The organism is Undibacterium sp. FW305-107 (genome assembly GCF_058788535.1).
In genome coordinates, this window is the sequence record NZ_JBYTAV010000010.1 from 115,343 (window position 1) to 173,013 (window position 57,671).

The 57,671-nt window shown below is 51.0% G+C and carries 53 protein-coding genes and 1 riboswitch (2 of these 54 running past the window's edge); of the genes, 27 read left to right on the forward strand and 26 right to left on the reverse strand.

The genetic code is table 11. The features are described from left to right. The 4 genes in view from AC3WQT_RS21645 to AC3WQT_RS21660 are tightly spaced (at most 41 nt apart) and all read right to left on the reverse strand, a layout consistent with a single transcriptional unit that may run on beyond the window. Positions 1-1,547, reverse strand: partial view of a DUF6603 domain-containing protein gene (locus tag AC3WQT_RS21645; RefSeq protein WP_492706980.1) — the 5' end (the start) only. The gene continues 1,717 nt to the left of window position 1, outside the view; the window shows 1,547 of its 3,264 coding nt (coding positions 1-1,547); its start codon is at positions 1,545-1,547; its stop codon lies off the left edge, out of view. A gap of 41 nt (positions 1,548-1,588) precedes the next feature. Continuing rightward, the gene (locus AC3WQT_RS21650; RefSeq protein WP_492706982.1) at positions 1,589-2,110 is read right to left on the reverse strand and encodes a hypothetical protein; all 522 of its coding nucleotides are present in this window, start codon (positions 2,108-2,110) and stop codon (positions 1,589-1,591) included. Between the two features lie 18 nt (positions 2,111-2,128). Then, positions 2,129-3,322 (reverse strand): hypothetical protein, encoded by a 1,194-nt coding sequence (locus AC3WQT_RS21655; protein WP_492706984.1) that lies wholly within the window; start codon positions 3,320-3,322, stop codon positions 2,129-2,131. A gap of 24 nt (positions 3,323-3,346) precedes the next feature. Next, the gene (locus AC3WQT_RS21660) at positions 3,347-4,354 is read right to left on the reverse strand and encodes an exonuclease/endonuclease/phosphatase family protein (RefSeq protein ID WP_492706986.1); all 1,008 of its coding nucleotides are present in this window, start codon (positions 4,352-4,354) and stop codon (positions 3,347-3,349) included. Positions 4,355-4,764: 410 nt separating this feature from the next. Here AC3WQT_RS21660 and ylqF point away from each other — a divergent pair, with 410 nt between their 5' ends. Next, positions 4,765-5,697, forward strand: a complete 933-nt coding sequence (ylqF, locus tag AC3WQT_RS21665) for a ribosome biogenesis GTPase YlqF (RefSeq protein WP_492706988.1) — start codon at positions 4,765-4,767, stop codon at positions 5,695-5,697. Further along, the gene (locus AC3WQT_RS21670) at positions 5,694-6,479 is read left to right on the forward strand and encodes an enoyl-CoA hydratase (RefSeq protein ID WP_492706990.1); all 786 of its coding nucleotides are present in this window, start codon (positions 5,694-5,696) and stop codon (positions 6,477-6,479) included. The genes ylqF and AC3WQT_RS21670 overlap by 4 nt, the downstream gene beginning before the upstream one ends. A gap of 1 nt (position 6,480) precedes the next feature. Here AC3WQT_RS21670 and AC3WQT_RS21675 read toward each other — a convergent pair whose 3' ends face one another. After that, positions 6,481-6,915, reverse strand: coding sequence for a hypothetical protein (locus tag AC3WQT_RS21675; RefSeq protein ID WP_492706991.1), 435 nt, complete (start codon positions 6,913-6,915; stop codon positions 6,481-6,483). 428 nt (positions 6,916-7,343) lie between these two features. Beyond that, positions 7,344-8,012 (reverse strand): GntR family transcriptional regulator, encoded by a 669-nt coding sequence (locus AC3WQT_RS21680; protein ID WP_492706993.1) that lies wholly within the window; start codon positions 8,010-8,012, stop codon positions 7,344-7,346. A gap of 344 nt (positions 8,013-8,356) precedes the next feature. Here AC3WQT_RS21680 and AC3WQT_RS21685 point away from each other — a divergent pair, with 344 nt between their 5' ends. Together AC3WQT_RS21685 and AC3WQT_RS21690 are read left to right on the forward strand one after the other, a co-directional pair. After that, entirely contained in the window at positions 8,357-9,124 is a 768-nt protein-coding gene (locus AC3WQT_RS21685; RefSeq protein WP_492706995.1) for a PAS domain-containing protein, read from the forward strand. A gap of 167 nt (positions 9,125-9,291) precedes the next feature. Further along, a complete protein-coding gene (locus tag AC3WQT_RS21690) occupies positions 9,292-10,434 on the forward strand; it encodes an ABC transporter substrate-binding protein (RefSeq protein ID WP_492706997.1) in 1,143 nt (380 codons plus the stop codon). 61 nt (positions 10,435-10,495) lie between these two features. Here AC3WQT_RS21690 and AC3WQT_RS21695 read toward each other — a convergent pair whose 3' ends face one another. Further along, a complete protein-coding gene (locus tag AC3WQT_RS21695) occupies positions 10,496-11,434 on the reverse strand; it encodes a 4-hydroxyproline epimerase (protein WP_492706999.1) in 939 nt (312 codons plus the stop codon). Positions 11,435-11,641: 207 nt separating this feature from the next. Further along, on the reverse strand, positions 11,642-12,196 hold the full coding sequence (locus tag AC3WQT_RS21700; protein ID WP_492707001.1) for an SRPBCC family protein: 555 nt from the start codon (positions 12,194-12,196) through the stop codon (positions 11,642-11,644). A gap of 181 nt (positions 12,197-12,377) precedes the next feature. Here AC3WQT_RS21700 and AC3WQT_RS21705 point away from each other — a divergent pair, with 181 nt between their 5' ends. The 4 genes from AC3WQT_RS21705 to AC3WQT_RS21720 all read left to right on the forward strand — a co-directional run bounded on the left by AC3WQT_RS21705 (position 12,378) and on the right by AC3WQT_RS21720 (position 17,387). Continuing rightward, complete coding sequence (locus AC3WQT_RS21705) at positions 12,378-14,366, forward strand: TonB family protein (protein WP_492707003.1); 1,989 nt, start codon at positions 12,378-12,380, stop codon at positions 14,364-14,366. A gap of 54 nt (positions 14,367-14,420) precedes the next feature. Then, positions 14,421-14,657, forward strand: a complete 237-nt coding sequence (locus AC3WQT_RS21710; protein ID WP_492707005.1) for a hypothetical protein — start codon at positions 14,421-14,423, stop codon at positions 14,655-14,657. A 379-nt stretch (positions 14,658-15,036) separates the two neighbouring features. Then, entirely contained in the window at positions 15,037-15,801 is a 765-nt protein-coding gene (locus AC3WQT_RS21715) for a prolipoprotein diacylglyceryl transferase family protein (protein WP_492707007.1), read from the forward strand. Between the two features lie 107 nt (positions 15,802-15,908). Then, positions 15,909-17,387 carry a radical SAM protein gene (locus tag AC3WQT_RS21720; protein WP_492707009.1) on the forward strand — a complete coding sequence of 493 codons (1,479 nt, stop codon included), beginning with the start codon at positions 15,909-15,911 and terminating at the stop codon, positions 17,385-17,387. Positions 17,388-17,426: 39 nt separating this feature from the next. Here the strand turns inward: AC3WQT_RS21720 and AC3WQT_RS21725 are convergent, their stop codons facing one another. Further along, positions 17,427-18,707 carry a hypothetical protein gene (locus tag AC3WQT_RS21725; protein WP_492707011.1) on the reverse strand — a complete coding sequence of 427 codons (1,281 nt, stop codon included), beginning with the start codon at positions 18,705-18,707 and terminating at the stop codon, positions 17,427-17,429. 113 nt (positions 18,708-18,820) lie between these two features. Here AC3WQT_RS21725 and AC3WQT_RS21730 point away from each other — a divergent pair, with 113 nt between their 5' ends. Further along, the gene (locus AC3WQT_RS21730) at positions 18,821-19,456 is read left to right on the forward strand and encodes a tRNA-uridine aminocarboxypropyltransferase (protein ID WP_492707013.1); all 636 of its coding nucleotides are present in this window, start codon (positions 18,821-18,823) and stop codon (positions 19,454-19,456) included. On the opposite strand, the gene AC3WQT_RS21735 is transcribed toward AC3WQT_RS21730, so the two are convergent. The 3 genes from AC3WQT_RS21735 to AC3WQT_RS21745 all read right to left on the reverse strand — a co-directional run bounded on the left by AC3WQT_RS21735 (position 19,453) and on the right by AC3WQT_RS21745 (position 23,005). Next, entirely contained in the window at positions 19,453-19,908 is a 456-nt protein-coding gene (locus AC3WQT_RS21735; protein WP_492707015.1) for a nuclear transport factor 2 family protein, read from the reverse strand. The two genes, AC3WQT_RS21730 and AC3WQT_RS21735, sit on opposite strands and share 4 nt — an antisense overlap. A 248-nt stretch (positions 19,909-20,156) precedes the next feature. Beyond that, positions 20,157-22,139, reverse strand: a complete 1,983-nt coding sequence (locus tag AC3WQT_RS21740; RefSeq protein ID WP_492707017.1) for an OPT family oligopeptide transporter — start codon at positions 22,137-22,139, stop codon at positions 20,157-20,159. Positions 22,140-22,429: 290 nt separating this feature from the next. Next, positions 22,430-23,005, reverse strand: coding sequence for a TetR/AcrR family transcriptional regulator (locus AC3WQT_RS21745; protein ID WP_492707019.1), 576 nt, complete (start codon positions 23,003-23,005; stop codon positions 22,430-22,432). A gap of 159 nt (positions 23,006-23,164) precedes the next feature. On the opposite strand from AC3WQT_RS21745, the gene AC3WQT_RS21750 reads away from it, so the two are divergent. Next, entirely contained in the window at positions 23,165-23,587 is a 423-nt protein-coding gene (locus AC3WQT_RS21750; protein WP_492707021.1) for a tautomerase family protein, read from the forward strand. 23 nt (positions 23,588-23,610) lie between these two features. Further along, positions 23,611-24,006: a VOC family protein gene (locus AC3WQT_RS21755; RefSeq protein WP_492707022.1), complete on the forward strand. Its 396-nt coding sequence runs from the start codon at positions 23,611-23,613 to the stop codon at positions 24,004-24,006. A 260-nt stretch (positions 24,007-24,266) separates the two neighbouring features. On the opposite strand, the gene groL is transcribed toward AC3WQT_RS21755, so the two are convergent. The 3 genes from groL to AC3WQT_RS21770 form a co-directional block, all read right to left on the reverse strand. Then, the gene (groL, locus tag AC3WQT_RS21760) at positions 24,267-25,916 is read right to left on the reverse strand and encodes a chaperonin GroEL (RefSeq protein WP_492707024.1); all 1,650 of its coding nucleotides are present in this window, start codon (positions 25,914-25,916) and stop codon (positions 24,267-24,269) included. A gap of 41 nt (positions 25,917-25,957) precedes the next feature. Then, on the reverse strand, positions 25,958-26,248 hold the full coding sequence (gene groES / locus AC3WQT_RS21765) for a co-chaperone GroES (RefSeq protein ID WP_110257032.1): 291 nt from the start codon (positions 26,246-26,248) through the stop codon (positions 25,958-25,960). A gap of 319 nt (positions 26,249-26,567) precedes the next feature. Beyond that, entirely contained in the window at positions 26,568-28,979 is a 2,412-nt protein-coding gene (locus tag AC3WQT_RS21770) for a phosphocholine-specific phospholipase C (protein ID WP_492707025.1), read from the reverse strand. Positions 28,980-29,218: 239 nt separating this feature from the next. Between AC3WQT_RS21770 and coaE the strand changes: the two genes are divergently transcribed. The 4 genes from coaE (at position 29,219) to AC3WQT_RS21790 (ending at position 33,628) form a co-directional block, all read left to right on the forward strand. Continuing rightward, complete coding sequence (coaE, locus tag AC3WQT_RS21775) at positions 29,219-29,884, forward strand: dephospho-CoA kinase (RefSeq protein WP_492707026.1); 666 nt, start codon at positions 29,219-29,221, stop codon at positions 29,882-29,884. Next, complete coding sequence (gene coaD, locus AC3WQT_RS21780; protein WP_492707028.1) at positions 29,881-31,014, forward strand: pantetheine-phosphate adenylyltransferase; 1,134 nt, start codon at positions 29,881-29,883, stop codon at positions 31,012-31,014. Before coaE ends, coaD begins: the two co-directional genes overlap by 4 nt. A gap of 224 nt (positions 31,015-31,238) precedes the next feature. Continuing rightward, the gene (locus AC3WQT_RS21785; RefSeq protein ID WP_492707029.1) at positions 31,239-32,363 is read left to right on the forward strand and encodes an ABC transporter substrate-binding protein; all 1,125 of its coding nucleotides are present in this window, start codon (positions 31,239-31,241) and stop codon (positions 32,361-32,363) included. Continuing rightward, positions 32,360-33,628, forward strand: a complete 1,269-nt coding sequence (locus AC3WQT_RS21790) for a GGDEF domain-containing protein (protein ID WP_492707031.1) — start codon at positions 32,360-32,362, stop codon at positions 33,626-33,628. Before AC3WQT_RS21785 ends, AC3WQT_RS21790 begins: the two co-directional genes overlap by 4 nt. On the opposite strand, the gene argP is transcribed toward AC3WQT_RS21790, so the two are convergent. After that, complete coding sequence (gene argP / locus AC3WQT_RS21795; protein WP_492707033.1) at positions 33,609-34,520, reverse strand: HTH-type transcriptional regulator ArgP; 912 nt, start codon at positions 34,518-34,520, stop codon at positions 33,609-33,611. The genes AC3WQT_RS21790 and argP overlap by 20 nt on opposite strands. A 205-nt stretch (positions 34,521-34,725) precedes the next feature. Between argP and AC3WQT_RS21800 the strand changes: the two genes are divergently transcribed. The 4 genes from AC3WQT_RS21800 to AC3WQT_RS21815 all read left to right on the forward strand — a co-directional run bounded on the left by AC3WQT_RS21800 (position 34,726) and on the right by AC3WQT_RS21815 (position 38,856). Beyond that, positions 34,726-35,334 (forward strand): LysE/ArgO family amino acid transporter, encoded by a 609-nt coding sequence (locus AC3WQT_RS21800; protein WP_492707035.1) that lies wholly within the window; start codon positions 34,726-34,728, stop codon positions 35,332-35,334. A gap of 55 nt (positions 35,335-35,389) precedes the next feature. Continuing rightward, complete coding sequence (locus AC3WQT_RS21805; protein ID WP_492707037.1) at positions 35,390-35,767, forward strand: hypothetical protein; 378 nt, start codon at positions 35,390-35,392, stop codon at positions 35,765-35,767. A 241-nt stretch (positions 35,768-36,008) separates the two neighbouring features. Continuing rightward, a complete protein-coding gene (locus AC3WQT_RS21810) occupies positions 36,009-37,418 on the forward strand; it encodes a TolC family protein (protein WP_492707038.1) in 1,410 nt (469 codons plus the stop codon). A gap of 25 nt (positions 37,419-37,443) precedes the next feature. Then, the gene (locus AC3WQT_RS21815) at positions 37,444-38,856 is read left to right on the forward strand and encodes a multicopper oxidase family protein (protein WP_492707040.1); all 1,413 of its coding nucleotides are present in this window, start codon (positions 37,444-37,446) and stop codon (positions 38,854-38,856) included. A 63-nt stretch (positions 38,857-38,919) separates the two neighbouring features. On the opposite strand, the gene AC3WQT_RS21820 is transcribed toward AC3WQT_RS21815, so the two are convergent. Then, positions 38,920-41,319 (reverse strand): putative Ig domain-containing protein, encoded by a 2,400-nt coding sequence (locus AC3WQT_RS21820; protein ID WP_492707042.1) that lies wholly within the window; start codon positions 41,317-41,319, stop codon positions 38,920-38,922. Positions 41,320-41,402: 83 nt separating this feature from the next. Further along, positions 41,403-41,489: riboswitch (cyclic di-GMP riboswitch) on the reverse strand. Positions 41,490-41,755: 266 nt separating this feature from the next. On the opposite strand from AC3WQT_RS21820, the gene AC3WQT_RS21825 reads away from it, so the two are divergent. Both AC3WQT_RS21825 and AC3WQT_RS21830 read left to right on the forward strand, forming a co-directional pair. Continuing rightward, positions 41,756-42,424: a hypothetical protein gene (locus AC3WQT_RS21825; protein WP_492707043.1), complete on the forward strand. Its 669-nt coding sequence runs from the start codon at positions 41,756-41,758 to the stop codon at positions 42,422-42,424. 193 nt (positions 42,425-42,617) lie between these two features. Further along, on the forward strand, positions 42,618-43,112 hold the full coding sequence (locus tag AC3WQT_RS21830; protein ID WP_492707044.1) for a hypothetical protein: 495 nt from the start codon (positions 42,618-42,620) through the stop codon (positions 43,110-43,112). An 82-nt stretch (positions 43,113-43,194) separates the two neighbouring features. On the opposite strand, the gene gluQRS is transcribed toward AC3WQT_RS21830, so the two are convergent. Further along, positions 43,195-44,082, reverse strand: coding sequence for a tRNA glutamyl-Q(34) synthetase GluQRS (gene gluQRS / locus AC3WQT_RS21835; protein ID WP_492707046.1), 888 nt, complete (start codon positions 44,080-44,082; stop codon positions 43,195-43,197). A gap of 24 nt (positions 44,083-44,106) precedes the next feature. Continuing rightward, positions 44,107-45,024, reverse strand: a complete 918-nt coding sequence (locus tag AC3WQT_RS21840) for a LysR family transcriptional regulator (protein ID WP_492707048.1) — start codon at positions 45,022-45,024, stop codon at positions 44,107-44,109. 119 nt (positions 45,025-45,143) lie between these two features. Here AC3WQT_RS21840 and AC3WQT_RS21845 point away from each other — a divergent pair, with 119 nt between their 5' ends. Then, positions 45,144-45,845, forward strand: a complete 702-nt coding sequence (locus tag AC3WQT_RS21845) for a pirin family protein (protein ID WP_492707049.1) — start codon at positions 45,144-45,146, stop codon at positions 45,843-45,845. A gap of 88 nt (positions 45,846-45,933) precedes the next feature. Then, positions 45,934-46,503: a flavodoxin family protein gene (locus AC3WQT_RS21850; RefSeq protein ID WP_492707051.1), complete on the forward strand. Its 570-nt coding sequence runs from the start codon at positions 45,934-45,936 to the stop codon at positions 46,501-46,503. Between the two features lie 579 nt (positions 46,504-47,082). On the opposite strand, the gene AC3WQT_RS21855 is transcribed toward AC3WQT_RS21850, so the two are convergent. The 7 genes from AC3WQT_RS21855 to AC3WQT_RS21885 all read right to left on the reverse strand — a co-directional run bounded on the left by AC3WQT_RS21855 (position 47,083) and on the right by AC3WQT_RS21885 (position 52,516). Beyond that, positions 47,083-48,072 carry an alpha/beta hydrolase fold domain-containing protein gene (locus AC3WQT_RS21855; protein ID WP_492707052.1) on the reverse strand — a complete coding sequence of 330 codons (990 nt, stop codon included), beginning with the start codon at positions 48,070-48,072 and terminating at the stop codon, positions 47,083-47,085. 207 nt (positions 48,073-48,279) lie between these two features. Further along, positions 48,280-48,684: a VOC family protein gene (locus tag AC3WQT_RS21860; protein WP_492707054.1), complete on the reverse strand. Its 405-nt coding sequence runs from the start codon at positions 48,682-48,684 to the stop codon at positions 48,280-48,282. A gap of 46 nt (positions 48,685-48,730) precedes the next feature. Beyond that, positions 48,731-49,144, reverse strand: coding sequence for a VOC family protein (locus AC3WQT_RS21865; RefSeq protein ID WP_492707055.1), 414 nt, complete (start codon positions 49,142-49,144; stop codon positions 48,731-48,733). 11 nt (positions 49,145-49,155) lie between these two features. Then, positions 49,156-49,518 carry a YciI family protein gene (locus AC3WQT_RS21870; RefSeq protein WP_492707057.1) on the reverse strand — a complete coding sequence of 121 codons (363 nt, stop codon included), beginning with the start codon at positions 49,516-49,518 and terminating at the stop codon, positions 49,156-49,158. Between the two features lie 36 nt (positions 49,519-49,554). Next, positions 49,555-49,977 (reverse strand): VOC family protein, encoded by a 423-nt coding sequence (locus AC3WQT_RS21875; RefSeq protein WP_492707059.1) that lies wholly within the window; start codon positions 49,975-49,977, stop codon positions 49,555-49,557. A 140-nt stretch (positions 49,978-50,117) separates the two neighbouring features. After that, the gene (locus AC3WQT_RS21880; RefSeq protein WP_492707061.1) at positions 50,118-51,182 is read right to left on the reverse strand and encodes an alpha/beta fold hydrolase; all 1,065 of its coding nucleotides are present in this window, start codon (positions 51,180-51,182) and stop codon (positions 50,118-50,120) included. 65 nt (positions 51,183-51,247) lie between these two features. Beyond that, positions 51,248-52,516: an RNA polymerase sigma factor gene (locus tag AC3WQT_RS21885; protein ID WP_492707063.1), complete on the reverse strand. Its 1,269-nt coding sequence runs from the start codon at positions 52,514-52,516 to the stop codon at positions 51,248-51,250. Between the two features lie 524 nt (positions 52,517-53,040). On the opposite strand from AC3WQT_RS21885, the gene AC3WQT_RS21890 reads away from it, so the two are divergent. The 4 genes from AC3WQT_RS21890 to AC3WQT_RS21905 form a co-directional block, all read left to right on the forward strand. Beyond that, entirely contained in the window at positions 53,041-53,937 is an 897-nt protein-coding gene (locus AC3WQT_RS21890) for a diiron oxygenase (RefSeq protein WP_492707065.1), read from the forward strand. After that, on the forward strand, positions 53,915-54,160 hold the full coding sequence (locus AC3WQT_RS21895) for an acyl carrier protein (protein WP_162042157.1): 246 nt from the start codon (positions 53,915-53,917) through the stop codon (positions 54,158-54,160). The genes AC3WQT_RS21890 and AC3WQT_RS21895 overlap by 23 nt, the downstream gene beginning before the upstream one ends. A gap of 63 nt (positions 54,161-54,223) precedes the next feature. Continuing rightward, complete coding sequence (locus AC3WQT_RS21900; RefSeq protein WP_492707066.1) at positions 54,224-56,284, forward strand: alpha/beta fold hydrolase; 2,061 nt, start codon at positions 54,224-54,226, stop codon at positions 56,282-56,284. A 104-nt stretch (positions 56,285-56,388) separates the two neighbouring features. Beyond that, positions 56,389-57,671: the 5' portion of an amino acid adenylation domain-containing protein gene (locus AC3WQT_RS21905; protein ID WP_492707068.1), read on the forward strand. 355 nt of this gene lie beyond the right edge of the window; only the first 1,283 of its 1,638 coding nucleotides appear in the window; the start codon lies at positions 56,389-56,391; its stop codon lies off the right edge, out of view.

Consider the following 57,671-nt stretch of genomic DNA (forward strand, 5'->3'; position numbering starts at 1 on the left):
GTGACCAGGGCAAAGGCCGACACCATATTGAAAGACGTGAACTGTATACCAGCCGCCACCCAGTACTGGCCAGGCTGGTTGGTCACAACGGGATTGGTGCCACTGGCCAGTTGCGTCAGTACACTGCTGAAGGCTGCACCGGCATCCGATGGTTGAGCCGGTGCCTTGCCTGGCAACAGCAGGTAACCAGGCAGGGTCGCGATGGTCGGCAGGTTCAACGCATAGTTGACACCAAAACCAAAGGCCAGGCCGGATACATACAGGAAGGGTGGGCCACCCAAAGGAACCTGCAGGTTCGCATAGATGAAGAAGGATGCCGGATTATTATTCTGTGCCGGGGCATAACCACCTATGGCCTTGAAGCCATAACTGGCGACCTGCACGACGACCTCACCAAAATAATTCGTGATGTCGTTCTGTTTGACTTTCAGGAATGCGCCGCCCAGCCTCAGATTGCCGCGCTGGAAATCCATCGCCAGACCATCAAGATCGAAACTGACTGTGTCACCCGCTGGCATACCGGGCAAGGGCAGGGGGAAGGTGATGGACAGGCCTTGCAAGTCCAGCGAAAAACCCCCCATGGAAAATCCGGCAGATAGACCAAACGTCGCTTCACCGCTTTTATAATTCAGGCCGATTTTTTGCAGGTCAACCGGGCCAAAAGTCTTGTTGATATTGATCCAGTTGATGGGGCTGGCTGGCGGGCTGGCTTTGACGCTGCCGCTACCACTACCCTGGTAATAAGTGGCTGGCGCAGTAGAAGCCGGGGCAGCAGGCAAGGCCATGGGCAAAGAGAAATTGCTGACAGCACTATTGCTGCCATCGCGCAGCAGGCCTGCGGTGAAAGCAAACCCTTTTTTATTCAGACTGAAAGTAGTCTGGTCACCTTTCGTATCTATCGCATAGGTATTGCTTTCACGTGAGGTCGGTGAACCTGCCGGCTTTAATGGATTACTGCTTTTCGACACCTGGGGGATATTGAAGCTGACAGGCTTGCCATTATTTTGTGCGGGATCAGCATTGGTATAGCTGAAGCCCAGGTGCTGTAGTGTAAATTCATTGAACACCGGTATGCTGCCGACCAGAGGCAAATCCTTGAATGCCAGGTTGGTATCTATCGAAGCGCCGACCACATAGTTGCTGGTAGTGGAACCACTGGTCAGGATAGTGTCGGCATAAAAGCTGAAGCCAAATTTCTCGGTGCTATCGCCATTCTGATAGATCAGTTCAAACTTGGCTGCCATCCCCATTTCTGTGGTCGTTGCACCAGTGACAGGCTTGGTATAGGTGATCTGCCCGGCCACATAGTCGATGATCGCTTCCAGGTTCAGTTCAGGCGGAAACTGTACATCAACGCCAAACTGCTGGCCGATATAGCTCATGAACTTGCCTATATCAATCGTGGCATCCTGCACCGAACCACTGAAGTTGTAGACAGCGCCGTTCGAGTTGTTTTCCACTTCCGCGCTCAGGGAAACAGGAACTGAACCGATTTGCAGGTTCAGGCCGAGGGTAAGGTCTATGGCAGTATTGGATGTAGTGGGCATGGCGGCGCGGAGTCTGGATTATTCAGGGCTGATCAAGGTGATCAGGATTGACTGCTGGCAGAAAAAGAAATCGCCAGACTTTCTATCTTGAGCCAGTTCGACAAGACAGGCGGCAGGGCAATCAGTCCGACGTCAGGATTGGAACCCTCTACATCAAGATTGAAAGAAAACAGGAATTCCTTGGTCGTCGAATTGAGGCTGAATTCATAAATGTTGACCAGTGTCTGGTTGCTGGAATTGAAATTGGCCGGGTTCATATTGGGGAATGCCTGGCTGATCAGGGCCATGCCGGGATTGCTGGCGACATTGCCACCACCGAGTTTGGTATTGATGAAGTTGATGACGTCACCAAGATAAATCGTGACAGGCGGATCAAAGGGTTCACGGTCCAGCTTGAATAAAAAGCCATTGCTGGCACCTTCCTGCGAATCGCTCTGGCCCAGTACAATTTCTGAAGCCAGTGGTACATCCTGTTCGCCTATGACCAGCGTGGTTTTAAAATTGATCGTTGTACCCATGGTCCGCGCACCTTCGTTTTCAATAGAGGATGGTTCTATATTCATTTGCCACTTATTTGCCACTTACTTGACGTAAGCAACCGCGATACTGAAATCCTTGACGCCAAAACTGTCACTGAACAAGCCGAGGTAAGAGCCGCCGTTCGCAGTGGCATTCATCGCTATCTCGACAGAAAATTCACTGATCGTGCCTGTCGAGGTGTCGGCCACGGTGGCAAAATCAAATGTTTCCAGTGTCAGTTGATTCGATATGCCAGTGTTGAAACTGCCGTCACTCATGAGGTCACAGAGGATTTGCGACACTGGCAGGTTTTGCGGATTTTCGAGCGTGCCAGTGACAGAAAAAGTGGGGTCGGATCTGGTCGGCATCTGCATCGCCAGATCATAACTAAAATCCGGCGGCACACTGGGCGGGCTGGTCTGCTTGTCGTAAGGGTAGAGCGCGATCGTGCCGTTGAGTCCCCAGGTCGGTGTCGGGTTGCTGAGAGGATTGCTGACACTGATCCAGATCGCCAGCGGGTTCAGGAATAGCGCATTCGGATACAGCGGTATATTGACTATGCCTATTGAGGTCGAGACATTATTGACACTGATACTCAGCGAAGGCGTAGTCTTGACATACAGCGACAATTCCAGCGACAGGAGATTCAAGGTCGTGCTGGCCGGGTTGTAGTAATTCGTTGGCAGCGTGGTTGGGAACATGCTGGAAAACTGTGCGCCCGGCACCAGGAAATTCAGGTCGCTCAAACCTATGCCAAAGTTGTCGAACGTGGCACTCATGGTGAACAGGCCATTGCTCATCGGTATCTGCGTGCTCACATTCCCGCTGCCACTGCCTATCTTGACCGTGGTATTCAGATTGAACTGGTCCGTCGTCGGATCGTCATCAACGGTGGCAGATTGCGGCGTGGTGTTCTTGATGGCCAGACTGGCAGCCTGCATAAGCTGACCACCTATGACAGGGATGCAGGCTGCCAGTGCGCTCAGTATCGCGGCATTATTGCTCGACGTCAGATCAATGTTAAGTTCATTGTTCGTGGTCGTGACTGTGCCGGTCATGGGCACGCTGTTCATGCCCAGCATTTTTGACAGCACGGCCATGGACTTGCCAGTCGCCTGCAAATCCAGGTTGGCACTGAAATTTGTGCCGCTGATGGGAGAGCCGGACGGTACATCAAATACCAGCACACTGAGTATGGAATTACTCAGCGCCGGGTAAGTGCTGCCATAGACATCGGTAAATTTCCAGTAAGCCATGCGCTATGCCCCTGCTGTTCTTGGTTAGATGACGTTGAATTCCGTGATGACAGGCAGATGATCTGAGACCGCATTGTAGGCATTCAGTACCGCCCTTCCCCTGGCTGGATACAGATTATTAGGCGGGTCAAAAGTACTGTCCTTGGCTTCACCGATGAGGTCTGCAACTTCTTCCATGCCAGTACCGATGACAATATTTGGTGTTATCCAGAAAATGTTATTGTCATACGGCGCGCTCAGATAGGCAGCTTGCCCTGCCTGGTTATTGTCCAGCCGCTTCCTGACACTGGAGAGTGAATTGTTCTCCAGGTCAGTTCCATAATTGTTCAGGTTGCTGAATGGTCTTACCGTGACACCATTCCCGTTCACATAGCTGTCCGTCGGCTGACAATTAAAGTCACCAAGGAAAAAGGTGTTCTGTACCGCCGCTGAAGGAGTGTTCACCAGTTGCCTGCAAAAATCGATGGGCGGGCGCATCCTGACAGCGGCACCACCATTCGGTGGAGGATCGTGTATGCCGGAGAAACGCATCGTCGTACCCGGTTTTGACAAGACATTGAAGGCGGCGACCAGCGGTGTCCTGCCGGGCAGGAAGGCATCGGTGACGGTATTGCGCTCCAGCGTCAGTGCAGTTGGGTTCAACTCTCTGGTGTTATAGATGAAGCCTACCGTTTCATGCCGCCCTGTGACAACTGGTACGATGTATTGGTAAGTGTATTCCAGGGGATTATGGTTCATGGCGACCACTGCGGCATTCATCGCATCGCGCAGCGCAGCCAGGGTCGGCAGGCAATTGCCTGACACATTACTCCCTTTGCGGGAGCCACCGGTCTTGAGTTCTATGACCACGAACAAGTCAACGGGGGCAGAAGAAATAACGCCTTCCCATTGCTCGGCGCCCATGACGACATTGGTCACATAATCAAGAACGGTATTGCCCATGCCATAGGTCTGGAACAGGGGCTGGAAACTGGTGCCCTTGGTGAGCTTGTTGAGACTGACATTTTTCAGATTCCAGGAAATTACCTTCATCGCTCATCTGCCTATGGTTATGTAAGCTCAAAAAACAATAAAATTCCTACTGCTGTGCCGCTTGCCTATGTCCGTCCTTATACCCGCCTTGTTGCTTGTTGGCACGAGCTTCACCTTCACCCTTTTTCAAGGGTGAAAAACTTGCTTGAATTTCCTGTGGGGAAATGTTTCAGGCGCTAATAAAAACACAACAAATCATGGATTAGAAAAATAGCATCCACATACAAATTAATCAACTGAATTTACAATTCTGGCAAAAATATTAAACATTAATGTCTTTTTGTACATTAATAGCTTAAGCCTGTTTCAGATAAATGCAGGGCTTTTTTGGCATCGCCAGCAAAATCCGGCGCAAGCAGGGCAGAGTTCCGTACAATATCGCTTTGTTTTTGCTAAAAAGAAGAATAAGCATGTCCATACAATGGTTCCCCGGCCACATGAACGCCGCCCGCAAGAAGGCGGCGGAAACCATGGAAAACACCGATCTGGTGATAGAAGTGCAGGATGCCCGCATTCCTCAAGCATCTTGCAACCCCATGGTAGAGTCGCTGCGCAACTTTCGCCAACGTCCATGCCTGAAGATCTTGAACAAGGCCGACCTGGCTGATCCCAATGCCACCAAGGCATGGCTGGATTTTTATAATGCCCAGAAGGGCGTGTTCGCCGTTGCCCTGAGCTGCAAAAAGCCTTCCGATGTCGCCAAAGTACCAGGTCTGGCCCTGAAGCTAGCCCCGCACCGCGGCGTGCCCACCAAGCCACTGCGTATGATGATCATGGGCATACCCAATGTCGGTAAATCGACCTTGATGAATGCCCTGCTCAAAAAACGTGTCGCCAATGTCGGTGATGAACCGGCTGTGACCAAGACCCAGCAGCGCTTGTACCTGGGCAAAAACATGATCCTGACCGACACTCCTGGCATGCTGTGGCCCAAGATAGAACATCCTACTGACGGCCTGATGCTGGCAGCCAGCCATGCAGTTGGTGTGAATGCGCTGATCGAGGAAGAAATTGCGACCTTCCTTGCAGAGCAATTGTTGATCCATTATCCGAAATTCATTACCGAGCGTTATGGCTTTCCGGTCGATGGTATTGATGCGGTCTCCGTCATAGAAGGTGTGGCAAGAAAACGCGGCTATAAGCTCAAAGGTGGCGACTGGGATTATGAAAAAGCCTCACATACGCTGTTGCTCGATTACCGCAGTGGTGCTTTAGGGCGCGTGAGCCTGGAAACACCGGCCAGCCGCGAGCATTTGCTGGCAACCTATGTGCCGCCGGTCTTGCTGGGGCAGGGCAAGAGTGTGCAGACTGGCATGGAGCCAGAACAGGAAGACGCAGAATGAGTACTGCTGCAGACTCACCCTTTGTATTGCGTAGCGACGCAGCAGGTGTCACCACCCTGACACTGAACCGTGGCGAACGCTTCAACCCCCTGTCAGAAGAAATGCTGGCTAGCTTGCAGACTGAGTTCAAGGCCATCGCGCAGGATGAAAGCGTGCGGGTAGTTGTGCTGGCTGCTGCTGGCAAGGCATTTTGCGCCGGCCATGACCTGAAACAAATGCAGGCAAATGCTTCGGAAGCCTATTATAAGAGCCTGTTCCAGCAATGCAGCAAGCTCATGCTGGCTATCCAGAAACTACCTCAGCCTGTCATCGCCCGTGTGCATGGGCTGGCTACTGCGGCGGGTTGCCAACTGGTGGGCATGTGTGACCTGGCTGTCGCCAGCGACCATGCCAGCTTTGCTGTATCAGGTGTCAATGTCGGCCTGTTTTGTTCTACACCCGCAGTCGCCTTGTCGCGCAATGTCTCACGTAAGCAAGCCATGGAAATGCTGTTGACGGGTGATTTTATTGATGCGCAGACAGCAATGCAGCGTGGTTTGATCAATCGTGTAGTCAGCCCTGATCAACTCGATACCTGCGTTGCAGAACTTGCTGCTAGCATCATCGCCAAACCTGCTGTCGCGATCAGCATGGGCAAGCAGTTATTCTACAAGCAGCTGGAAATGGGTGTGGAAGCGGCCTATCAACTGGCTGGACAAACCATGGCTTGCAATATGCTTGATGCGTCGGCACAAGAAGGTGTACAGGCTTTTCTGGAAAAACGCCAGCCTGACTGGTCTTGATTTATTTCTCTTCTTGCTTGTAAGTTCTGAGATGATCGGCAATGACGGCACCGAGTGAGCACCAGACGCCAGCCACAAAGCAGGTGTACAAGACTGTATATGAGGTGGGGAGCTGGGCAGGATTGTCACTATAGGCAAAACTGGCATAGGTATATACCAGCGCTGTGGTAGCAATGCCCAGCAAATACCCATGCATCATTGGCGACTTTTCAGCCAGATAGCCTACCAGCAAGCCAGGCACCACATACTGAGCAAAACCAAAGATGGCCATGAACAGCTGGTTCCCCCATAAACCGCTATCTGTATTCACCAGTGTTGCTGGTGCCATCGAAGCCTTCAGCAGCGCAATAAACACGAAATACAGCAAACCATACACGACGGTCGACAGGGCGATCGCCTGGGTGTTGGGTTTGGAAATAAAAGGGTGGAATGCCATAGGGGCAAGATTATACTCTTTGCTGCTGAAGAATTGGGCACAATTGAGTGTGTTTTGTGCCATTCTTTAAGTGTATCGCTTGCGACCATTGCGCTGCAATATGAACGGCAATCCTGGCAACGTCATTCCAGCGTGCTTTGGGCTGAAATCTAGAGGCGTTCTTGCCTACCGTGTAGCTTGAAATTAAATTGCCCTTCGTGGAGACAAGCCGGGTCTCGGCCCGGCAGCCGAAATACTTTCTTTGCGTCGCCAAAGAACGTATTCAAAGAAAGGCGACCCAGGCGTCGTCGCCCCCTAAAGGGGGTTCCCGTTTGTGCAGTACAAACGGCGTCGACACATGGGAACTGCGGAAAGTCAAAAACAACCCCAACGTCATTACGACCTTGGTTCATATTCTTTTGATTACGGTGTGAGTGCTTCTACCTCACCTACCCAATCACCTTACGCGCAAACGACTCCAGGTAATCCATCAAGCCATCCGCCGCCTTGGCTGCCTGTTCTTCATTGCCTTTGGCAATTGCCTTGGCGACCAGCATGTGGCAGCGGGCGCCTTCTTCTATGTCGCCTTCGTGCTGGAAGGCGTACCAGAAGCGGCGGCATTTGATGATGAGGGGGATGACGGCGGCGACGGCAGAAGGGTTGCGGCAGGCCTCGTGGACTACGTGATCGAGGGCCTGGTCGGCGGCCATGTAGTCGTTGAGGTCATTGCGCTTGGCGGCGACCAGCATTTTGTCGGCGCATTCTATGATGTCTTTGCGGTGTTGCGGCGTGGCGCGGCGGGCGGCGCTGGCGGCGATCAGGCGTTCGATGACGCGGCGGGTTTCTATCAGCGTCATGTGCTCGGCGGCTTCGATGTCGCTGATGATCAGACCGCGTCTGGGCATCTGCTGTATCAGGCCATTTGAAGACATGCGCATCAGGGCTTCGCGTAGCGGGGTACGGCCCAGACCGGTTCTTTCTACCAGTTCAGACTCGACTACGGGTGAGCCGGGTTTTAACTGCAGCGTGACGATCATGCTTTCTATAGCGTCATAGGCAACGTCGGCAGCGCGCAGCTTGGGGGCAAAAGCGGGTGTTTTTTCAGGAGTAGCAAGCATCAGATATCCATGTTCTGTATTTTGTATGGATTTTACCTATTCGTGTACGAATTTTACCTTGTAAAAAGCCAGACTCATCAAATTCTGCGCGTTTTTCTATAACTATCGAAGTTTTTTGATGGATAGCAATATATTCCTGTCTCTAATTTTGCCATGGGCTGTCCTTATTTGCTGATGATTTGCGCAGAAATCGGCATAGGTGTAGATTTTAGACTGGATTTTGAGATAAGCTCCACATTTCTAATATAATTTAAATATATTTATAAATTAAGTTAATTGCAACATAATATTTTTTATTCCTTATTTCATCCCTTTCTCGTCCCTTTGTTTATGGAGTTGATCAATTGACGCTGCCAGCCACCCCCTTTCCCGCGCAGGAAAAACGTCAGCAAATGGCCAGCCAGATGGCGAATGTGTTTTTTTCTGAAAGCCTGTTCGATGCCATGCCGGACATCGTGTTTTTCGTCAAGGATAATGAGGGACGTTATCTGGTGGTAAATCACACTCTCGTCAGGCGCTGTGGTGTCCGGGACAAAGAGGCTTTGTTAGGTAAGAAGGCGGAAGAGGTGTTTCCATCCTCACTGGCAACCAGCTATGCAACACAAGATGCGTTGGTCTTGAGTGGTAAAAAAGAAATCCATGATCAGCTCGAACTGCATCTGTATCCAAACCGTTCTCCAGGCTGGTGCCTGACGCAAAAAATCCCTTTGCGTGACACCCGTCATCAAATCATAGGCATGACCGGCATTTCACGCGACCTGGCCATGCCTGACCAGCGCCATCCTGTATATGCCAAGATTGCTGCAGCGGTAAAGCACTTGCATCAAAACTATACGCAAACTATTGCCATGGCAGACCTGGTCAAACTGACGGGCTTGTCGGTGGCGCAGCTGGAACGTAATTTTCACAAGATATTTTCGCTTACACCCAGGCAGATGATGGTCAAAATCCGCCTGGACGCTGCTTCTTCCTTGCTGGCTGAGTCACAATTAAGCATTACGGATATCGCCGTCGCTTGTGGTTACCAGGATCACAGTGCTTTTTCCCGTATCTTTAAGGCGACAGTCGGCATGACGCCCAGTGAATATCGTGATGTAGTGGTACGTAGCTAAATGCAGATAGATGTTTTCTTACGGCAACTTGATTGTCACTCAAATGACAATCTTTGACGGGGATGTGTTTTATTCTTTGGGCAATGCTTTACAGAAACTCTGTCAGGCATAAAACCAAAATACCTTCTGGCATCTTGCACAGAAGGAAATAAAACACTGGAGACACTATGTTTGTAAAATTAAATCGCTGTAAAGCGATGGCCAGGCTTTTGCTCGTCAATTTGATGTTGTGCTGTAGTGTCAGTGCCTACGCAGATGCGAATGACATCATCATTGGTCAATCGACTGCTTTGACCGGTACCCTGGCAGAACTGGGAGTTGCTCATTCCACCGGTGCCAAAGCCTATTTCGACTACATCAATTCACAAGGTGGCGTGAATGGCCGCAAGATACGTCTGGTCATCCTGGATGATGCCTACGACGCCACTAAATCCATCGCCAACGCGAAGCAGTTAATAGAAAAAGAAAAAGTCGTCGCCTTGTTCGGCATGCTGGGCACACCGGCCAATACGGCGTTGATCCCCCTGCTGGATGAAGCCGGCATAGTCAGTTTTGCGCCAGTGACTGGGGCAGAAGTGGTGCGCAAGCCATTTAATCGCCGCATCTTTAATATTCGCGCTGGCTATGTCACCGAAACCGAAAAAATCATTGACCATCTGAGCGTACGTGGCATCAAAAAAGTGGGCGTGGTGGTTCAGAACAATGCCTTCGGCAAGGAAGGCCTGGCAGGCATAGAGCAGGCAGCCAGCAAGCGCCAGTTGAAACTGACATCTACCGTCAGCGTCAATAGCGATTCATCTGATCTGGAAAAAGCGGTCAGCACCATGGAAGCCGCAGATGTGCAATCCATCATCCTGATCACTGCGGGCAAAGTTTCCAGCGACTTCATCCTGGCGTATAACAAAAAGGTCAAGGGCATGCAGTATTTTGCGTTGTCAGTACTGGCTTCGCAGGCGGGTATCAATGCGCTGGGTAAGGATGGCGTAGGCGTCATCATTTCCCAGGTGTTGCCTTTCCCGTTTTCTGCTACCACGACGCTGGTGCGTGACTATCAGAAAGTCATGAGCAAGATGGGTGTCAAGGAATATTCTTATCTGGGCATAGAAGGTTTTCTGGATGCCAAGGTATTTGTCGAAGCCATCAAGCGCGCTGGCAAGGATGTTAACAGTGAACGCCTGATCACCGCACTGGAAGGCATGGGCCGCACAGACTTTGACGGCTTTATCGTCAACTTTGGCAAAAATAATCACCAGGGCTCAGACTATGCTGAGCTGACCGTGGTGTCGAAAGACGGGCGTTTTTTACGCTAATCCCTGATATGCCGCTTGATTACTGCTGAGTTATCTTTGAGGTCATCAAGCGGCAAACTGCTTAGCGTATGCCCCAGACAAAGGGGTCGCGCTCATCCAGCAATAACTGCGCTTCAGCATTGACAAAGGCGCTGCCACGCAGGCTAGGCAAGATCTTGCCATCTTCTGCATAGCGGTAGCTGGCTTCAAAGACGCTGCCGAGTATGCTTTCCTGACGCCAGACCTGGCCTTCTTCCAGTTTCTTATCCGCTGCCAGGCAAGCCAGTTTGGCGCTGGTGCCGGTACCGCAGGGTGACCTGTCATAGGCTTTGCCGGGGCACAACACAAAGTTCTGGCTATGGTTGTCGGTAGACATGGGTGGACCAAATAATTCTACATGATCGATCAGGGCACCGTTTTCGCCAGTGATGCCTTGTGCTTCCAGTGCTTTGCGGACGCGCCAGCTGAAGTCTGTCAATTGCTCAACGTTTGACAAGCGCAGGTCTTGTCCATGCTGATTGATCAAAAAGAACCAGTTACCACCCCAGGCGATATCGCCACTGACCTGGCCATGTCCGGCAACATCAATTTGCACCGCCTGGCGATAACGGTAGGCGGGTACATTGTGCACTGTCACCGTGTTGTCGGCATGCAGCTCTGCTTCCACGATACCGACCGGGGTTTCTATCTTGTGCTTGCCTGCCTTGATCTGGCCCTGGTAGGCGAGAGTAACGATGAAACCTATCATGCCGTGGCCGCACATGCCCAGATAACCGACATTATTGAAAAAAATCACACCAGCCGTGCAGGATGCATCATGCGGTGCGCAAGCGAGTGCACCGACAATCACATCCGAACCGCGTGGTTCGCAAACAGTCGCTGAACGATAATGATCAAATTTGTCACGGAATACCTGCAAACGCGTAGCCAGGTCACCCGCGCCCAGGTCGGGGCCGCCATCAATAATAATGCGCGTAGGTTCACCACCAGTATGTGAATCAATGACCGAGATTTTTTTCATGTTTTTGCCAGTGTGGAATGTGTTTGCTGAGGTTTGCTGAATCAGATTGTTCGAGGTAAAGGAAGCCTGATTCATCAGGGAATACTTATTGGCGTCAGCTTAGGCAAAACTACGGTAGCTGTCTTGACACAAATTCAGCAGGCGTGCGACGAAATCAGCATAGCCATATTGGCAATGCTGATCCAGGTTCAGAGAGGTGATATACGCTCAATCCACCTTGCCGGTATTTGCGAAATTCTTGTAGCGCGTGATTTGTTCGCCCAGCATGCCATTCACCATAGGGGCCATTTTTTCAAAGCCGCCCAGCATATAACCACCTACGCTATAAGTCAGCACCAGTTTGCTCAGAGCCGGGCTGTTCTCAGCTGCTTTTTGCGGGATAAAATCCCAACTCATGCTGCCAGCCAGGCCGTGTGCCTGCATGGGGCCTAGTGCGCCTGACATGCGCAAGGCTTTGCCAGAGGCAGCATGCACTACGCTCATATGCTGTACGCCGCCCCCGTTAGGGTATTTCTCACAAAAACAGCCACCTGGCCGGGCATCAATGCTCAGGTTCCTGGTGTTATGCGTATAAGTGTGTGAAGGGTTCCACCAGTTGCCGACATTGACTAAAAGCTCATAGGCTTCTTCGGGTGGTATATTCAGTGATACTTCATGACGTATCTGGAAACCATTACTACTTATATTGACAACTTCTGCCGTCGCCGGGGTACCCAGGCCAAGGAGGGCAGAGGCGGCGAAAATGCGCAGGCAAGGGTTCATCTGTAACTCCTTTTTGGTGGGCCATCAAATTCAGGACGTGAATTTCTCATGTTGAAGCACTTTTTTGATGCATACAGATGGTAAAGTACGTTTCGTGTTTTGACCATGCGATAATCAGTCAGACCTGAGGAAAAATTAAACTTGTTGCATGAATCTGTATCCAGCCCAAACTGAAAATGCCATGCCCAAAGAGATCAAGCAACGCCTGACTGGCGGTTTGCTCATCTCTATCGCCGTGCATATCTTTATTCTGTCGTTGCAGTTTGGTTTGCCTGGCCTGGGTATGCCGGGGTTGGAAGCCCCCTGGAACAAGCGCAGGGCCGAGTCACCGCAAATCACGGTACAGATCGCCAATGCTGCTCCAGGCAGCAACGACAAGCCTGCCGCGGCTAGTGCCGCTGTTGCTACCTCTGCTGCTGAATCGTCTGCCCCCATTACACCTGTAGTGCCAGTTAAGGAAATCACACCCAAGTCTGATCCAGCACCTGCATCCACAGTCGCGGCAGCCAGTGTGAAAGAAAGCGGTGCCACTGCAAAGGCTGAAAGCAAGGCAGCCAATTCCGGCATACGCCTGGTTGCACCACAAAAAGCCGCACCTGCACCGACGCCAGTACAAACCAAAGTGGCCAGCAAGCCGCGGGCTGTGCAAAAAGTCAAAACTGATACTGCACCGCCAGTAGCGCAACAGCGCAAGGTCATGGCACCTGATGTGGCACGTGTGATTACACAGGACGTTGCACGTGAAGACAGTTTTTCCATGGCTGTACCTAATCCTGACGATGTACCCAAAAAAGCTGATGCGGAGCCTGATCCTAAAAAGCAATATGACAACATAGCGCAAGAAGGTGTGGAGCAGGAAACCCCGCAAGAAAAAGCTGCCAAAGAGCAGGCAAAAGAACAAAAACGCAAAAAGCGCGAAGAACTGATGCGCAAGCAGGCCGATGAATTGGCACAACAGGCCAGCACCAATGGCAAGGCCGAACTCCAGCAATTGAGCAAACAGTTTGATGATGAAAACCGCAAACTCGCCGATGAAGCCAGCCGTCAGGCTGCAGCTGCCTTAGCCCTGCAAAAACAACTGGAAGCAGAAGAACAAAACCGCCGCGCCCAGCGCGAAGCAGCCCAGGCTGAAGAAATCAAGGTAGCAGAACAAAAACGTCAGGACGACAACAAGCGCCAGGAAGAAGAAAGACAGCAAAAATCCCAGCAACTGGCACAGCAGTTGGCCCAGGCACAGAAAGAACAGCAACAGGCCAAAGAACAACAGCAGCTAAAAGAAAAAGAACAGCAAGTCGCGCTGGAAGCAGAAAAACGCAAGCAGGAAGAACAGCGCCAGCAAGCCGCTGCACGTCAGAAACAACAAGAAGAATTGGTCGCCAAACAAAAAAATGAAGAGCAGCTAGCCAAACAGAAATCGGAAGAGCTGGCGGCAAAACAAAAGGCAGATGAGCAACGTGCCCAAGCACAAGCACAAGCACAAGCACAAGCACAAGCACAAGCACAAGCACAAGCACAAGCACAAGCACAAGCACAAGCTGCTGCCGCTGCCAAAGCTGCAGCCCAGGCCGCCGCAAATAATCAGACCGCAAGCACTGGTATCAGCCAGGGACCAAATACCGGGCAGCAAAATAATGCCGGTGCCAATACGCCAGGTAATGGCAACAGCCAGGGCAGTAAATCTGACCCGTTCAGCTTGCCAAAAAATATCCTTGGTAGTGATCTCGCAAGCAAGGCCAGGGACCAGGCGCGCGGACTTGATATTTTACGCGGCACTCCACCTGTGCCACGCAATGATGCAGATGAAAGACCACGTCGCCGCAGCCTGTTTGGCAGCCAGGACAAAGACGTGCCTTTGCGTCTTTACATCGATAGCTGGAAGCAGAAAATCGAACGCAATGGCAATCTGAATTATTCACAAATGTCCAAGGACAGGGCACGCGGTGACCCGGTTGTCGTGGTTTCCATACGTAGCGATGGCAGCGTAGAAGAAATCACCATACTGCGTTCCAGTGGACGTGCCGACATCGACGAGGCAGTACGCCGCATTGTGCGCGTCAACGCCAGGTATGCCGCCTTCCCGCCAAATATCGCGGCGCAGTACGACGTCATAGAAATACGTCGCATCTGGAATTTTGAAGATAATTTGAGATTGGTAGAAGAATTGCGTTAGATATTTTTGGTACATCCGTGCCAGCCAGGCCGAGTAGCAATTGGGGAAAATGTCATGAATCTGCAGAAAACTTTTCGCGTCATCGCGATGCTGATTTGCCTGATATTAATGATAGGCTTTGGTCTATGCGGTCTCGTGGGCCTTACTTTTTTAGGGGACTCCCATTTCGATCTCGTGGTGGTGGGTCTGGTTACGCTTGGCTTAAGTATCAGCCTTGTTTGTGGCTTTGTGCTCAAGAAACTTTTTGTGTCCACGCATAAATCTAAGACTGACAAGCAAGAGCCGCGCTAAGCTGATTTCCAGGGACTTCAGGCAAGTCATTTCAAATCAGGACTTATTTACGAGACTAGGCAGACCTTGCCACATACTTGGGCTATGATGTTCATTAATAAATAAGATAAAAATTATTTGTCATGCGCAATTTAAATAACTTTGTTCGCGGGTTGCTCATCCTCCTGTGACTTGTCCCAATGGTAGGTTTTGGTGCCTGCGGCGCGTTTGGGATATTTTTTGCTGCCATCAGTTTAGCCTTATTCCACTCGCCTACGGCGTTGCAGGTTTGCTCATTTGTGCTTTGCTGTATAAGTTAATTGGTAAGATCTCATCCAAATAAATTGTTCATCTATCCGGCGCGCAGTGTTCTGCGTGCTTCGTTCCAGTTCTGCGTTCAATGAAACTTTACGTATTTTCAGCAAGTACCGCCCATCTTTTACATTTCATTTTTGAATGGTTGGCAATTGCCATAGGCGTGCAGCTTTACCGTCGTCAGCGCGCCAACCAGCAACAGGCAGGGATACTGGTCCCGGGACATTATGGTGTGATCATAGGCTGTGTGCTGGGAGCTGCAATAGGTAATAAAGCTGCCTTCTGGATGGAGTTCCCGCATATGTGGGCCGCCGCAACAGATAATCTGCAGATATTGATGTCGGGCCAGTCCATCGTTGGTGGTTTGCTGGGTGGTTTGATCGGCGTGGAGTTTGCCAAGTTCCTGCTCAGGCAGCCGCAATCAACCGGGGATAATTTTGTTTTTCCCTTGATGGTGGCTACAGTCATAGGTCGTATAGGCTGCTTCCTGGCAGGGCTCAATGATGGCACTTATGGTAATGCCACGAGCATGCCATGGGGCGTCGATTTTGGTGATGGCATCGCGCGTCATCCTACCCAGATCTACGATATGATTTTTGTCCTGGCATGGGGTGGCTATTTATTGCGACGCAGGCTGGCATGGCAGAGCCAGTCTGGCTTGATGTTCAAAATGTACCTGGCAGGCTACCTGTTCTGGCGTTTGCTCGTTGATGGTATCAAGCCCGTGCCTTACTACTATTTTTCTTATTTCAGTGGCATACAAGTCTTGTGCATCATTGCACTTGTGATTTACTTACCTTTGCTTGTGCGTCAGAGGCGCAAGCTGGCCGTTGAAAAAATTGGCGAGTGAAACTCTGAACGAAAACCAGCAGAATAGTGACGACTTTCCGCTGATAAGTTTTCATAAGTCATTGCAAGAATACCCCCGTCCCTCTACCTAAAAGGGTAAAAAATAATATGTCCCGAAAAGTTCGCCCTTATCTGTTTTACGACACAACCAGTTCGGTCTGTTCCAGCTGCCTGCACCCTGTAGAAGCAAAGATCATCTTTAAGGATGATAAAGTCTATATGGACAAGTGGTGCAGTGCGCATGGTACTGAGCGTGTGCTGGTCAGTGATGATGTTGAGTACTACAGACTGTGCCGCGAAGTATTCGTCAAGCATCCGGAAATGCCGCAAATCTTTAATACCAAAATGGAATATGGCTGCCCCTATGACTGTGGTTTGTGTCCTGACCATATGCAGCATTCCTGCCTGTCAATCGTTGAGATTACCGACAACTGCAATTTGAATTGCCCGGTCTGTTATGCCGAGAGTGGCACGCATCGCGAACAGCACAAGCCACTGGCTGACATCATCAAGATGCTTGATACGGTAGTTGCCAATGAAGGTGAGGCCGATGTCATGCAATTGTCAGGTGGTGAGCCAACGTTGCATCCGCAATTCTGGGAAATTCTGGATGCTGCCAAGGCTCGCCCCATCAAGCATGTCATGATCAATACCAATGGCATCGTACTGGCGCAGGACAAGGCTTTTGTTGAGCGCCTGGCGAGCTATGCGCCGGGTGTTGAAGTCTATCTGCAATTTGATTCTTTCCGCGCTGAAGTGCACAAGGTCTTGCGTGGCGCGGACCTGCGTCGCATACGCCAGCAGGCACTGGAGAACCTGAATGCAGTCAATCTGTCGACTACTCTGGTCGTGACCTTGAAAAAGGGACTGAATGACGACGAGATAGGCGATATCATTAATTTTGCGCTGACCCAAAAATGCGTGCGCGGCGTGACCTTGCAACCAATACAGGATGCAGGCCGTGTAGAGAACTATGACCCGCGCCTGCATCGATTGACGGTATCAGAAATACGCAGAAAAATTACTGAGCAATGCAGCCTGTTCAGTCTCAAGGATATCGTGCCCGTGCCGTGCAATCCAGATACGCTGGCGATGGCCTATGCCTTGAAGACAGAAGAGAAAACGGTGCCGCTGACGCGCTATCTTGATCCACAGTCTTTGGTGGAAGGGAGTGGCAATACCATCGTCTTTGAGCGTGATGAGAATTTAAAGCAGGGCATGAAAGATCAGATCTTCAAACTCTTCTCTACCAATCATTCACCAGAGTCACAGGCTAATTGTCTGTCTGAATTGATGTGCTGTCTGCCATTGATCTCGGCACCGCAAAACCTCAGGTATGACAATGTTTTTCGCGTATTGATCGTGCAGTTCATGGACGCTTATTCCCTCGACGTGCGCGCATTGAAAAAGTCCTGTATCCATTTCGCCCTGCCAGATGGAAAGATGATACCGTTTGAGAGTTATAACCTGTTATACAGGGAAGCCAGCAGGCTCAAAGAGATACGCAGCAGCATTGCGAGGCAAACCATGGACAGACTGCCGGAAGGGAGGAAACAGAAATACATTCCATTGGTAGAAGTCAACTAAAAAATGCCAGCCTGTGTTAGCAAGGCTGGCATTTCTATTTCAGGGTAAGGCAGCAGGTTTGGCCAGATAGCTGGTCGAATAAGTCTTGAATTGCCCGCCATCGGTATTGATGGAAGTCTGGTTCACTTCACCTGTGCTGAACACTGCGCCCAGGCCGCCAACCGCCACCATTTCCGACGCATGCGTGAGGAAATAACGCACCTTGTTGTCGCGGTATTTACCCGCCGTTCCACCTATCTGAGTCGATGGCACGCCCAGCGGGGTTTGCCACCACAGGACCGGCAATTGCAAACCCTGATAATAAGTTTTCGCCAGCGCAAAATGATCTTTGAAATTAGGTGAACTCAGATTGGATTCATCCCAATACCAGCCCGTTCCTGCGCGGGAGCAATAAGAAACCTGCGGTACGGTTTCAAAACAACCGGCATCTCTGTCCAGGGTTTGCATGACGATGAAATCTGCCTTGTCTGCACCCAGCTTCAGCATATAAGACATGGCGGTCGAGTGCAGGTCTTCAAACAGGGCAGGGGGAAAGCCAACATAAGCATTTGGTGCTATGGCTCTCGCCATTTGCATCAAACACTGGCTGATACCGGCGACGCTGTTAGGTTGATTGGTGCAGTCAGGATTATTGTTGACCTGTGCGGGCACGGTAGCAGGGTCGGCGTTATTGGATATCCTTTGCGTATAACCCCAAAAGTCTGGCTCGAAATTCACCAGCACGGGTTTGCCGTAAGCTTTGATTTGCTGGAACATCAGGCGTACATTGTCCCAATAGCCTTTCATGAAAGTCGTATTGGTCAAGCCACTCAGATTGCCGTCGCCATTGCTGGCCATCTGATACAGTGTGAACATGGGAACTGCACCCAGCTTGTCGGCATTTTGCGCAACGATTTGCACGTATGCGCCAGAAGGGCTGTTCCATGTTGGCCATGAACCTGCACCTACACCAACCAGATATTGATCATAGATGTCGGGGGTAATGCCCTGCTTTTGTATGTCAGCCAGATCGGCACTGCCAAGGCCGACCAGAAAGCGTGTGGACTTGCCCAGCTTGGCAGCGAGTCCAGCGGCTTTCTTTTCAAGTGTGACGACCGTGGTGCCTGTACCTGTGGTGGTGCCAGTCGTGGTTCCAGTACCGGTCGTTGTACCTGTAGTAGTTCCGGTGCTTGTACCCGTCGTGGTCCCGGTGGTCGTGCCCGTCGTCGTACCAGTAGTCGTGGTGCTGCCGGTGGTAGTTGCCGCAGTAGAGCCACCGCCACCACCGCAGGCGCTGGTCGCCAATAGCAGGCTCGCTGCAAGGATAGTTGGGAGTTTCATAAGACTGAAAATAAAGTGTCAAAGGTTCTGTTCATGATAGACGATGCCTTTATGACTTTGCCTTAAACCATTTGAAGCTTGCCGCTTAAATAACAATCCTTCACAATGTTGGCATGTCAGAACCCAAGCCCAAAAGAAAATCCTGTTCACAATGCTTGCGCCCATCCACAGCCTGCATATGCAACTGGGTTTGCTGCATCAACAACGCGCCGGAAGTATTGGTGCTGCAGCATCCCCTGGAAGTGAACAATGCCAAGGGCAGCGCACGCTTGCTGGACTTATGTCTGCAAGATTCACACATGGTTGAAGGTGAACAATTTGATCAACAATTATTGACTGACTTGCTGCAAGCCGGTGGCAAACAGGCTGTCTTGCTCTATCCGGCAACCACGCAAAATGAGGCGGATGATTTGCAATACGAAGCACCAGAATTTGTTTTGCAAAATCTTGCCCTGGCGAATATGCGGCTGGTGATCATAGACGCGACCTGGCGCAAAAGCCGCAAGATGCTGTATCTGAATCCGCTGTTGCAACAACTGCCACGCATGAGCCTGCAAGACATGCCAGCCTCACACTACCGCATACGCAAAGCCCACGCGCCTGATCAGTTATCAACGTTGGAGGCAGCTTGTTATGCGTTGATGCAGCTGGAGCAGGGTGAGGAAAAATATCTGCCGCTGTTACAAGCTTTTGATGGGTTTGTGGGGCAGCAGGTGGGGTTCACAGTAAATACTCCCGTAATTAATTAACTACTCTTTTTTGGTTTGCTATACCAAAGCGCATTCACAATAATCCAGCGGTCTTCAAATCTGCCCATGTGGAAGTAATCGACAAACCATGGCGTTTCCAGACGTACTGAGGCTGCTTTGTCTGTGACGTCCAGGACGGTACAACTGCGGCTCCATTCTGCCTTCGGTGTTTTAAGTGCTCCTGCTTTGGTCAGGTTGACCAGTTCTTCTTTGGACATGCGTCGCAGGCCCAGGCGTTCGTCCGGCGTGTCGCCGATCACGGCGCGCTTTGCCAGGTCTGGATGCAGTGACCTGGCAACCCGTTTGGGATCTGCTTCCAGTTGGCCGTCAATATAGTCGTAGCAAGTGGCTTCGATGGCGGCAATGGTCGCAGCATCTGCGGTGGTTGGGGTTTGATTGGTGCCAGGGCTGGCGTAAAAGGTAGCGGCGATGAAAAGGGTCATAATGGACATGGTTTTTGGCTCCTGTTTAAGTACAATTTTTAACGGATCAAATACGGAATGAAATAAAGTTTATACCTTGGCAGGTGCTGCCTGACCCTTGCTTGAGCAAGTGTATCAATTTACCTTGACCAGGTATATTCATGTTGGTTCCTGCTATTTATTCACGCTGCTATCTTCAGGCAAAATCTTCACAGCTATAAAAAAGCCCCGCAAGCAGCGGGGCTAATCATTTCATGGCCTGATGTTTCAAAGTCGGATCACATCAGCACATTGATAATCGCATTGCCTATACCTATCAATGCTGCACCAGAGATCAAGCCAGCGCAGATAGGTTCGCAACCTTCTACCCAGAAATCATGGCCTTTGCTGCCAGGGGTGCTGTTCTTGCGACCCATCCACCAGAATATGGCTGCGCCTATCCACATTGCCAGGCAGGATTCTGGTGGCAGGATGACGCCCAGACCGATGGAAACAGCGGACAAGGGGAAACGGCCTTTGGTGAAGATGCGGGCCAGTTCGATGATGGTGGCGGCTACTGCTGCCACGATGATGCCAGTGATGGCGGATGCTGGCAGGCTGCTGAAGCCTTTGGCGATCAGTTCGGCAACACCTTTCCATTGCATCGCACCTGGGAAGGCAAATTTGTCTGAAACGATAGTGGCGGTAGATCGTATGCCATCAGCATCTGGCGGCAGGAACAGCAGGAAGTACAGCGGTACGCATGCCAGCGCGCCAGAGAAAATACCGATGATATGGCCTATTGCCTGCTGCCTTGGTTTCGCGCCCAGCATATAGCCCGGTTTGATATCGGACAGCAGGTTGGATGCATTCGATGCCACTTCTGCCGTCATGCCCGCAGGTATCAGGTTATTGGCAGGGTTGGTGCTGTCGATGGCACCCATGCTGAATTGGGTGATTTTTGACAGTGTGCCAGTTGGCGTCCATGAAGTAAGGGCCATCGCATTGGCACAGATGATGGTCAGGATGAAAACAAGCGGCAGGGTGATAATGGACATCAGCCATGGCACACCAAAGAATTCATGCGTTGTCCATGCAGCCAGGATACTGAATACAGGGATACCTATGTAAGAGATGATCAGCGGTACTTCAATATGATCAAGCACAGTGCTGGTCTGGTCAGCGACTTTCTTTTGATCAGATTTTTTGAACAGGCTGGTGAACAGTTCAGGCTTGGCAGCCAGGCTGATGAAGGAGGCCACTACCATCATGGAAACCGCCCACCACAGGCCCCATTGATTGACGATCTCGGTACGGGAAATTGGAACCAGTTTGCCGCTAGGAGCGATGCGTTCGACGATATCGCCACGCTGTATCATCCATGGTGCCAGGAAGACGAAATTGATGATGGTGCCCAGCAAAACGCTGCTGGCAACGCGTATACCCATCAGGCCACCGACGCCCAGCATGGCCGCATCAAGAGTAAAGCGCAGACCCAGTGCACGGAAATCTGTACCCAGGATTTTTGGGATCAGCATGTCATATTTGACGGCAGCGGCGTAATAGTAAGAGTCAATCCGCTCCTGGAAATGCCAGGCTTCTGTCATGCCTGCCCATTTGTCCATGCGCAGGATCTTGAACTGGATGAACTTCATCCAGCCATCGCTGGTGATCATTTGATAGATTGCCGTCCACATGGCTGTGAAAGCCATCAGGCGCGCCTTGTACATGCCGCTGGCAGCTTCGCCGGTATATACCGCATCGAGCACTACGCCGCAGGCACGGCCCTCAGGGAAGGGCAGTTGGTCTTCATTGATGAAACGGCGCTTCATCGGGAAAGCCACCAACACACCCAGGATGGAGCAGATACTCATCCACACCACCAGGTGCCACCAACTGACTACCGTACCGCTGATCAGCATATAGGCTGACAGCACGGTATTGAGTGGCATGGTCATGTAGCCAGCCGCTGTGGCGATGGATTGTGTACAGTTGTTTTCAAGGATAGTGAAATCCTTGGCCAGACCCAGGTTGGCGAGTATCTTGAAAATAGCAAAGGCCAGGATGACGGATGTCAGGCCCACGCCTATGGTGATACCGGTTTTGGCACCGATGTATAAAGCAGTCGCAGACAATATGCCGCCAAGCAAAAAGCCAGTAAATGCCGAGCGTATGGTCAACTGCGCCATATCCCCCCGGTAAATATTGGCGAACCACCACTCGTCCTTTTGGGCACGGGTCCAGGTTCGTATTTGCTCATCGCTTAATTGTTGCAGCGCCATATTTTCTCCAAAGCGGTTGTCTTGCTTGATGATGATGCCCGGCTTGTTGATGCATACGCAAGATCATTGCAAATATGAAACACAGAGCCGGAAATATGAAAATTTTCTTTCAGGTGCGGCAGTATCCAAGCGGTAGATGTTTTCTGTCAAGCGTGCTTGTTGAAAAAAGGCTTTTTGCTGTTGTTCTATTTGATTTATAGCGAAATTGGCATCGACGTGTCCCTGTTCCCAGTCTGAATTGTCCTTTTCGGCGTGATCAGAACAGAAATTCCGGCGTGCAAATTCGTGAGTCAGTGGCTGTTCAAATCCAATGCCGCCTTGCGAACTGCCGCAGCAATGTCCTTGCTGATGGCAGGATCATTGACTGCCCTGGCAAGCGTGACACCGCCGACCAGCAGTGCCAGCAAGGCAGTTGCTTCTTCGCGTTTGGCATCGGCTTGCCCATCCAGGCCTGCAGCCACGGTTTCTATGATGGCCAGCAATTCGGTTTCATACGCTTGTCGCGTTTTTTCCTCTGCCCGCGCCACTTCAGGCGATAGACTTTGCAATGCACAGCTATCGGCCAGGTCACAAGTGCGACGCTCCCCGAGGTAAAAATCGATGAATGCCGTGCGCCAGCCACTTCCCAGTTGCTCACGTGCCTGGCTGACCCCCAGTTTCAGGTCTTCGAGCCCGGCAACTACCGCCTCACGGAAAGCATCTGCCTTTGACTTGAAATGCGCATAGAAAGCACCTGATGTTACTGCCGCATCTTTTGCCAGGCCATCAACGCCAGAACCACCAAACCCCCGGCTGCGAAATCCTCGTCCTGCGCTTTTGAGTATCTTTGCCTTGCTTTCTTCTTTTTGCCCCGCCCGGTGTGCCATGTAAAAAATCTCCAGAATAAAAATGCTATTAAAACTTTACAAGATAACGATCGTTATGTAATGATGTGTCACATCACGATCGTTATATAACGTCCGTGATGCGGGAGTCAAGGGCTGGTCTTTGACTCGACCATCCATTTTTGATCAAGGAGTTAAGCTATGCCTATCTCAGTTCAAGTTACCACAGACCTTCTCACTCTTGACGGGGAGCGTGAAGTGCTGCCTCTCGTTGCAGACGCTTTGCTACGCGTACACGGTTTGACTGGCAACAAGTTCATGACACCTAACGTCGTCGGCCACCTGGTCGTCAGCTCTGAGGCGCACAGTTATGCTGGTGGCCAGCACCAGTCGCTGGCAGTTATCGAAGTGAAGGTTCCTTCAGTCACTTTCCCTACTGCCGAGGTCAAGCAGGCTTTTGTCAGCGAGGTCACTGACATCATAGACAGGCTTAAGCAGGGGGCGCATCCGCGGGAAAGGACGTATGTCAACGTGACATATGCAGTTGATGGCACCTGGGGAATTGCGGGCAAGGCCTATTCCAATGCAGAGATGGGTGAGGCCGTGCAACAAGGGTTCCACTGAAGCAAATCGATTCGGGGGGCACTATGCAACAATCAAATTATTTGTTTTTTACGACGCAATGCGAGCAGGCGCTGGATTTTTATACTCAGTGTGGACTGGGGCATGTAACCGACATACTGCGTCATGGTGAGGGCGGGATGTCGCTGAAGAACGAGGCCATGCGCGGCAAGATCATGCATGCCAGATTTGAGGGGCCGGGCGTGCTTTTCTATGCTTCAGACAATGATGATGCAGAGCCTATGCGAGGTTCTGCCCACATCCTGATGATGGATAGCCGTGCGCAAACCGATCAACTGTTTGCACTGATGAGCCAAGGGGCAAATGTGACGACGCCACTGGCGGTGCAAATATGGGGGGATTATTTTGGCAAGCTGACTGACCAGTTTGGGGTGCAATGGATGTTCAACTGCACTACTTGAATGGGGTGTTGCCGAAGTGGATAAATCGTAAGGGTAATAAAAAACCCCGCAACTTGCGTTGCGGGGTTTTTAGCAATGCGACTCTCGGTTAGATCGCCGAGAGTAGCTAGCAGCTAGTAGAACCTGTTTATGATCTGTAGCGAGCGGGCGTCAGCGGGTTAAAGAGCAGCGCAAAAAGCGGAATGTACTTAAGTACATGAGCATTTTGAGCAGCGCATGAGCCCCGATCACGCTCGCGCAGTAAGATCGTGAACGGGTTCTTACATCATGCCGCCCATGCCACCCATACCGCCCATGCCACCCATATCACCACCACCCATAGATGGCTTGTCTTCAGACAATTCAGCAACCAGAGCGTCAGTAGTCAGGATCAGGCCAGCAACAGATGCTGCATTTTGCAATGCAGAGCGAGTTACTTTAGCTGGGTCCAGGATACCCATTTCTATCATGTCGCCGTATGTGTCATTGGCAGCATTGAAACCGTAGTTGCCTTTGCCATTGATGATGGCGTTAACAACAACGCTAGGTTCGCCACCGGCGTTAGCAACGATTTCACGCAGAGGTGCTTCGATTGCTTTCAGAACCAGTTTGATACCTGCTTCTTGATCTGGATTGTCGCCTTTGATGTCGCCAGCAGCTTGACGTGCGCGCAGCAGGGCAACGCCACCGCCAGGAACAACGCCTTCTTCTACGGCAGCGCGAGTTGCGTGCAGAGCATCTTCAACGCGTGCTTTTTTCTCTTTCATTTCAACTTCAGTTGCAGCACCAACCTTGATCACAGCAACGCCGCCTGCCAGTTTGGCAACGCGTTCTTGCAGTTTTTCACGGTCGTAGTCAGAAGTTGCTTCTTCGATTTGCGCGCGGATTTGTTTAACGCGTGCTTCGATACCAACAGCCTGGCCAGCGCCATCGATAACGGTGGTGTTTTCTTTACCGATTTCGATACGTTTAGCTTGACCCAGGTCAGCCAGAGTTGCTTTTTCCAGAGTCAGGCCAACTTCTTCAGCAATCACTTGACCGCCGGTCAGGATAGCGATGTCTTCCAGCATGGCTTTGCGACGGTCACCGAAGCCTGGAGCTTTAACAGCTGCAGTTTTCAGGATGCCACGGATGTTATTCACAACCAGAGTTGCCAGTGCTTCGCCGTCTACATCTTCAGCGATGATCAGCAGTGGGCGACCGGATTTTGCAACTTGTTCCAATACTGGCAGCAGGTCACGGATGTTCGAGATTTTTTTGTCGAACAATAGGATGAACGGGTTTTCCAGGATAACGGATTGTTTTTCTGGATTGTTGATGAAGTATGGTGACAGGTAGCCACGGTCAAACTGCATACCTTCAACGATGTCGAGTTCGTTGTCCAGGGATTTGCCGTCTTCAACAGTGATCACGCCTTCTTTGCCGACTTTGTCCATTGCCTTGGCAATGATGTCGCCGATGTTTGCATCGGAGTTGGCAGAGATGGAACCAACTTGAGCGATTTCTTTGTTGGTTGTTGTTGGCTTGGACAGAGTTTTGATTTCAGCAACGATGGCTGTAACTGCTTTGTCGATACCGCGTTTCAAGTCAGTTGGGTTGAAGCCAGCTGCTACATATTTGAAACCTTCGCGAACGATGGCTTGTGCCAGAACTGTCGCTGTCGTTGTACCGTCACCAGCGTTGTCAGAAGTGCGGGAAGCAACTTCTTTCACCAGTTGTGCACCCATGTTTTCCAGCTTGTCTTTCAGTTCGATTTCTTTAGCTACAGAAACACCGTCTTTAGTGACTGTAGGTGCGCCGAAAGAGCGTTCCAGAACTACGTTACGGCCTTTAGGGCCCAGAGTGACTTTAACTGCGTTCGCCAGGATGTTGACGCCATTGACGATTTTCGCACGTGCGTCATCACCAAAAATTACTTGTTTAGCTGCCATATTAATTCTCCGAATTCTTTAATTGATATCGTGGATGCCGATTACTTCTGTACGACCGCGAAGATATCTTCTTCGCGCATCACCAGAACTTCGTTGCCGTCAACTTTGACAGCCTGACCAGAATATTTACCGAACAAAACGCGGTCGCCAACTTTAACGTCCAGGGCGCGAACTGTACCGTTGTCCAGCAATTTGCCAGGGCCAACTGCCAGTACTTCACCTTGATCTGGCTTTTCAGCAGCAGCGTCAGGCAGAACGATACCGGATGCAGTTTTTGTTTCTTGATCCAGGCGTTTCACGATCAGGCGATCGTGCAGGGGACGAAGGTTCATACAAGCTCCTTTAAATTTGCGAGTAATTACTATTGGAATTCAATTAAGCTGGAGAGGGACTTGTTAGCACTCTCTCTCAACGAGTGCTAAGTATATGGGCGGGGGGCAGGCTTTTCAAGAGCTAAAAAAGGGATAAACTAATATTTCTTTAATAATCAGTGACTTAGTTATGATTTAGTTGTGTTTTGGCATTGATGTTTGATTGCATTTTCCAGTACGGATTATTTTTGCACAGCTTGAAATGTATTTTTTAATATCGTATTGCAGCTGAGCAAATATCAATTTACTCAGCTTTGTACGGTCAACTGGTTATTGGGCGCTACACAATCGTCAATGTTACCGGGCCAGCCAGGACTGAGTAGGCATCATTGTATAAATACCAAAGCGCATAATTGCCCGCTGCGAGGCTGGCGGTATTGAGCGTCACGCTGCCCTGACTATTGCCAGCATATTCCCATTCTAGTGAATTGACATTACCTGGCACAGCACCGGCTGCGTATATACCTATCCAGTTCTTGGCGTTGACTTGTGCAGGTAATGCCGCATAGGAGGCAACGACATTGCTGCCGCGCGAGATGCGCGGTGTGGTGGTCAGGCGGGTGCTGTTAGCTTGGCGGCCGATCAAAGGGTCTGTGCGATTGTTATTACTGTTGTTACCTACGGCTTCAACATGACCGGCTACCCGGCGAAAAAACTGGCTGTCGGCGCTGCTGATGATGCTGAAGTCATACCAGCCAAAACTGTTGATCAATGGGTATTCCAGCCGCAAACTCTGGCCACCTGCCAGCGAATAAGTATTTGCCAGGCTGCCATAGGCATTGTCGCTGACGGTGAAATTGCAGGGTTGGACATTGTCGAGATTGGATAGTGTGAGCACCAGCTTGCCACTGTTGTTATCGTGAGCTGCCTGCACCTCCGGCTTGACGATGGCTGTACTGTTGCCGCGCCATTCACGCATCAAACCATTCGGGCCATAGGCGCTGAGCTGGTAAGTATCTGTGCTCCAGTTCCAGGTTTCTTTCTGGATTTGCTTGCCAGCTTCAACGGTGTAATACCAGGGGCCACCAGTGCGTATCTTCGAATACACGATAAATGCAGCGCCAGCGCTGCCGTTATTGATGAAATTGACTTCCAGTTGCCTGCTGTTGCTGACCCTGGCCTGTGCTTCCAGCAGATAAGGCAGTCGGCAGGCCGGGCGCGGCCCCTGCGCCTGTGGGTAGGCTTCCTGACGCGGCTGGCTCTGGTTGATGGGTGGCACTGGATAAGGCTTGCCATTGACAGGAACATAAGCTGCAGTTTTTGGTACCGTCATTGGCCAGTTTTGATCAGGGGATTTGAAATCAAATGCAGAAGTCAAATCGCCACAGACCGTGCGTCGCCATGGCGATATCTGTTTGCAACTGACTGCGGCCCTGTCCTTGCCCAGGCCATTGACCAGCCATTCTTCAAGAAAGCGCAACTTTGATGTGTGGTCAAAAACCTGGGAGCAAACCTTGCCGCCTTTGCTCCAGGGCGAGATCACCAGCATGGGCACGCGTGGGCCCAGCCCAACCGGTTCATTGCCGTATTTTTCATAAATGCCATTGTCGGCCAGGGTAGACCTACCCATGGCGGTAGTGATGGGCGGGATGTGGGGCGGCACATGATCGAAGAAGCCATCATTCTCATCATACATCAGTAAAAACACGGTCTTCGCCCACACCTCGGGCTCTGCCACCAGCGCAGCCAGCAAGCGTGCGGTCAGGTTTTCACCCGCATTGGGGGAGTTGGGTGAATGCTCGGTGTAATCATTTGGTGCGCATATCCAGGATACCTGTGGTAACCGTCTATTGCGTACGTCATCTGCAAAAGCGCTGACCAGGCCGTCCCCCTTGCTGCCACCTACGCTTGCACCGGGTGCCATGCTGCGTGCTTTCTGATATAACGGCGAGCTGCTGTTTAACCTGCTGCCGTCTGCATTGACGCGGAAATTCTTGAAGTAGGCGAGGTAGTTGTCGCCGTAATTATCCCACTCCTGATACACCTTCCAGCTCACCTGATTGGCTTCCAGCACTTCTGCATAAGTTTGCCAGTTGGGTGCGCTGGCCGTGACAGCGGCCGAGACATTGTCATTGGCCGGGTCGGCATTGTAATAATCCCTGGCATCTATGTTATACAGGCTGCCCATGGCACCTAACCAGCCTTGGCTGGTGCCCGTCAGTGAATACATGCGGTTGGGGTCGGTCGCACCAAAGATCGAGCAATGATAGGCGTCGCAAATGGTGAACGCATCTGCCAGTGCGTAATAAAACGGCAGGTCGCCACGGTCAAAATAACCCATGGTTTGTACCGTTTTTTTGCTGACCCAGGCATCCCAGCCTTGCCAGGTTTGTTGAGAACCTTTCCATGAGTGATTGGTGCCTACCGACAGCGCGCTGGTGTTCCTGGCGTCGAAATGAAAAGGCAGGACACTGCCACCAGCAGGATTGGGTTGTTGCCAGACTGGTGCGCCATTTGGCAAGCTGATGGCACGCGGATCATCGAAGCCACGCACACCGGCGAGGGTGCCAAAGTAATGATCAAAGGAGCGATTTTCCTGCATGAAAATCACCACATGGCCAACATCTGCCAGCGTACCAGTGACATTGTTCGCCGGTACGGCGAGAGCCTGTTGTATTAGCCCGGGTAACATGCTGGCACCCGCACTTGTGGCTGAAAATCGCAAAAACTTTCTGCGGCTGTCTGAAATCATTGCTTATCCTTTTCCATTTAAGTTTAGCGCTTAATCAGTGCTTAATACTGTATGAAAATATATTTAAAATATTTCAACGGTATGACAGTGTCGGTTTGGAAAAATGGAATCAGCTATGCTGGCCTTCAGTAGTTTGATGGGTTTATTATTTTGGTTGAATAACCAAAATAAGCTTGTGATTTGAGTGTTGATGTATTAAGCTTTCAATATTGGTTGATTGTCCAATATTAAAACTTGCCATGAGTACTGTTTTGATCTCCGCTTCTATTCCTGTTCCTGACATGGTCAGGCGTTCCCGCGTGGTGTTGATGACTGGGGGCATGGGTTGCGGCAAATCTAGTGCTGCGGCTGGTTTTCTCAAGCTGGGTGTGCCGGTTATTGATGCAGATATGGTGGCACGCAAGATACACCAGGACAGCCAGCATCCGGCAATGGCAGAAATAGCTTTGGTATTGCCCAGGTTGCTGACGGATGCTGGTCGCTTACGACGTGGCATTTTACGTACAGTACTGATCAATGATATTGATGCAAATCGCTGCTTGCGTAAATTGCTGCAACCCTATGTATTACAGGCCATGTGGCAGTGGACCATGCAGCAAACTACAGCGTATGTCATTTGGGAATCAGCATTGCTGCCTGATGAAGTTGATGGCTTCGTGTACGATAGCGTCTTGCTAATGCAGGCGGATGAGGAAACACGCCTGCAGCGCCTGCGTCATCGTAATCCTGAATGGACGGAAGCGGAGATACGGCAGATTTTTCAGATGCAGGCACAGGAATATGCTCTGCGGAGACGAGCCCATGATCTGATCGTCAAGATAATCAATCGGGGCAGCATCGCAGAGCTGGAACAGGAAGTCTTGCAGCAGCATCTTATTTATATGGAACATTGGGGTACACAATGAAAAAAATCGCATTCTCTGGCACCCTTGATCCCATCACCAATGGCCATCTGTGGGTGATACAGGAGGCCAGGGCATTGGCTGATGAAGTCGTGGTCTTCATTTCTGAAAACCCGGGCAAGAAGCCGCAGTTTTCTGCTCCTGAACGCAAAGACATTATTGAGCGCAGCGTGGCCGAATGTGGCTGGCGCAATGTCAGCGTCGTCATCGTCAAGGGCGATTACACTGCCCGAGCTGCCAAGCGCCACGGCATAGAGTATCTGGTGCGTGGCATACGCAATACATCAGACTTCGATTATGAAAACCTGATACAGCAAACCAATGTTGATGTACTTGATGGAGCAAAGACGATCTTTGTCATGCCACCACGTGATTTGGGCTCTGTCAGCTCCAGTTTCGTGCGTGCCTTGCAAGGACCGGTGGGCTGGCACTGGACGGTAAAAAAATTCATGCCCATGCCAGCCTACATTGCCTGGATTAAAAGCTGGCTGCGCACTGACTGGCAAAAACTCTGGGAAGCAGAGGCTGATGTCGACAGCGCCAAGCTGGACCACTGGTTTGACTACCTGACGGGGGATGACGCCTACGGTGGCGCGCGCCGGACTTATCATAATCTTGATCATCTGGTGCATGGCCTGAGTGAAATCTCTGCATGGGCGAGCAATACCGGCGCCAGCAAGTCGGATGTGGCGATATTGAAAAAAGCTTTCTGGTTCCATGATGCGGTCTATGGTGGTGAGCATGCCGGTTTGTCGAATGAAGAGCAAAGTGCCAGATTGTGGCTGGATGCGAGCCTGGGTTCACAGCATGCACAGGAAGTAGCCGACCTGATACGGGTGACGGATCACTTCCAGAGTGCAAACCTGAATCATCCACTGAAGGACGGCATGTTGGGCGTTGATCTGGCGATACTGGGCCAGGCAGCAGATACCTATGATGCCTATGCAGCGGCAGTAAGGCTTGAATACAGTCATGTCGATGACGCCACTTATCAGACGGGCAGGGCGCGGGTATTGAGCCATTTCGAGGCACAGGCGGAAGCGGGCAAGTTGTTTGCCGATGCCTGGTTCGCTGATCTGTACACCAGCCAGGCACTGGTGAATATCAGACGAGAAAAAGCGCTGTTGAAATAAGTAGCCTCCAAAGCAGTATTTATCTCCATGACACATCCAGGCTCATTCACATAAATGTGAGTTTTTGTGAATGAGCAACTTTTCACATCTGAAAACCGCGAAAATAGAGTCTGAGTAAAAAACTGTCAATTCACCGTACTGATGCGTGAATTTAAGACAGGCACTTGTCCGGTCTGCATTTATTGCTGTCGCATGATTGCAAGACCTGATGCGCGGAGGCAAGGATGTGGATATATCGTTTGGGTTTAAGCCTGTTGGCCAGCATGATGTTGTTCATGCCTTGCGTGGCCCTGGCTATGACAGTCACCTTCCTTAATCCGGGAAAATCGGATGAAATTTATTGGGTCACAGCCAGCAACGGTATGACGGCTGCTGCCCGCAGCCTGGGCATACATCTGGAAGTGATTTATTCTGAGCGTGATCATTTAAAGACGCTGGAATACGCCAGACAAATCGCGGCACGCCCTGCGAACAAGCGGCCTGATTATGTAATCTTGTCGAATGATTATGCTGTTGGCGCCGAAGCCTTACGCATACTGGATGCAGCAGGTATCAAGACTTTTTTCGCCTATAGTGGTATCAATGATGCCGGTGACAGAGAAAAAACCGGCTTGCCACGTCAATTGTACAAAGGCTGGCTGGGTGTGCTGGAACCGCAGGCCGAAGATGCCGGTTACCTGACTGCGCGTGCGCTGATACAGCGTGGCAAGGCCGAAAAAATGTTCAGCTCCGATGGCAAATTGCATATGTTGGCGATTGCCGGAGACAGGTCTACCGCCACCTCGTATAAGCGTAATGAAGGCATGCGCAAAGCAGTAGCAGAAGCGAATGTGGTATTGGACCAGGTTGTGTATGGCGACTGGAATCGTGCCAAGGCGCAAGAGCAGAGCGTCTGGCTGTATCAACGCTATCCCCAGACCAGGCTGATCTGGGCCGGGAATGATTTAATGAGCTTTGGTGCAATGGAAAGCTGGCGCGTTCGTGGTGGCAAGCCTGGGCGCGACGCACATTTCAGTGCCATCAATACTTCGGCTGAAGCTTTTACTGCACTGGAGTCTGGCAGCCTCACGGCCCTGGCTGGTGGTCATTTCATTACTGGTGCGTTTGGTCTGGTGATGCTGTATGACTATCACCATGGCAAGGACTTTGCGGATGAAGGTCTGGAGCAAAACAGGTCCATGTTCATTTTATTCACACCAGAAGAAGCCAGACGTTTCCAGCAATTATTCGGGGCGCAGAATTTTGATAAAGTGGATTTTAAAAAGTTCAGCAAATTCCTTAATCCTGCCATCAAAAAATATGATTTCAGTTTCCGCAAATTATTGACCGAGTCAGATCCACGTAAATGAGCAATCAAGCCTTGCAACCGATCGCCAATTTGTTGATACGCCGTGTCTTCAAATGGGTCATCCTGTGCGTGGTGTGTATCAGCAGTTTGCAAGCCTGGCTCAACTACCGGGCAATAGAAGAAAACTTCAATATGACTGTGAATGATGTGGCCCATGCCCATCTTCCTTTGTTGTCGGTCGCTATCTGGGATATAGAGCCGCAAACCATACAAAAGCAGATTGCATTAATCCTGAAAAATAAAACGATTTCTTATGTCTCTATCAAGGCCAGTACCGGGCAACAGTTTATCGGCGGCGATGTCAATGGCCTTGCCAATGGCCAGCATATGAAATTTGACATACCAGCACCCGCAGATGCCAGCAAGTCTGTTGGCACAGTAGAGTTCGTGGTTGATAAAACCAGTCTGCGCAAGGAATTGCTGCGCAGCTTTATTATCGTCATTATTGAAGTCATTATCGTGTCGATTTTTATCTTTGTAGCAGTGGTGGCGATATTGCGGCGCGATCTGGAAAAACCCATGCGTCAACTGGCCGATTTCGTCAAAAACTTGCAAGCCAATCAACTGGCCACCAAGCTGGAATTAAAACGCAAACCGGAAAACGGTTATAACGAAATTGACCTGGTCGTTGACGGTTTCCGTACCATGCAGGATAGTCTGCAAAAGCATATTGCCAATCAGGATGCCCTGGTAGCAGAAAGGACCAGCCAGCTAGAAGCTGCCATGAAAACGCTGAAGCAATTGTCGATTACCGATGGCCTGACCAATTGCTATAACCGCTTGCTGTTCAATGAACGCATGCCAGCAGAAATACAAAGAGCCATTCGTTATCAACGTCATTTGGCACTGGTGTTTTGTGACATTGATTTCTTCAAGAAAATCAATGATGAATATGGTCATGCGGTAGGTGACAATGTACTCATCGCCTTTACCCAATGCCTGTTGGATGAGTTGCGGGCAGACGTAGACTGGATAGTCCGTTACGGTGGAGAAGAATTTATCATGGTCTTGCCAGAGACCAGCCTGATCGCGGCACTGGAAGTGGCAGAAAGAATACGCCATAAAGTGGAACATGATCTTGTCATTCGCCTGCCAGATGGCCGTATATTGCACATTACTGCCAGTTTTGGTGTGGCACAACTACAAGCCGCAGACAGTATGGAAAGCATGGTGCAGCGCGCTGATGAATGGTTGTACAAAGCCAAGTCCCAGGGCCGCAACCAGGTATACCCCAAGGCCGCGCCAGTTATTCACCTTGCCCCTTGATTTGCCGCAGACTGCCCCGGGCTTGCCTGACCAGGGTATTCGTCAGACGTGCCAGCCGTGGTGTTTGTACTTTCCAGTGATGCCAATACAGGGCCACATCCACAGGGTGGTGCGGCATCAGCCTGACCAGTTTGTCCTGATCCAGATTTTCCAGCATGACATCAGGAATTACGCCCCAGCCCAGTCCCAGTAAAATCGACTGGTTATACGGCGTCGTTGCCGGTACATAGTGGGTGGGGTAAGCATGTTCCTGCAGTCCAAAATGTTCGAGCAAAATCTGTGCTTGCAATTTGTCCTTGCGATTGAAGGTCAGTACCGGTGCCAGCCTGGCTGCCTCGCGCGTCATGCCTTGCGGGAACCAGCTCTGGCAGTATTCTTTGCTGGCAACCGGATGGTAACGCATGAACCCCAGCGACACCGCCTGGCAACCCCGCATGGCATTTTTCTCGGCAGAAAGGCAGCCGAGGACCATGCCGCTTTCCAGTAAATCATGGGTGTGATCCTGGTCATCGATCAACACTTCAAGCAAGATATTTTCAGCAATCAAAAATTCTGCCAGGGCGGGCAGCAGCCAGCTATCGAGACTATCGGCATTGACACCCAGGGCAATGCTGATGGCGGCACTTTGCTGACCCGCAAATTCACTTTGCAAATCCTGTTCAAGCTCGGCGACCCGGCGCAAGTGTTGCACCAGTTTTTGCCCTGCTGCCGTGGCACGGCAGGGGCGGCTGCGTACCAGCAAGGTATTGCCCAGTTCCATTTCCAGTGCCTTGATGCGCTGGGAAATGGCAGAGCTGGTCAGGTTCAGGGACTGGGCTGCCTGTTCCAGGCTGCCATGGTCAATGACACTGAGGAAGGCTTCACATTGGCGGCTGTCTAGTCTTGATTGCATGTTTTATTCAACGGTACTGGTGATTTGGGCCAAAGACCTCTCAACACAGAGGAAGGAATGATTTTTAATCATCGATCTGCAGAGAATTTTAAAAGAACTAAATTTATGAATTAAGAAATTTTAATGAAATTTTAAATATTTTAAATATACTTCATATTAATCTCTTTTGTCGCCAGAATCCCTGTATCGACAAACGGGGAGACAGATGATGTTGGCTTTTATACTCAAGGGCATGGGCATGAGTGCAGGTTTGATCATGGCCATCGGTTCGCAAAATGCGCATGTCCTGCGCATGGGCTTGCGCAGGCAGCACGTGGCTTTGACAGTAATGATCTGTATCGTGTGTGAAATGCTGCTGATACTGGCTGGTGTCGCGGGTATAGGGGGCATGATCAATAGCCAGCCAGTCTTGCTGACGATAGCTCGCTGGGGCGGGGCAGCATTTCTGATCTGGTATGGCGTGCGGTCTTTGCGGAATGCGGCTAGTCAGCAAAGTCTGGTGACTGAGGCTGGAGAGTTGAGTCTGACGGCGGGCAAGGCCGTACTGGCAGTGCTGGGAGCGACTTTGCTCAATCCCCACACCTATCTGGATACTGTAGTGCTGTTGGGTGCCATAGGAGGGCAGCAGCCAGGCAATGGCAAATACTGGTTTGCCGTGGGTGCCATCTTGAATGCCACGATCTGGTTTGCCACCCTCGGCTTTGGTGCCCGCCTGCTCGCCCCCTGGTTTGCCAAGCCCATCGCATGGCGGGTGCTGGATAGTCTGGTCGGTATTGTGATGCTGATGCTGGCACTGAATTTAATGCTGGGTTGATCTTGTTTTGATCTGGTCGTTTGTTGAAAAGTCCGAATTGTGATAACTTCGGCACATGAAAAAATCCTGGCGTTTATTGATTGCTTGCCTGTTACTGGTACTGCTGCCCCTGCAGGGCTTTGCTGTCGCCAGTAAATTGGGCTGCGCCATGGATATGCCTGTCCAGGCTGGTATTGCTGTTGCCAGCGACAATGAACATTGTCAGCCAGTTGCCAAGGCTAACGGTGACGATATCACCCATGCTGTAAAAGGCAAGGTAGGCGATCATTGCAAGTCTTCTTCCCCCTGTTGTATGGGCATCGCCCTGATGCCTGCTATCCAGATTTCTACATTTGTTCCTGTGCATGATGATGCCCAGGTACTGCCTGTCCTGTTACCCGCATCTGTGCCTGCGCGCATGCTGGAACGTCCTCCTAAAGCTGTGTTTGCCTGAATAATTAGCTTGGGTTCGTAGCTTGGGTTATCTCGTAGGTTGGGCTCCGCTTTATCAGCCCAACACTGGGCATTTAAATAACGTATACGTTTGTTGAGGCTGAGTGTTGGGCTGGTAAAACGTAGCTCAACCTACAAGAGTAGCCTAGCGAGGCCCGGCCCAAGCTACGAGGTAACCCAACCTATAGCAGTTGCACGCATTCCCAATTTTGCAGAAACACACTTCTTACCGCGAGGACTTCATGTCGCACATTCATTACCGATATCTGTTACCGGCATTGCTGGTGATGACTGGCTGTGCCAGTTTTGATATTGACCAAAGTACGCAAAAACTCAATCAACAATATCCCGCTTACACCCAAGGGAAACTGGCCCTGGCCGCCAAGCCCGAACAGCAGAAAGACATGCAGGCCAGGGCTGCTGTCTTGTTATCAGAACCCTTGACGCAAGATGCTGCCATGCAAATTGCCTTGCTGAATAGCCCATCACTGCAGGCCATGCTGGCGCAACATCAGGCAACGGGAGCCAATATGGCGCAGAGTGGCCGTATTGCCAATCCACTCTTTACGTTTGAACGCAATCGTCAGTCCGGTGAGTTGGAAATTGGACGCTTGTTGAGCTTCGGCCTGCTGGACTTGCTAAGCCTGCCACAAAGGCAAAGCATGGCGCAGCATGGTCTGGCGCAAGCACAGACGCAGCTCAGTCTGGATGTCATCGACAGTATCAACCAGGTGCGCGTGGCATGGGTCAAGGCAGTCGCGGCACAACAGAGTCTGGAATATGCCAGACAAGTCGGTGAGGCTGCCGATGCCAGTGCCATACTGGCAGAGCGCATGCTCAAGGGCGGTAATTTCAATACCTTGCAGGCAGCACGCCAGCAAGCTTTCAAGGCCGATGCAGCGGCGCAGCTCAGCTTCGCCCGCCATGCGAGTCTCGCCTCTCGCGAAGAACTGGTGCGCTTACTGGGGCTGAATGATGAACAGGAAAAAGCACTTAAGTTACCTGAGCGTCTGCCGGATTTACCCGCTACTCCGTTGGCAGCAGAAATCCTGGGCCCGCAAGCGACAAAAAACCGTCTTGACATACAACTGGCAAAACAGGAACTCGATGCCGCCGCAACACGCCAGGGCTTGGGTGTGGTCAGCAGCTTTGCAGATATTGAATTGGGCGTACGGCGCGACACCAATTTTGATGCGGCGGGGCATAGCGAGATTAAACGCGGCTTTGAGGTGAACCTGAGGTTGCCACTATTTGACTGGGGCGATGCGCAGAGAACAACCATGAATGCGAATACCCTGGCCGCCAGTTATCGCCTGCAGGCTACGGTCAATAATGCAGGTTCGCATCTGCGCGTCAGCTATTCAGCCTATCGCAACATGTACGATATCGCCCGGCAATATCGTGATGAGATACTGCCGCTACGCAAACGCATTTCTGCTGAAAACCAGTTGCGCTACAACGGCATGTTCATCAGCGTGTTTGAATTGCTGGCCGATAGCCGCGAACAAATCAATAGCGTGCTGGCAGCCATCAATGCAGAACAACAATTCTGGCTGGCTGACGCTGCCTTGCAGGCCGAATTGCTGGGGCGTCCGTCTGCAAGTAGTCTGAATCCCGTCAAATCAACTGCCACGGCAGAAGCAGCGCATTGATCACAAGATCTGCGAAGGAAATATCATGAGTACAAGAAGAGATTTTTTTAAATTGGCGAGCATCGCAGGTGGGGCACTGGCAGCAAGTACGGTCAGTAAAGTGGCATTGGCGGCCTTGCCAGAAGCAGTCACACAAACCAGCCCGGATACCATGCCGCCCCTGCAGCCAAAAAATGGCCGTCCGTATAATCCGGTAGTAACCCTGAATGGCTGGACCCTGCCATGGCGCATGAATAATGGCGTCAAGGAATTCCACCTCGTGGCCGAACCCGTGGTGCGTGAAATGGCACCCGGCATGAAGGCGCATCTGTGGGGTTATAACGGTCAAAGCCCCGGCCCGACAATAGAAGTGGTGGAGGGGGACCGCGTACGCATTTTTGTCACCAACCGTTTGCCGGAGCACACCAGCGTGCACTGGCACGGCCAGCGCCTGCCAAATGGCATGGATGGTGTATCCGGCCTGACCCAGCCATCGATACAGCCGGGCAAGACCTTTGTCTACGAATTTGTGGCACGCCGCCCCGGCACCTTCATGTATCACCCGCATGCCGATGAAATGACGCAAATGGCGATGGGCATGATGGGTTCCTGGATTACCCATCCAAAAAATAAACATCCGCAGATTGATGAAGTTGACCGTGATTTTATTTTCCTGCTCAGTGCTTATGACATAGAGCCAGGTGCCTTCAAGCCTAACATCATGACCATGACAGACTTTAATTTATGGTCATGGAATAGCCGTATCTTCCCCGGCATCGATAGCCTGAATGTGCGCAAGAACGACAGGGTCAGGATACGCGTCGGTAACCTGACGATGACCAACCACCCCATCCACATTCATGGCCATGAATTTACCGTGACTGGTACCGACGGTGGCCCTGTGCCCAGAACCGCACGGTGGCCTGAGGTGACGACGGACATCGCCGTGGGCCAGATGCGGCAGATGGAATTTGTCGCCGATGAAGAAGGTGACTGGTCCTTCCATTGCCACAAGAGCCATCACACCATGAATGCCATGGGCCATAGTGTGCCGTCGATGATAGGTGTTGATCATAAAGACGTGGCTGACAAGATCAACAAACTCATTCCCGCTTATATGACCATGGGTGACAAGGGCATGGCAGATATGGGGACGATGGAAATGCCGCTACCCGACAACACCATCCCCATGATGACAGGCGAGGGGCCATTTGGCGGGCTGGAAATGGGCGGCATGTTCAGCGTCGTCAAAGTGCGCAAGGACCAGAAACCGGGTGATTATAAAGACCCCGGCTGGTTCCGGCATCCCAAAGGCACGGTGGCGTATGAATATACCGGGCCGGTGGCAGATGCACCGCGCCCGCCTGCCGATCCACATGCCGGGATGGGGCATGGCGCGCGTGCTGTGCCGGAAGTTGAAGTGCAGGTGCGCAAGCCGCAAGGTCATAGCGGACATTAAGTTTCGCAAGCAAGAATGGGTAGTATCAGTAAGCCTGATTCCCCCATTCTTGCATTGGCTTTCTTATTTCGCCGTTACTGTCACTGGCATATTCACAGTTGCCGTCCTGCCGGTATTGTCAGTGGCTGTGATTTTCAGTGTATAGCTGCCTTTCACAGGATTACTCCAGCTTGCGATGATATTCGTGCCACTCATGCTGAAGTTTAATCCCAGCGGCGCACCGCTAATCGAAATAGATAGCGAAGTTGCGCCAGGCGCTGTGATACTGATGGTGCCCGTCAAGGCCTTGCCTGCCACACCCGTCATGGCAGGAGCATTGATACTCAGGCCAGATGCTGCGATGCTGATGTTGAATATCGCCTGGTTGCTCAAGCCAGTCTTGCTGTCTTTGACGATGACTGTGACGATATACTTGCCGACCAGTGGGCTGGCCCAGGTGACAGTACCAGCCTGGCTGATGCTCATGCCGGATGGCGCACCACTAAGGCTGTAAATCACTGCATTGGCTGAACTGGCATTTACATTGAACGACAAGGGGCTGCCGGCTATGCCATTGATCGTGTTGGCAGTGACTACAGGCGGCACAGGTGCTGTAATCGTCACAGTATATGTACCCTTGCCACTCTGGCCTGTTGCTGCATCCAGCGCAGTCACAATCACGATATATGTGCCCGCAACAGGTGCGGCCCAGGTGACTGTACCCGCGCTGCTGATAGCCATGCCTGATGGATTGCCGCTCAGGCTGTAAGACAATGCATTGCTTGCCGTTGCTGACACGGTAAAGCTCAGTGCAGTACCAGTCTGGCCACTGATGCTTGCAGAGGTCACGGTTGGTGCTGGCGTGACGATTGTGCCACTGATGGTACCGCTGAGTATGCTGAGAAAATTACTGACATTCGGCGTACCCAAGCCAGTCAACTGATCATGCCCGGACTTGGCTGTGCAACTGGTACAACTGCCATTGCTGCCTTTGACTACATCGGCAAATACACTGGCGTAGCTGCCAGGTACGGTGGCGATTTTGTTGTACAGCATGGCATGTGGTGCACCCAACACAGCTTTGCCTGCTTGTACCAGCGTCGCATTGGCAACAGCGATGATGCCTGCCCATTGCGGCGTGGCCAGGCTGGTACCACCGGCACTGACCCAGCTCACTGTGCTGCTGCCGGGTGTCATGATCGCTACATATTGACCAGTATTCGGATCAGAATTCATGGATACATCGGCCACTGTCCGGCGTGCAGGGGCGCCCATGCCTGGCACTGTCGTATTTTGATAGGCGGGGGTGGCTGTATAAGCGCTGACGCCACCACCGGTATTTGACCAGGCAACTTCAGTTCTGCTGCCGCCTGAATAACTCAGGCTGGTCCCGCCTACAGCCACCACATTGGGTGATACTGCAGGCCATTCAACCGCCGGACCATTGTCGCCGGACGCTGCGAGATAAGTCATTTTTGCAGTGGTGAATGTATTTTCCACGCCTGCAGTCCAGCTACCTTCAGCAGCACCAAAACTCATCGATACCACACCTGGCCCCATGGCATTCGCCAGCCTGATGCCGCCCACCATGTTGCTCATGGAAGAATCTGCCGCTTCGATCAGGATAATACGGGCCAGCGGTGCGGTCGCATGTGCCCACTGCACATCGAGTGCAATTTCTGTCGCCCAGCCAGAATCATAGGCCGGTGCAGTACTGTTCATGCTGCCAGCACTGGTGCTATACACCACAGAAAATTCACAGCTTGTGGCAGATGCTGCAGATAAAGGTAAGACGGTACCTGAAGCGATATTTTTTACAGCGCATGCAGGCAGGCCAAATTTTTGATTGAAGGCATTCAGTTCTGCCACGATGTTGGGGTCATGCTTTGCATTGACGATATAAATTGTCTGACCCGCGCCCAGCAGGGCAGCTTGTGCCGCCGTCAAGTTGCTCATGCTTGCGGGCAGTGCTGGCAAACCATACGCGGCACGTATTTGTGCCGGAGTATAAGTGGATACCACGCCAGTACCAGCTGATGGCAACACATCAATCTGGCCCGCCGCAATGGGTGGTGGTGCCAACTGCGGGCGAGGCAATGAGCGTATTGCGGATACTGTCAACCCACGACCACGCACGCCTTGCCATTCGCGCGGTATGGCTTGCATTGCAGCAGGCACGCGGGCTGATCTGCTGCCATCCATGACATCAATATCGGCAGGCGCATCAAGCAGGACTGGTGCGAGGTGAAATGTGGGCTGGGTGTGTTGAATCGCCACGTCTGGCGGGAGTACGGGTACGGCGATTTCCAATGTGGTCGTGCCTGTAGCGACCTCTGCTGGCGGTAAGGTAATGGCAGCATTGCTGATCTGGGGGCTATCGCCACCACAAGCTGTAAGAAGACTTGCCGTGAAAAGTAGACTCAGCCATGTAAGTAACTTAAGTGGCCTGAGCAACCTGAAAAATATTCTTTTTTTGATGATCACGTATGCACTCCGATATCAGCAGAGGGCGGTGATTCGGCAGTAAATGAAATGCCCAGGCGATCAAATGCTTTAGCAATAACATTACCGGCAACCCCGCTGCCATGGCGCATATGCGCTGTAGGCCGGTGGCTTTGCGTCGCCGTTTTTCAACGGGTTTGCCCTCAAGTTTTGGAAACAGAAAATTACAAATTCAGAGTATGAATTTTTCGATTCAAAAGGAAGCAGAAAAATGTCAAGGATTGTTGAAATCGTGTAGCTAAAACAAGCTTCGATCTTGCTTTGATAACAGAAAATGAAGATTGTTGTTTTACTGGCTTTTGAATAAGACAAAAGTGTTAATTTGTAAAATCATTTCCCATGTTGTTTTCGCCATGGCAGCATCTGCGAACTTTTAATCGGTTGATTATCTTTTCGAATTGAACACAATAAAATACTTATGAAACTTTCTCCACGCATCTCCCACGCCACAATTCTGATTTGCCTGACACTTGCTTGTGCAAGCTCACAAGCGGCAAAAATCAGCCTGGATGACTGTGATTTGATTACTGCAAAACCCCTGCGTGCAGATTTCAAGGACTGGCTGGCAAAAAATCGCAAACTGGCTGCCGATGGCAATGTTGAAGCACAAACCTACGTCGCCGCAGAAGCAAGTAATCGCCTGGCCTGTCTCGAAGAAAAAATCACTGAAAAATCAGGATGGTCAGTGACGATGACAAGTGGTGACGGCAGCAGCGAAACCACGTCCAATCCTGGCATACCAAATATCAAAAAAAATGCAGATGCCTATGCGGCATTGAAAGATGCTGTCAAATATAGCCATCAGGCCGGTGCGAATGACCCTGCCTATCGAGGTATATCGGCACAACTGGTGTTGCGTTATCAAACGGTCTTGCCAGAAGCACTGGAAACTGCCTATGAAGATGTGGCTGGTGCCAATCAGCTCGAATGTGTACTCAAGCGCAAATTCGGCAAACGGGATGCACAGTATGCCTGTGCATCGCACAGGACTACCTTGGCACAATTGACGACTAAAGTATCAGCTGAGCGCCGTGCTTTCCTTGATCAAAAAGCAATGCAGTGGGCAGCGGATTTCCCGGTTAAATAAGTTGCCGCAAGATATGTTTACATCAGTTTTACATTAGGCTCGCCATGCCTGGCTGTGTTGGCTAACGTACAGACCCGAAAGGACATGCAGAAGTAAATTGAACTGGGAAGTCAACAGATATGCTTTACGAACGTTATAGTACTGTAAGCGCTGTATTGCTTCTTTGGTTAACGTAATGGAAATGGAGTACGCAATGATAAACATGACATGTAAAAGAGTATTGCTGGCGACCGCAGCCTGTGCATCACTCTTCATGACCGCACAGACTCAGGCACAAGATGTGGGTGTCTCTTTGCAATTTGGGCAACCGGGATTTTATGGTCGTGTTGACGTTGGTAATTTCCCTCAACCTCAGGTGATTTATCGTGAGCCACGCATCGTAGAAAGAGTGAGGGTAGTTGAACCTCCCTTGTATCTGGTGGTGCCGCCAGGCCATAGAAATAAATGGGAAAAGCATTGCTATCGCTACAATGCCTGCGGTCGTCCGGTGTATTTTGTCCAGGAAAACTGGTACAACACTCAGGTAGTGCCGCGTTATCGCGATGGTTATTACCGTGACCACGATTACAGGCATGATGCTTATCGACGTGACGATAATCGCCGTAATGACTATCGTAGAGATGACAGGGGTAATGACGATCACGGGCGCCATGGACACGGACGCGGCAGGGAACATCCTGAGCATTGATTTGACATTAGCTGACGCCAGCTAACATTAACATTAAATGCTGACAGGTTTCACTAACAAGGGCTGCATTGCAGCCCTTGTTTTATTGTGCATCTGCACTCTCCATTTTCGCTTTCCACGCCTGAATTGCCAACGACCAGAAAGCGGAAATATCGGTGATTGTTGATGGTAAGGTCAATCCCAGGAATTGTGCAGCCGGTAGCAAGGCTTCACGTAGTACATCATTATCACCACGATCAAATGCGAGGGCTCCAGTTTGCTTCGACAGCTTTTCACCATCTGCATTGGTGACGACTGGCACATGCAAATAAGAAGGGGTGGGCAAGCCCAGCAATTCTTGCAGATAGATTTGCCGTGCAGTTGAATCGATCAGATCTGCGCCGCGCACCACGTGCGTGATACCTTGTGCGGCATCGTCGACCACTACTGCCAACTGATAAGCCCAAAAGCCATCGGCACGCTTCAATACAAAGTCCCCGACCTCGGTCGCAAGGTTTTGTTGCTGCATGCCAGCCAGCCGGTCTGCAAAGGTATAGATTTGATCCGGCACGCGCAAACGCCAGGCACGGGCAATTTTGCCCGCTGCCAGACCGTGACGGCAAGTGCCCGGATAAATCTGGCTGGCTGTTTCACCCAGGCGCAGGCGCGAATCAGCGATTTCCTTGCGTGAGCATGCGCAGGGATAGAGATTGTCACCTAGCTGGTTCAAGGCAGCTTCGTACAGATGCTGGCGCTTGCTTTGCCAACTGATATCGCCATCCCAGACCATGCCAGAGCGTTCCAATGAGTTGATGATATGCTGGTCTGCGCCTTTGACATTGCGGTCAAAATCCAGGTCTTCCATGCGCAGCAGCCATAGCCCGTCATGGGCTTTGGCATCAAGATAGCTGGCCATGGCGGCCACCAGCGAACCCATATGCAAGGGGCCGGTCGGCGAAGGGGCGAAACGTCCTATGTATTTTTGCGTCATCTGTTTTGTTGGCGTGGATGTTCTTCAGTTACCTATCAACATGCGTTGCACGACAGGGTCTTGCAACTTCTGTAAAAACCACAACAAGGCCTTGCCCTTGTTGGCATTACGCCAGACCAGGCGATTATCTTCTGGCGGGCGGTGGGCGCTGGTCTTCTTTTCTATCAGCGCACCGCTGCGCAAATGTGGCAATGCAAGGCGACGTGGCAAGTGCCCGCAACCCAGGCCGGCCAGTTGTGCCGCCAGCTTGGCGTGCATGGTGGGCACGGTCAGGGTATCTTGCCCGCTCAGCAAGCCTGCCGTCATTGATGGCAGGGTCAGGCCAGTGTCACCAATGGCAATTGCCCTGTGGGCCTGCAAAATAGCCGGAGTCAGCGGTTCTTCTGCCTGCGCCAGCGGGTGTTGTGGTGCTACGGCAAACACCCATTCCACACTGCCCAGCAAACGAGTCTGAAATTCACCCTGCATGCGTATGGCATCCGGCCCGTAATAGGCAGCGCCTATGGCAAGGTCGGCGCGGCCAGATACCATGGTTTCCCAGACACCCGACAAAATCTCCTGGCTGATACGGATACGCGTGCCACACGCCTGTTGTTCAAATTCCTTGATCAAGGGGATGATATCGTCGAATTGTATGATGCCATCAATGACGATGCGTAGCTCTGCCTCCCAACCGCTGGCGGCACGTTTCACGCGGTTTTCAAGCTCCTGTGCGGCATTCAGCAAATGCCTGCCCTGCATCAATAACTCTTCCCCGGCAATAGTCAGCTTGGCCCTGTGGCCACGCCTGTCATATAGCAGCACATCCAGGTCTTCTTCCAGCTTGCGTATGCTGTAAGTGATGGCTGAGGGCACTTTATCCAGGGCCGCTGCAGCCGCCGCAAAGCTGCCCTTGCGGTCTATGGCATCGAGGATTTGCAGGGCTTCAAGGGTCAGGTTCACGATTGTTCAAATAATTTGAATGAGTTGTATGAAATTCTACCCTTATGTCAAAGAATTTGCATGTATATAGTGTGTACATCGCCTGAACACACTCTTCAGGAAATTTGAAAGGGACTTATATGATTACGCTCAGACCATCACAAGAACGCGGCCACGCCGAGCACGGCTGGCTGAAATCACATCACAGCTTTTCATTTGCAGAATATTACGATCCGCAGCATATGGGTTTTGGCCCACTGCGTGTGATTAATGACGACTGGATCGCTCCTGCGATGGGTTTTGGTACGCATCCTCACCAGAACATGGAAATTATTACTTACGTGCTCGAAGGTGCGATTGCGCACAAAGACAGCATGGGTAATGGCAGTACGATACGTCCAGGTAATGTGCAGTATATGAGTGCAGGTACTGGTGTGCGTCATTCGGAATTCAATCCGGCCAATAACGAGCACACACGTTTGCTGCAAATCTGGATACAGCCAGACCAACTGGGTGGTGAACCTTTGTACGGCGAGAAAGAATTCAGCCGTGAAGAAAAACAGGGTCGCTTGCGTTTGGTAGTTTCTGGCGATGGTGCCGATGGCTCCATCAAGATCCGCCAGAACGCACGTCTGCAAATCGGCTTGTTTGATGCAGAACAAAAGCAGGAAGTAGCACTGGCAAAGGATCGCCTGACCTATGTCCACGTAGCGCGTGGTGAATTGCAGGTAAATGGTATGTCCCTCAAAGAGGGTGATGCCGTGATGATGTCAGCCGAAGAAAAACTCGTGCTGGAGCAGGGCAAACAGGCAGAAGTACTGGTATTTGATCTGCCGCATTAAGTTGTAAAGACAGGCAAATTACTGATGCAAAACGCGTCAGTGATTTGTCTTTTTGCGTAAAAACTCAACATCCACACTGGAGTAAAACATGTCTAAAGTCGCGATTATTTATCATTCAGGTTATGGCCACACCACCAAGGCCGCAGAAGCAGTACACGCAGGTGCCGCCGCTGCAGGTGCTGATGCCGAACTCATCAAGATTGACGCCGAAGGCAATATCACCGACGCCCAATGGGAAACCCTGGCCGCAGCTGATGCCATCGTCTTTGGTTCCCCAACTTATATGGGATCAGTGTCCTGGCAATTCAAAAAATTCGCCGATGCTTCTTCCAAGCCCTGGTATAGCCAGGTCTGGAAAGACAAGATCGCCGCGGGTTTCACCAATTCTGCCTCCATGAATGGCGACAAATTATCTACTCTGCATTATCTGTTTACGCTATCACAACAGCACTCCATGATCTGGGTAGGCACAGGCCTGATGCCAGCTAACAGCAAGGCCGCGCAACGCAATGACATCAACTACATCGCCAGCTTCAGCGGCCTGATGACACAATCCCCATCCGATTCTTCACCAGAAGAAGGCCCGCTGCCAGGTGATCTGGAAACGGCGAAATTGTTTGGTAAACGGATTGCGGAAGTGGCTAAGAAGTTTCAGTGAGTTGAATTAGTGCAGAAGTAAAAAGACCCGCCATATTGATTGGCGGGTTTTTCTATGATGTTACAGAACTGTAGTGAGTCAATAACTTTAGAAATATGAATGTAGGTCGTATTGACGTTGTTTTTGACTTTTGCAGTTCCCATGTGTCGACGCCGTTTGTGCAGTACAGAAAATGGATCAAGAAATGCCCGTGTTTGAGCGTAGCGAGTTTCGGGCATTTCCCATTTTTGTACTGCACAAACGGGAACCCCCTTCAGGGGGCAACGACGCCTGGGTCGCTTTCTTTGGCATACCTTTCTTGGCGACGCAAGAAAGGTATGTAGCTGTCGGGCTACCCCCTACCTGCAATCGTAAATAATGTATGCAGGTATTTGAAAATCAGATAAGCAAAACAATTCGAATCTGAAATTAATGTAGCGAACAGTATGCCACGAACGCCACTGGATTCCAGCTAAAAGCACGCTGGAGCGCCAGCCCGGTGGAATGACGACTTTGAGAGTGCTATAAGTCGAGCAATACACTATTGCATAAGCAATCCAAATAACGGCATCTTTATAACAGAAACGTAGCATAAATCCCCTACAGCTTCTCCTTCAAAAACTGCAATAAACGCGGCGCCAGATATCCAGAATCAGTCCCCGGTACCTTGATAGGCTCAGACGCCCAATAATGCCCCGCATTTTTTAACACAACAGAACTCACTGAAAATCCCGCCTGATTCAAGGCATGCATGAAGGCCATCGACTGTCCTTCAGGATCAACAAACTTGTCCTTCGCTCCCCAGCTCAACAAAAACTGCGTTTGATTATTTTCGCGTGTCACATAAGACAGTGGTGATGCTTCAAAATAGATTTTTCTATTATCGATCAGACTGCTACCCAGAAAGCCTTGGGCAATATTATTGTCAGGGTAGTAGCGATTCGAATGTTCCCATTTCGCAGTCAAATCATAACTGCCATAAATACCTACACACACCTTGACCTTGGTAGTGGGATTCATGCCGTCCGAGAACGGTTGCTGATCACCAGCCAGTGCGACAATAGTGGCTAGCTGCGCCCCTGCAGAATCACCCATTAGGCCCATGCGCTCAGGATCAAGCTGGTAAGTCGCCGCTTGCTGCCGCAAGAATTGCACCGCAGCGCGCACGTCATGCACGGCGGCAGGATAGAGGTTGGTTTTATCTTTCACCAGGCGATAATTGACGGCAAATACCGCATAGCCATTTTTCGCCAGATACGGCCCCCAATGCTTATACAGGCTGGCATCAGCAAAACGCCAGTCACCACCGTGGACGGCAATCAGCACGGGATATTTGTCATTTCCCTTGGGGCGATATAAATCACCAGTCAGCGCTTCATCATCTGTACGTTGATAGACGATGCCGTGCTGTACTTCATATCCTGCATCTGGCATGGCTGCATGTGTAGCACCAGCAAACAATAAGCTCAGGCCGAGAAAGAATTGAACAGGTTTGCTGATGTAATTTATCAGGCGATACCACGGTGACAGGACGCTAATCAGCTTGCTAAGGAGGTCGTGCGAGCGACCTGGTAGATTGGAAATTTTCATTTCTGATTCCATACAATTTGAAGAGTTTTATATTGGGACATGATGATGTACGGAATCAGTATGCCGCGCCGCCATGAACAGATGGCCGACAGTGTGACCAAGCCTGATTTTGCCGTGACGAATTGCATGGAAGTGAAAGTGTGATGCCCATAAAAAAACCGCCTGAAAAACAGGCGGTTTGGCAATTCCAGTTCAAGGTAGGCCGATTTATTGACATTCACCTTCAGCGACCATGTGCATTAATTCCCAGCCATGGCCATCGACATCATGGAAACCATGTCCGTACATGAAACCATGATCCATAGGTTCTTTAGGCACTGTGGCACCCGCAGCCCTGGCTTTGGCGACCAGGCTATCAACCTGTTCGCGGCTGTCGCAGGACAGGCAATTCAAAACTTCAGTACGCTCATGCGCATCGCTGATAGGTTTGTTGGTAAAGCCTGCAAAAAACTCTTCAACCAGCAGCATGACGAACAGGTTCTCTCCCATGATCATGCAGGCGGCTTTGTCGTTGGTGAACTTGGGTTCAAAGCTATAGCCCAGGCTGCTCCAGAATTCCTTGGAGCGGGGCAGGTCTTTAACAGACAGATTTACAAAAATTTGCTTATGCATTTTGTTTTCCTCAATTTGTTGTAACAGTAAGGGCAGGCTCAGCGAGTCATGCCGTCTGCGTGCATGCACCGTCAGTTGCCCACGCGCAGCAATTCCAGCCATGACCGTCAAGATCATAGAAGCCCTGTGCATACATGAAGCCATGGTCTTCTGCTTCGTCAGGTATGGTGGCACCGGCGGCCCTGGCTTTTTTGATGAGAGTATCGACATGCTCGCGGTTATCGCAAGAAAGGGCATGCAAGACTTCTACCCGCTCGTGCGCATCACATACGGGTTTGTGGGCGAAACTGGCAAAGAGTTCTTCCACCAGCAACATGACCAGAATGCTTTCACCAAAGATGATGCAGGCGGCATTGTCACTGGCGAATTTTGGATCAAAGCTATAACCCAGGCTGCTCCAGAATTCCTTGGCGCGGGCCAGGTCTTTGACAGGCAGGTTGACAAAGATTTGCTTGTGCATTTCGTTCTCCTTTAACTTGTTGTCGCTGCTGTAGCCATGGCTGGCAAGTCCAGTGTACGCACCGGGCGTACTTCTATGCTGCCATGCTGGGCTGGCGGGATTTTGGAAGCCAGTTGTATGGCTTCATTCAAATCCCTGGCATCGATGAGATAAAAGCCAGCCAGCATTTCCTTGGTTTCGGCAAATGGGCCATCTGTCACCGACAATTGCCCATTCCTTACCCTGACTGTGGTCGCCGTGTGTACAGGATGCAGAGGCTCGGCCGCCAGCATGTGGCCACTGTCAAGCAAGCCTTGTGCATACATGGCGCATTTTTCGTCTGGACAGGCATTCCAGTGTTCATTGTCGAGATAAACCAGGCATAGGTATTTCATAGCGGCTCCAGCAAGGATGGATTAACGGTGATCTGATTACAGTGGCAGCTGCTCGCCATTGATGATCCATGGCGTGCCGTATTTGTCGACCAGCATGCCCCAGGATTTTGCCCAGAATGCAGGTTGTACCGGCATGGTGATCTGGCCACCTTCTGCGAGCGCGTTAAAGATCTTGGCGGCTTCTTCCGTTGTATCGTAATTCAGCGTGAAAGAGACGCCCTTGATGCCCTCATAGGGCATTTGCTGTGGGCAGTCACCCGCGTAGAGCAAGCCACCGTCCGGCAGTTCCAGGCGTGCATGCAGGATGTTGTGGGCAGATTCTTTCGGTATCATTGCTGCCATGGGCGAATCGGCTCCACTCATCATGACGGTGATTTTTCCGCCCAGAACTTGTTCATAAAAGTACATGGCTTCCTTGCAGTTGCCATTGAAAGACAGGTAAGCGACAGGATGTGGCATGATTATTTCCTTTATAAAAGTGTTGGATTATCGTGTGAAAGTATTTCCACATCTGATAGTCGAATGGCTGGACAGTAAATCGACATTAAAACAAAAATATTTTTAAATATTTTTGATGCGCATAAAATTGCCTATGAGTATTACTTACTCAAAGAACGCACCCGCTCGTTGAGCAGTTTCAATTGTGCCTCTATAAACGGCAAATTTGGATCATGACCGGCACGTGGAACCACAATATATTCTTTTTGCGGCGCAGTAATGCTATCTACATACTGGCGGGTAATTTCAGGCATGGTCAGCAAATCTTCTGCACCCTGGACGAAAAAGACCGGGATAGAAAATCTGCTAGCGTTTTCAGCAAATTCGATTTTGCTGAACATGCCGTCGCCCTTGTAGCCAACAAATTTCAGGAAAGAATAGTCTTCGCCACCTTCGTAGTCAGTCTGGGCGACTTGCGTGGCGTATGCTGATTCTGGTGTCCACCATGCTGCGGGTGCCTGGTCTGTGCGCAGTGCTTCATATTTACGTATTGCCTTGCGCAAGATGCCGAAATTGCGTGGATTGCTCCACGGTGGCGGGCCAAGTGCGCTTACTTTGCCAACCGTCTCCTGATCGCCAGCAGCTTGTGCCAGGCTCAATACCTTGTTGTAGCTGGAAGTCTGGTTAGCCTTGTAGCTGACGACTTGCGAAGTACCTATATAGGCATAAAATAATTCAGGTTTCAATAAACTCATTTGCACACCGAGTATCGAGCCCCATGAACTACCTGTCAGGATGATTTTTTTCTTGCCCAGATGCTGAGTCAGGTAAGCCGCCAGGGCGACGCCATCATCAGCCATTTGCGCTACTGTCAAAGGCGTATCTTCGCTGGGTTTGTTCTTGCCAAAGGTTTTGCCTGCGCCACGCTGGTCCCATTGCACCAGGGTGTAATCTTTTTCCCAGGCGCCGTAAATGGCGCTGGCATAGGGGCTCATGGTATTGCCGGGACCGCCATGTACGATCAGGATGACAGGGTTACTGCAATGTTTACCCTTGATGGTGACCCATTGTGGTATGCCACCTATTTCAACAAAACCTTCTTCATCGATGGCTTGTGTTGCAGACTTGCAGGCAAGGCCAGGTGAAATTGATGTCGCTTCAGCCATGCATAGTGCAGGCAATAGACTGATTAACAAAGCGGGAAGGACGTGGTGCAGTTTTGCCATATATCTCCTGAAGGTAGGGCAGACTTCTTATTTTGGGTAAAGGTGGTGGGTGTCAGTGAGATTCACTAATTTATTAATGCCTGCAAGCGTCGTTCAATAAAGCGTTTTTCCGGTTCCTGTTTGCAAAGTTTTAGCGCCTGTTCATAGGATAGCTTTGCCTGCGTCAGGTCACCATTGCGGCGGCACAGGTCCGCCCTGGCTGCATGGGCCAGATGGTAGTTACGCATTTCCTCTTTTTCCAGCAAGGCTTCCACCAGTTGCAAGCCTGACTTCAATCCGCCAGTACACATGGCAATGGCGATGGCGCGGTTCAGTTCTATGATGGGGCTGGCTTCGACGCGCAGCAAGGCGTCATACAGACCAACTATCTGCGGCCAGTCGGTCTCTGCATAGGTAGCTGCTTCGGCATGGACGGCAGAAATCGTCGCCTGCAGGGTATAGGCAGCAAAGCGGCCAGAGCGCAGAGCCTGTTCCACCAAGGCGGACCCTTCGGCTATTAATGCACGAATCCATAATTGCCGGTCTTGTTGTTCAAGCGCGATCAATTCGCCCTGGCCATCAGTACGGGCAGGACGGCGTGATTCATGTAATAGCATCAAGGCCAGCAAGCCGCTGACTTCAGGTTCGGGCAATAATTCTTGTAGCAGGCGTGTCAGCCGTATGGCTTCTGTCGCCAGATCGAGACGCAAAGCTGAATTACCGGCAGAGCTTGAGTAGCCCTCATTAAAGACCAGATAAATGACTCTCAGCACACTGTGCAGGCGTGCAGGTAGCTCTTCTTTTTCTGGTACCTGATAGGGAATTCTGGCATCACGTATTTTTGCCTTGGCACGCACGATGCGTTGCGCAAGAGTGGGGGCCGGGGTCAGGAAGGCATGCGCGATTTCTTCCGTTGTCAGACCGCAGACTTCACGCAGTGTCAAGGCGACCTGGGCATCGGCTGCCAGGGCAGGGTGGCAGCAGGTGAAGATCAGGCGCAGCCTGTCATCTTCCATGAGTATTGGTTCAAGCACAGGCTCGCCTGGCTGTGCTGTCTCATCCACCAGTGCTTCCACGGTTTCTGTATGTTGGTCCAGCGGATCAAAGCGCTTTTGCCTGCGTATGCTGTCTATTGCCTTGTAACGTCCTGCTGACACCAGCCAGGTATGCGGATATTCAGGCAAGCCTTTTTCTGGCCATTGCTCCAGTGCTGCCTTGAAGGCTTCATGCAGGGCTTCTTCAGCCAGATCAAAATCCCCTAGCAAATGCACCAGAGTCGCAAAGACCCGACGCGACTCTTGCTGGTAAATACGTTCAACTAATTGGCGGGTGCTATCGGTGGCTGAAGTCATCATGCTGCTAATTGCGGTATGTAGTCTTCCTGATTGTCTGAACGTTGGTGTGGCTCAGGTAAATGAGCCTGGAGAATCGATAAATTCTGCATTTTCCGTACCAGAAATAGTGATGGCTGATTCTAGCGCACTCTTGGAGAACAATGCTTTAAAAACATTAATTTAAAGCAAATCCTGCTGATGTTGATTTGTCCTGGATCTTTAAAAAAAAGATCGATTGTGCTTTTTTTGCCACTAATTGAGTACTGGCCTGCTTGCGCCCGGCTCCCTCTCAGTGAATACAGAAATATTGTGGAGCAGGCCTGGCTATATGGACTTTTTACCTCTGAAAAGACAGGTTTTCTGCAGTTTTTGTGCACGGATAAAGTTTCTGGAAATCAAATTTTGTGCCAGAAACTTAGATGAAAAATTCTATCGAATTGAATGGACGCTGATGTTGGACTTTTATTAATGTAGTTAAAGCGACATCTAAAAATAGCTAGACTAAATTTTAACGTATTGATCTGCATCAATGGAGACAAAGAAAGATGAGCAGCACGCAAAGTATGTACACCGACCGGCTCGCCAGGCTGGTGCAATTGTCCCGTGACAGGCATGTCTTCAGCTTCACCCGCTTTGACTGGGTGGATGATATCAGCGAGGCTGACTGGTGGGTTAGCCCTGAATTGCTGACCATCCATGGCACACCGTATTACGAGCAGGCCAGCGAGGCACAACGCAAACTGCTCAGCAAATGGGAGTGCATCAACCTTTTCAGCCTGAATGTGACTGGCGAGCAGGAATTGATTGCAGGCGTGGCAGAACTCTTGCATACCCCCATGCTGAAAGAAGCCAATGATTACCTGCATCACTTCATCGACGAAGAAAACCAGCATATGTGGTACTTCGCCAAGTTCTGCGAAAACTATGGGGGTAAGATTTATGGCAACAAGAAAATACAACTGACTGAACTCAAGCTTGACCCCAGACTGACAATACTCGTCCGCTTTGCACAGATTTTCATTTTTGAAGAAGTCGGCCATTACTACAATTTGAAGATTGCACTTGATGAACGCGTGCACCCTTTCGTACGCGAGATCAATGAGGCGCACCGCAATGATGAGTCGCGCCACATCACCTTTGGCCGTGCCTTGCTGGCCAGGTTGGCAGATGGCATCAGCAATGATTATGCGCCAGAAGTGCTGGAGAAAGTCTCGCAACACTTGCGCAAATATGTGCAGGTCACCATCGAATCCCTCTACAACCCGGCCATGTACCGTGATGCCGGTTTTAGCAGTGGCATGGCAATCCGCAGTGCACTGCTCGCAGACCCGGCGCGGCAAGATTTTCATGCACGTGAGTTGCTGAAAAAAGTGCTGGCCTTGCTGGGCGACACCCATTTATTAAAACAGGAGACCAGTCTTGAGCCAGCTTATCAGTCTTGACAAGATCAATGAAGTTAAACAGTGGTTGCTGTCGAAGAAAAAATATCTGTCCGATATTCCCTTCGACCTTGACCTCATAGAAAACGATGTCGTCGATTCCCTGAGTTTTGTGGAATACGTACTCCTCATAGAAGAAATCAGTGGCAGGGAGGTTGTCGTCGATGACACCGTCCTTGACAAGGTCAGGACCCTGGACAGAGTGCAATTGAATTATATGGAATAGGGCACTCCATTCCGCTGCAGATATAGAAAACATAAATAGAAAACATAAACAAGGAATAAAACAATGGAACATCAATTCACTGATTATCGCTATGGCGATTTGCTGGAACTGACCAACCGTCATCGCAATACGACAAAGAATATTATTCTCACCGGTGCTACCGGTTTTCTCGGCAGTAATTTCCTGTTCTGGCGTTTGCGCCAGAGTGGCAAGATCTATGTACTGGTCAGGGGAGAGTCGCAGGAACACGCCAGACAGCGCGTGTATGATGCGCTGGCCATATGTGCTTCTGCCTACAACCAGCCCATCCCCAAAGCGGATATTGACAGCAAGCTGGAATACATACTCGGCGACATGACCGAGACCATGTGCGCGATCAGCAAGACTGACCTGGAAAAACTCACTGGCGCGGGCATCAGCGAGTTCTGGCATTGTGCTGCCAGCCTGAAGTTTGAAGACCGCCACAAGGAAGAAATTTATCACCACAATATCAATGGCACACAGAATGTGATGGATCTGGCGCGTCGCGTGCATTGCCAGCATTACCTGCATATCTCTACTGCCTATACCTCTGGCCGCGTGGCTGGCGAAATACCTGAGAGCCTGCATCCTGTCGATATCGCCTACAATAATTTTTACGAGAGCAGTAAAAATGAAGGCGAGCATGAAGTCGCCAGATACTGTGATGCCAACGGACTGGATTACCGCATCCTGCGTCCCGCCATCATCATGGGGCCGCTGGCATCACGCCGCAGCGGCGGCACGCGCTTTGGTATCTATGGCCTGACGCAGGAAATGTATCGTCTGCGCGAAACACTGAGCAAACTGCAGACACCTCTGCGTCTCATCGGTGATCTGGCTGCTGCAGGCAATCTGGTGCCAGTGGATCAATGCGTGTTCGACATGATCTATCTGAGCAATATTGGTTTTGGTGATCAGAAGGTGTATCACCTGACCAATTCCAGCGACCTCAATGTCAAGACCATGCTGGAGAAAATTGATACTGCACTTGGCATGAAAAGCATCAATTTCGTGCCGGAGCGTGATACCCCTGCTACGGCGATAGAAGAATTGTTCGACAAACGTACCGTGTTTTATGGCGGCTACTACCGCACCATCAAGAACTTTGCCCGTAGCCTGCCTAAACATGTGGGCCTGAGCTGGGCTGATTATGGCACTTACCTGACAGCCTTTATCAAAGAGCTCGACGAGCAAACTAGTGGTACGACCTTCAACCGTACGCAAGTCACAGCTGATGATGGTACGGAATTATGCGTGCTGACACTGGGCGACAAGAGCAAACCAGCGCTGGTGCTGGCAAATGCCTACGGCATGCCATCTGATTTCATGTTCCCGCTGGCCCAACGCTTGTCTGATCAATTCCACGTCATCACCTGGGAAAGCCGCTGGGTACCAGCCATTACCCACGAATTTGATCTGGAGAAATGTCATTCACTGACTCATGCCAAAGACATGGTGGCGATACTCGACCACTTTGGCATTGCCAAGGCAGCTATCGCTGGCTGGAGCAGTGGTGCCCAGGTTAGCCTGCGCAGCATGGCTGCTTTCCCTGAGCGTATTTCATCGGCAGTATTGCTGAATGGCGGCGTCTCGTTGCCAGCCTCGAATGAAATCAAGATCACCGATTTTGAAAAAAATATACGCACACTTTTCCCCAAGATTGCTGCCAATTATCGTTTCGCCCAAAAGTATTGCGACCTCATTTATGGCGCCCATGCAACCTCAGATGATGGTGAAGACCGCAAGATGATTTCTACCATCCTGACCAGTACCGACCCTTTCTTGCTGTACATGACCAGCGTCCCTTTCCGCACACCGGAATCATTATTCCGTTACGCCAATATGATGAATGGCCTGTTCAATGAAAGAGATGATGCCTGGACTGCTGATATCCCACATCCTGTACTCGTGCATGTCGGTGGCAAGGACCTGGTCACGCATGCCGATGTTGGCCGCTTCCTGGTCGCCGGCCTGAAACAGGGGGTATTGTCCTTTGATGAAAACGGCGATCACTTCTCGCATTTTTACGATGAAGACCTGGCGACCATGATCAGGCAATTTGTGACGCAGCATCAGGAGCAAGTTGTGCCTAGCCTGAATTGATGTCAACGGCAATGTCCGCTCCAAGAAAGTTTGCGGATATTGCCCTGCTGTTATCGAGGTAGCGAAATGATGGTCATTGCCGTGACCAGGAGGAGACCTTTTTTATGAAAAAAGAACAAAAATTATTGATTGCCGGTTTTTTCAATACGGCAAAAAACCAGCCTAACAGCAATGCATTGTGGGTGGACGAACAAGTCTACACCTATGCTGAACTGCTGTTGCGTGTCGCCCGGATTACCCGCACGCTGGCGCGCGAGAATAAAGATTGCAGCCGTCAACGCTGTGCCTTGCTGGTTGACCGCAGCATTACTGCCTATGCCTCTGTGCTTGGCAGCTTGCTGGCCGGCATGGCCTATGTGCCGCTGAATGCCAAATTCCCTGTACAGCGTAATTTGCGCATGGTTGAATTATCTTCATCGACGTCAATTGTGGTGGATGAACGCTCCATGGATGCTGCCAGAGAGCTGCTGCAATCTTACCCTGAGCCATTGACCGTGCTGATGCCAGAGACTGAGGCATTGCCAGCCTGGGCAACCAGTGCCAGCCAGCATACCTATATTTTGAAACGCCAGATAGCTGAGGCTGATACTGTCAGTCTTACCCTGCCTGCCAAGGCCAATCCTGTTGCCTATATCCTGTTCACCTCTGGCAGCACGGGTTTGCCCAAGGGCGTGGCAGTGACGAATGAGAATGCCAGTACTTATGTCTCCAGTATCATAGGACGCTATCAGCCAGGACAAGGTGACCGTTTCACCCAGTTCTTTGATTTTACTTTTGATTTATCGGTGCATGATATCTTCGTCTGCCTGAGTGCTGGCGCTTGCCTGTACAGTGTGCCTGCGCGCGTCATGATGATGCCGCTTAAGTTTGTGCAGCAACATGAATTGACTCACTGGTTCTCGGTGCCATCGCTGGCAGCATGCCTGAAGCGTTATAACGCCTTGCGCCCCGGCATCTTGCCCAGCCTGAAGTACAGTCTGTTTTGTGGTGAAGCCTTGCCCACCAGCCTGGCGCAGGACTGGCAACCTGCTGCACCCAATTCCATCATGGAAAATTTATACGGACCTACCGAGGCGACGATCGCCTTTACGGTGCATCCATATCAGGCCAGCAATCAGCGTATCGCTGCCTTGCCTGTCGTGCCCATAGGCCAGCCTTTGCCGGGGCAAGAAACCATGGTGCTGGACGAACACTTTAATCCTGTTGCTGATGGTGAAATTGGTGAGTTGTATCTGGGCGGCTCACAACTGGCCCAAGGCTATTGGGAGAATGCGGAGCTGACGCGTCAGCGCTTCCTCAGCATGCACTTCGAGGGCAAACTGGCCCAGCGTTGGTACCGTACCGGTGACCTGGCCTGTGTCGATGCTGAGGTTGGCTTGCTGTATTG

Bases quoted from the DNA above. Each gene is read 5' to 3' on its own strand.
- AC3WQT_RS21770 (WP_492707025.1), bottom strand. From the start codon at position 28,979: ATGATTTCAGACAGCCGCAGAAAGTTTTTGCGATTTTCAGCCACAAGT.
- AC3WQT_RS21825 (WP_492707043.1), top strand. From the start codon at position 41,756: ATGAAACTTTCTCCACGCATCTCCCACGCCACAATTCTGATTTGCCTG.
- AC3WQT_RS21705 (WP_492707003.1), top strand. From the start codon at position 12,378: ATGCCCAAAGAGATCAAGCAACGCCTGACTGGCGGTTTGCTCATCTCT.
- AC3WQT_RS21710 (WP_492707005.1), top strand. From the start codon at position 14,421: ATGAATCTGCAGAAAACTTTTCGCGTCATCGCGATGCTGATTTGCCTG.
- AC3WQT_RS21670 (WP_492706990.1), top strand. From the start codon at position 5,694: ATGAGTACTGCTGCAGACTCACCCTTTGTATTGCGTAGCGACGCAGCA.
- AC3WQT_RS21740 (WP_492707017.1), bottom strand. From the start codon at position 22,139: ATGGCGCTGCAACAATTAAGCGATGAGCAAATACGAACCTGGACCCGT.
- AC3WQT_RS21790 (WP_492707031.1), top strand. From the start codon at position 32,360: ATGAGCAATCAAGCCTTGCAACCGATCGCCAATTTGTTGATACGCCGT.
- AC3WQT_RS21805 (WP_492707037.1), top strand. From the start codon at position 35,390: ATGAAAAAATCCTGGCGTTTATTGATTGCTTGCCTGTTACTGGTACTG.
- AC3WQT_RS21885 (WP_492707063.1), bottom strand. From the start codon at position 52,516: ATGATGACTTCAGCCACCGATAGCACCCGCCAATTAGTTGAACGTATT.
- AC3WQT_RS21860 (WP_492707054.1), bottom strand. From the start codon at position 48,684: ATGCATAAGCAAATTTTTGTAAATCTGTCTGTTAAAGACCTGCCCCGC.
- AC3WQT_RS21655 (WP_492706984.1), bottom strand. From the start codon at position 3,322: ATGGCTTACTGGAAATTTACCGATGTCTATGGCAGCACTTACCCGGCG.
- AC3WQT_RS21855 (WP_492707052.1), bottom strand. From the start codon at position 48,072: ATGAAAATTTCCAATCTACCAGGTCGCTCGCACGACCTCCTTAGCAAG.
- AC3WQT_RS21785 (WP_492707029.1), top strand. From the start codon at position 31,239: ATGTGGATATATCGTTTGGGTTTAAGCCTGTTGGCCAGCATGATGTTG.
- AC3WQT_RS21810 (WP_492707038.1), top strand. From the start codon at position 36,009: ATGTCGCACATTCATTACCGATATCTGTTACCGGCATTGCTGGTGATG.
- AC3WQT_RS21755 (WP_492707022.1), top strand. From the start codon at position 23,611: ATGCAACAATCAAATTATTTGTTTTTTACGACGCAATGCGAGCAGGCG.
- AC3WQT_RS21650 (WP_492706982.1), bottom strand. From the start codon at position 2,110: ATGAATATAGAACCATCCTCTATTGAAAACGAAGGTGCGCGGACCATG.
- groES (WP_110257032.1), bottom strand. From the start codon at position 26,248: ATGAACCTTCGTCCCCTGCACGATCGCCTGATCGTGAAACGCCTGGAT.
- AC3WQT_RS21700 (WP_492707001.1), bottom strand. From the start codon at position 12,196: ATGAACCCTTGCCTGCGCATTTTCGCCGCCTCTGCCCTCCTTGGCCTG.
- ylqF (WP_492706988.1), top strand. From the start codon at position 4,765: ATGTCCATACAATGGTTCCCCGGCCACATGAACGCCGCCCGCAAGAAG.
- AC3WQT_RS21900 (WP_492707066.1), top strand. From the start codon at position 54,224: ATGGAACATCAATTCACTGATTATCGCTATGGCGATTTGCTGGAACTG.
- AC3WQT_RS21745 (WP_492707019.1), bottom strand. From the start codon at position 23,005: ATGGCACACCGGGCGGGGCAAAAAGAAGAAAGCAAGGCAAAGATACTC.
- AC3WQT_RS21880 (WP_492707061.1), bottom strand. From the start codon at position 51,182: ATGGCAAAACTGCACCACGTCCTTCCCGCTTTGTTAATCAGTCTATTG.
- AC3WQT_RS21735 (WP_492707015.1), bottom strand. From the start codon at position 19,908: ATGTCCATTATGACCCTTTTCATCGCCGCTACCTTTTACGCCAGCCCT.
- AC3WQT_RS21660 (WP_492706986.1), bottom strand. From the start codon at position 4,354: ATGAAGGTAATTTCCTGGAATCTGAAAAATGTCAGTCTCAACAAGCTC.
- AC3WQT_RS21830 (WP_492707044.1), top strand. From the start codon at position 42,618: ATGATAAACATGACATGTAAAAGAGTATTGCTGGCGACCGCAGCCTGT.
- AC3WQT_RS21675 (WP_492706991.1), bottom strand. From the start codon at position 6,915: ATGGCATTCCACCCTTTTATTTCCAAACCCAACACCCAGGCGATCGCC.
- AC3WQT_RS21680 (WP_492706993.1), bottom strand. From the start codon at position 8,012: ATGCTTGCTACTCCTGAAAAAACACCCGCTTTTGCCCCCAAGCTGCGC.
- AC3WQT_RS21870 (WP_492707057.1), bottom strand. From the start codon at position 49,518: ATGAAATACCTATGCCTGGTTTATCTCGACAATGAACACTGGAATGCC.
- AC3WQT_RS21800 (WP_492707035.1), top strand. From the start codon at position 34,726: ATGATGTTGGCTTTTATACTCAAGGGCATGGGCATGAGTGCAGGTTTG.
- coaD (WP_492707028.1), top strand. From the start codon at position 29,881: ATGAAAAAAATCGCATTCTCTGGCACCCTTGATCCCATCACCAATGGC.
- AC3WQT_RS21750 (WP_492707021.1), top strand. From the start codon at position 23,165: ATGCCTATCTCAGTTCAAGTTACCACAGACCTTCTCACTCTTGACGGG.
- AC3WQT_RS21865 (WP_492707055.1), bottom strand. From the start codon at position 49,144: ATGCACAAGCAAATCTTTGTCAACCTGCCTGTCAAAGACCTGGCCCGC.
- AC3WQT_RS21890 (WP_492707065.1), top strand. From the start codon at position 53,041: ATGAGCAGCACGCAAAGTATGTACACCGACCGGCTCGCCAGGCTGGTG.
- AC3WQT_RS21715 (WP_492707007.1), top strand. From the start codon at position 15,037: ATGAAACTTTACGTATTTTCAGCAAGTACCGCCCATCTTTTACATTTC.
- AC3WQT_RS21845 (WP_492707049.1), top strand. From the start codon at position 45,144: ATGATTACGCTCAGACCATCACAAGAACGCGGCCACGCCGAGCACGGC.
- groL (WP_492707024.1), bottom strand. From the start codon at position 25,916: ATGGCAGCTAAACAAGTAATTTTTGGTGATGACGCACGTGCGAAAATC.
- AC3WQT_RS21850 (WP_492707051.1), top strand. From the start codon at position 45,934: ATGTCTAAAGTCGCGATTATTTATCATTCAGGTTATGGCCACACCACC.
- AC3WQT_RS21695 (WP_492706999.1), bottom strand. From the start codon at position 11,434: ATGAAAAAAATCTCGGTCATTGATTCACATACTGGTGGTGAACCTACG.
- AC3WQT_RS21690 (WP_492706997.1), top strand. From the start codon at position 9,292: ATGTTTGTAAAATTAAATCGCTGTAAAGCGATGGCCAGGCTTTTGCTC.
- AC3WQT_RS21730 (WP_492707013.1), top strand. From the start codon at position 18,821: ATGTCAGAACCCAAGCCCAAAAGAAAATCCTGTTCACAATGCTTGCGC.
- AC3WQT_RS21875 (WP_492707059.1), bottom strand. From the start codon at position 49,977: ATGCCACATCCTGTCGCTTACCTGTCTTTCAATGGCAACTGCAAGGAA.
- gluQRS (WP_492707046.1), bottom strand. From the start codon at position 44,082: ATGACGCAAAAATACATAGGACGTTTCGCCCCTTCGCCGACCGGCCCC.
- coaE (WP_492707026.1), top strand. From the start codon at position 29,219: ATGAGTACTGTTTTGATCTCCGCTTCTATTCCTGTTCCTGACATGGTC.
- argP (WP_492707033.1), bottom strand. From the start codon at position 34,520: ATGCAATCAAGACTAGACAGCCGCCAATGTGAAGCCTTCCTCAGTGTC.
- AC3WQT_RS21725 (WP_492707011.1), bottom strand. From the start codon at position 18,707: ATGAAACTCCCAACTATCCTTGCAGCGAGCCTGCTATTGGCGACCAGC.
- AC3WQT_RS21815 (WP_492707040.1), top strand. From the start codon at position 37,444: ATGAGTACAAGAAGAGATTTTTTTAAATTGGCGAGCATCGCAGGTGGG.
- AC3WQT_RS21720 (WP_492707009.1), top strand. From the start codon at position 15,909: ATGTCCCGAAAAGTTCGCCCTTATCTGTTTTACGACACAACCAGTTCG.